48 protein-coding genes (2 of these 48 running past the window's edge) are annotated in these 57671 nt (G+C 48.4%); 14 read left to right on the top strand and 34 right to left on the bottom strand.

The window, feature by feature from the left end:
• From B4E62_RS17040 to B4E62_RS17005, 8 genes are all read right to left on the bottom strand, one after another.
• A protein-coding gene (locus tag B4E62_RS17040) for a tryptophan 7-halogenase (protein WP_310067750.1) crosses the window boundary here: on the bottom strand, positions 1-666 show its 5' end (the start). It extends 846 nt beyond the left edge of the window; only the first 666 of its 1512 coding nucleotides appear in the window; its start codon is at positions 664-666; its stop codon lies beyond the left edge, outside the window.
• 126 nt (positions 667-792) lie between these two features.
• On the bottom strand, positions 793-4080 hold the full coding sequence (locus tag B4E62_RS17035; protein WP_331352900.1) for a TonB-dependent receptor: 3288 nt from the start codon (positions 4078-4080) through the stop codon (positions 793-795).
• A gap of 382 nt (positions 4081-4462) precedes the next feature.
• Positions 4463-6058 carry a tryptophan 7-halogenase gene (locus B4E62_RS17030; RefSeq protein WP_331352899.1) on the bottom strand — a complete coding sequence of 532 codons (1596 nt, stop codon included), beginning with the start codon at positions 6056-6058 and terminating at the stop codon, positions 4463-4465.
• Positions 6058-7614: a tryptophan halogenase family protein gene (locus B4E62_RS17025; RefSeq protein WP_331352898.1), complete on the bottom strand. Its 1557-nt coding sequence runs from the start codon at positions 7612-7614 to the stop codon at positions 6058-6060. Before B4E62_RS17025 ends, B4E62_RS17030 begins: the two co-directional genes overlap by 1 nt.
• A complete protein-coding gene (locus B4E62_RS17020) occupies positions 7614-8906 on the bottom strand; it encodes a glycosyl hydrolase family 18 protein (RefSeq protein WP_331352897.1) in 1293 nt (430 codons plus the stop codon). The genes B4E62_RS17025 and B4E62_RS17020 overlap by 1 nt, the downstream gene beginning before the upstream one ends.
• A 137-nt stretch (positions 8907-9043) precedes the next feature.
• Positions 9044-10204 (bottom strand): AraC family transcriptional regulator, encoded by a 1161-nt coding sequence (locus tag B4E62_RS17015; RefSeq protein ID WP_331352896.1) that lies wholly within the window; start codon positions 10202-10204, stop codon positions 9044-9046.
• A 287-nt stretch (positions 10205-10491) separates the two neighbouring features.
• Positions 10492-12915 carry a beta-N-acetylhexosaminidase gene (locus B4E62_RS17010; protein ID WP_331352895.1) on the bottom strand — a complete coding sequence of 808 codons (2424 nt, stop codon included), beginning with the start codon at positions 12913-12915 and terminating at the stop codon, positions 10492-10494.
• Between the two features lie 8 nt (positions 12916-12923).
• A complete protein-coding gene (locus tag B4E62_RS17005; RefSeq protein WP_310067770.1) occupies positions 12924-13313 on the bottom strand; it encodes a RidA family protein in 390 nt (129 codons plus the stop codon).
• Between the two features lie 32 nt (positions 13314-13345).
• On the opposite strand from B4E62_RS17005, the gene B4E62_RS17000 reads away from it, so the two are divergent.
• Entirely contained in the window at positions 13346-13495 is a 150-nt protein-coding gene (locus B4E62_RS17000) for a hypothetical protein (protein WP_331352894.1), read from the top strand.
• On the opposite strand, the gene B4E62_RS16995 is transcribed toward B4E62_RS17000, so the two are convergent.
• The 4 genes from B4E62_RS16995 to B4E62_RS16980 all read right to left on the bottom strand — a co-directional run bounded on the left by B4E62_RS16995 (position 13489) and on the right by B4E62_RS16980 (position 18551).
• Positions 13489-14946 (bottom strand): D-aminoacylase, encoded by a 1458-nt coding sequence (locus B4E62_RS16995; protein ID WP_331352893.1) that lies wholly within the window; start codon positions 14944-14946, stop codon positions 13489-13491. The two genes, B4E62_RS17000 and B4E62_RS16995, sit on opposite strands and share 7 nt — an antisense overlap.
• Before the next feature lie 64 nt (positions 14947-15010).
• Positions 15011-15883, bottom strand: coding sequence for a MurR/RpiR family transcriptional regulator (locus B4E62_RS16990; RefSeq protein ID WP_310067774.1), 873 nt, complete (start codon positions 15881-15883; stop codon positions 15011-15013).
• Positions 15884-15902: 19 nt separating this feature from the next.
• A complete protein-coding gene (locus tag B4E62_RS16985; protein WP_310067775.1) occupies positions 15903-17258 on the bottom strand; it encodes a GntP family permease in 1356 nt (451 codons plus the stop codon).
• 9 nt (positions 17259-17267) lie between these two features.
• A complete protein-coding gene (locus B4E62_RS16980; protein ID WP_331352892.1) occupies positions 17268-18551 on the bottom strand; it encodes an amino acid deaminase in 1284 nt (427 codons plus the stop codon).
• 536 nt (positions 18552-19087) lie between these two features.
• Between B4E62_RS16980 and B4E62_RS16975 the strand changes: the two genes are divergently transcribed.
• From B4E62_RS16975 to B4E62_RS16965, 3 genes are all read left to right on the top strand, one after another.
• The gene (locus tag B4E62_RS16975) at positions 19088-20518 is read left to right on the top strand and encodes a glycoside hydrolase family 19 protein (protein WP_331352891.1); all 1431 of its coding nucleotides are present in this window, start codon (positions 19088-19090) and stop codon (positions 20516-20518) included.
• A 172-nt stretch (positions 20519-20690) separates the two neighbouring features.
• Entirely contained in the window at positions 20691-21491 is an 801-nt protein-coding gene (locus tag B4E62_RS16970) for a hypothetical protein (protein ID WP_331352890.1), read from the top strand.
• Between the two features lie 86 nt (positions 21492-21577).
• Positions 21578-22498 carry a hypothetical protein gene (locus tag B4E62_RS16965; RefSeq protein WP_331352889.1) on the top strand — a complete coding sequence of 307 codons (921 nt, stop codon included), beginning with the start codon at positions 21578-21580 and terminating at the stop codon, positions 22496-22498.
• A gap of 6 nt (positions 22499-22504) precedes the next feature.
• On the opposite strand, the gene B4E62_RS16960 is transcribed toward B4E62_RS16965, so the two are convergent.
• Positions 22505-23872 (bottom strand): S8 family serine peptidase, encoded by a 1368-nt coding sequence (locus tag B4E62_RS16960; protein WP_331352888.1) that lies wholly within the window; start codon positions 23870-23872, stop codon positions 22505-22507.
• A 205-nt stretch (positions 23873-24077) separates the two neighbouring features.
• On the opposite strand from B4E62_RS16960, the gene B4E62_RS16955 reads away from it, so the two are divergent.
• The 4 genes from B4E62_RS16955 (at position 24078) to B4E62_RS16940 (ending at position 26592) form a co-directional block, all read left to right on the top strand.
• On the top strand, positions 24078-24581 hold the full coding sequence (locus B4E62_RS16955; RefSeq protein ID WP_331352887.1) for an RNA polymerase sigma factor: 504 nt from the start codon (positions 24078-24080) through the stop codon (positions 24579-24581).
• 9 nt (positions 24582-24590) lie between these two features.
• Positions 24591-25361, top strand: a complete 771-nt coding sequence (locus B4E62_RS16950; protein ID WP_331352886.1) for a hypothetical protein — start codon at positions 24591-24593, stop codon at positions 25359-25361.
• Complete coding sequence (locus B4E62_RS16945) at positions 25354-25893, top strand: CC0125/CC1285 family lipoprotein (RefSeq protein WP_331352885.1); 540 nt, start codon at positions 25354-25356, stop codon at positions 25891-25893. The genes B4E62_RS16950 and B4E62_RS16945 overlap by 8 nt, the downstream gene beginning before the upstream one ends.
• 258 nt (positions 25894-26151) lie before the next feature.
• Positions 26152-26592 carry a PA2169 family four-helix-bundle protein gene (locus B4E62_RS16940; RefSeq protein WP_331352884.1) on the top strand — a complete coding sequence of 147 codons (441 nt, stop codon included), beginning with the start codon at positions 26152-26154 and terminating at the stop codon, positions 26590-26592.
• 103 nt (positions 26593-26695) lie between these two features.
• Here B4E62_RS16940 and B4E62_RS16935 read toward each other — a convergent pair whose 3' ends face one another.
• The 8 genes from B4E62_RS16935 to B4E62_RS16900 form a co-directional block, all read right to left on the bottom strand.
• A complete protein-coding gene (locus tag B4E62_RS16935) occupies positions 26696-27592 on the bottom strand; it encodes an SMP-30/gluconolactonase/LRE family protein (RefSeq protein WP_331352883.1) in 897 nt (298 codons plus the stop codon).
• Positions 27593-27695: 103 nt separating this feature from the next.
• A complete protein-coding gene (locus B4E62_RS16930) occupies positions 27696-28799 on the bottom strand; it encodes an alkaline phosphatase D family protein (RefSeq protein ID WP_331352882.1) in 1104 nt (367 codons plus the stop codon).
• Positions 28796-29965, bottom strand: coding sequence for an alkaline phosphatase family protein (locus B4E62_RS16925; protein WP_310067794.1), 1170 nt, complete (start codon positions 29963-29965; stop codon positions 28796-28798). The genes B4E62_RS16930 and B4E62_RS16925 overlap by 4 nt, the downstream gene beginning before the upstream one ends.
• Positions 29966-30062: 97 nt before the next feature.
• On the bottom strand, positions 30063-32300 hold the full coding sequence (locus tag B4E62_RS16920) for a TonB-dependent receptor (RefSeq protein WP_331352881.1): 2238 nt from the start codon (positions 32298-32300) through the stop codon (positions 30063-30065).
• Between the two features lie 157 nt (positions 32301-32457).
• A complete protein-coding gene (locus B4E62_RS16915; protein ID WP_331352880.1) occupies positions 32458-32802 on the bottom strand; it encodes a hypothetical protein in 345 nt (114 codons plus the stop codon).
• A 3-nt stretch (positions 32803-32805) separates the two neighbouring features.
• Positions 32806-33309, bottom strand: a complete 504-nt coding sequence (locus B4E62_RS16910; protein WP_331352879.1) for a hypothetical protein — start codon at positions 33307-33309, stop codon at positions 32806-32808.
• Positions 33310-33407: 98 nt separating this feature from the next.
• Positions 33408-35135: a bifunctional protein-serine/threonine kinase/phosphatase gene (locus B4E62_RS16905; protein ID WP_331352878.1), complete on the bottom strand. Its 1728-nt coding sequence runs from the start codon at positions 35133-35135 to the stop codon at positions 33408-33410.
• Positions 35135-36601, bottom strand: a complete 1467-nt coding sequence (locus B4E62_RS16900; protein WP_331352877.1) for an MFS transporter — start codon at positions 36599-36601, stop codon at positions 35135-35137. Before B4E62_RS16900 ends, B4E62_RS16905 begins: the two co-directional genes overlap by 1 nt.
• 566 nt (positions 36602-37167) lie before the next feature.
• On the opposite strand from B4E62_RS16900, the gene B4E62_RS16895 reads away from it, so the two are divergent.
• The 3 genes from B4E62_RS16895 to B4E62_RS16885 all read left to right on the top strand — a co-directional run bounded on the left by B4E62_RS16895 (position 37168) and on the right by B4E62_RS16885 (position 42003).
• Complete coding sequence (locus B4E62_RS16895; RefSeq protein WP_310067811.1) at positions 37168-38646, top strand: MFS transporter; 1479 nt, start codon at positions 37168-37170, stop codon at positions 38644-38646.
• Positions 38647-38742: 96 nt separating this feature from the next.
• Positions 38743-40461, top strand: coding sequence for a bifunctional protein-serine/threonine kinase/phosphatase (locus tag B4E62_RS16890; protein WP_331352876.1), 1719 nt, complete (start codon positions 38743-38745; stop codon positions 40459-40461).
• A gap of 117 nt (positions 40462-40578) precedes the next feature.
• A complete protein-coding gene (locus B4E62_RS16885; RefSeq protein WP_331352875.1) occupies positions 40579-42003 on the top strand; it encodes a response regulator in 1425 nt (474 codons plus the stop codon).
• Between the two features lie 159 nt (positions 42004-42162).
• On the opposite strand, the gene B4E62_RS16880 is transcribed toward B4E62_RS16885, so the two are convergent.
• The 7 genes from B4E62_RS16880 to B4E62_RS16850 all read right to left on the bottom strand — a co-directional run bounded on the left by B4E62_RS16880 (position 42163) and on the right by B4E62_RS16850 (position 47794).
• Positions 42163-42654, bottom strand: a complete 492-nt coding sequence (locus B4E62_RS16880; RefSeq protein ID WP_331352874.1) for a GNAT family N-acetyltransferase — start codon at positions 42652-42654, stop codon at positions 42163-42165.
• Between the two features lie 70 nt (positions 42655-42724).
• A complete protein-coding gene (locus B4E62_RS16875) occupies positions 42725-43216 on the bottom strand; it encodes a signal peptidase II (protein ID WP_331352873.1) in 492 nt (163 codons plus the stop codon).
• Positions 43217-43473: 257 nt separating this feature from the next.
• On the bottom strand, positions 43474-43734 hold the full coding sequence (locus B4E62_RS16870) for a hypothetical protein (RefSeq protein ID WP_331352872.1): 261 nt from the start codon (positions 43732-43734) through the stop codon (positions 43474-43476).
• 191 nt (positions 43735-43925) lie between these two features.
• Complete coding sequence (locus B4E62_RS16865) at positions 43926-44696, bottom strand: hypothetical protein (protein WP_331352871.1); 771 nt, start codon at positions 44694-44696, stop codon at positions 43926-43928.
• A gap of 34 nt (positions 44697-44730) precedes the next feature.
• Positions 44731-46191, bottom strand: a complete 1461-nt coding sequence (locus B4E62_RS16860) for an alkaline phosphatase D family protein (RefSeq protein ID WP_331352870.1) — start codon at positions 46189-46191, stop codon at positions 44731-44733.
• A gap of 181 nt (positions 46192-46372) precedes the next feature.
• On the bottom strand, positions 46373-47305 hold the full coding sequence (locus B4E62_RS16855; RefSeq protein ID WP_331352869.1) for an alpha/beta hydrolase: 933 nt from the start codon (positions 47303-47305) through the stop codon (positions 46373-46375).
• A gap of 57 nt (positions 47306-47362) precedes the next feature.
• Positions 47363-47794, bottom strand: coding sequence for an organic hydroperoxide resistance protein (locus tag B4E62_RS16850; protein ID WP_040391165.1), 432 nt, complete (start codon positions 47792-47794; stop codon positions 47363-47365).
• Between the two features lie 124 nt (positions 47795-47918).
• Here B4E62_RS16850 and B4E62_RS16845 point away from each other — a divergent pair, with 124 nt between their 5' ends.
• Positions 47919-48752 (top strand): AraC family transcriptional regulator, encoded by an 834-nt coding sequence (locus tag B4E62_RS16845; protein ID WP_331352868.1) that lies wholly within the window; start codon positions 47919-47921, stop codon positions 48750-48752.
• Between the two features lie 14 nt (positions 48753-48766).
• Here B4E62_RS16845 and B4E62_RS16840 read toward each other — a convergent pair whose 3' ends face one another.
• Both B4E62_RS16840 and B4E62_RS16835 read right to left on the bottom strand, forming a co-directional pair.
• Positions 48767-49261, bottom strand: a complete 495-nt coding sequence (locus B4E62_RS16840) for a hypothetical protein (RefSeq protein ID WP_331352867.1) — start codon at positions 49259-49261, stop codon at positions 48767-48769.
• Between the two features lie 79 nt (positions 49262-49340).
• Positions 49341-50180, bottom strand: coding sequence for a penicillin-binding transpeptidase domain-containing protein (locus B4E62_RS16835; RefSeq protein ID WP_331352866.1), 840 nt, complete (start codon positions 50178-50180; stop codon positions 49341-49343).
• Positions 50181-50594: 414 nt separating this feature from the next.
• Here B4E62_RS16835 and B4E62_RS16830 point away from each other — a divergent pair, with 414 nt between their 5' ends.
• Positions 50595-53078, top strand: coding sequence for a cellulose-binding domain-containing protein (locus B4E62_RS16830; RefSeq protein WP_331352865.1), 2484 nt, complete (start codon positions 50595-50597; stop codon positions 53076-53078).
• Between the two features lie 96 nt (positions 53079-53174).
• A complete protein-coding gene (locus B4E62_RS16825; RefSeq protein WP_331352864.1) occupies positions 53175-55529 on the top strand; it encodes a cellulose binding domain-containing protein in 2355 nt (784 codons plus the stop codon).
• 119 nt (positions 55530-55648) lie between these two features.
• On the opposite strand, the gene B4E62_RS16820 is transcribed toward B4E62_RS16825, so the two are convergent.
• From B4E62_RS16820 to mutY, 4 genes are all read right to left on the bottom strand, one after another.
• On the bottom strand, positions 55649-56740 hold the full coding sequence (locus B4E62_RS16820) for an alpha/beta hydrolase family esterase (protein ID WP_331352863.1): 1092 nt from the start codon (positions 56738-56740) through the stop codon (positions 55649-55651).
• A 134-nt stretch (positions 56741-56874) separates the two neighbouring features.
• Positions 56875-57345: a hypothetical protein gene (locus tag B4E62_RS16815; RefSeq protein WP_331352862.1), complete on the bottom strand. Its 471-nt coding sequence runs from the start codon at positions 57343-57345 to the stop codon at positions 56875-56877.
• 15 nt (positions 57346-57360) lie between these two features.
• Positions 57361-57636 (bottom strand): oxidative damage protection protein, encoded by a 276-nt coding sequence (locus B4E62_RS16810; protein ID WP_331352861.1) that lies wholly within the window; start codon positions 57634-57636, stop codon positions 57361-57363.
• 7 nt (positions 57637-57643) lie between these two features.
• A protein-coding gene (gene mutY / locus B4E62_RS16805; protein ID WP_331352860.1) for an A/G-specific adenine glycosylase crosses the window boundary here: on the bottom strand, positions 57644-57671 show its final stretch. It continues 1103 nt past the right edge of the window; 28 of the gene's 1131 nt are visible here — the last part of the coding sequence; the start codon falls outside the window, past its right edge; its stop codon occupies positions 57644-57646.

The raw sequence follows: 57671 nt of genomic DNA, 5'->3' as shown, positions 1-57671 counted from the left end.
CTTGAAGCCAGTACAATCAATAAAAAAATCACTCGTAACAGTTGTGCCACTGTTCAATTCAAGAGAGCGGATAAATTGTCGCTCATCAACCACAACTTTATCCACGGTAGCCTCTATTCTCTCTATCCCGCGCTTTTGGGAAAGCTCACGCAAATAGCGCGCAGCTAATATTGCATCCAGATGCAAAGCATGGCTGTAACTGTTCAAAACCCAGTTCTGTTGCGGGGGCGGGCGAAGCATGAAGCGCTGATTCTCGGCCATGATTGCGCAAGGAGAATGGTCAAGCCAACGAGTAGCTTTACCGTCAATGACATTTTTTAACCACAGCTGATAAAACTCAAAACCATTAACATCCTGTCCGACACGACCAAAAGGATGAAAAAATTGCGCTCCTGGCTCTAGCCAGTCATCAAAGCGTATGCCTAACTTGAATGTTGCCGAAGTTGCTTCAGCAAACTCTTTAAGGTTGATTTGGCATGTTCGCAAAAAATCCATAATAGAGGGCACTGTTGATTCGCCCACACCAATGGTAGCAATATCCGGCGATTCAATTACCGTGATTTTTATTTGGCTACCTTGCAGTGCAGAGGAAAGTAAACTTGCTGCCATCCAACCTGCAGTACCACCGCCAACAATACAGATCGAATTAAGGTTGTTTTTTTGCATCGCAAGTATCTTTTCAATGAGGTTTTAAATAACCATATTAGCAACCATAAAAAAAGCGCGCAGTAAAATTGCTGCGCGCTTTTCTATACAACATCTAAATAGCTCTTTCTAATAGACAGTAGCAGTTTAGAAGGTTGCGCGAACACTCAGTGCATAGCGACGGTCGGTAGTAAAGTTCAACGCGTCAGTTTTCATGCCTTCCTGATTCATTTGATAAACAGTTTTGGTTTCGGTATTGAGCAAGTTGCTGCCCTCGACACCCACTTTCCAGTTATCGTTAATGGTGTAATACAAGCTCGCATCCATCATGCCTGCCGCTTTTGCATAAACTGGAGCAAAGTCTTCAGATTCACGCAAGGTCAGCAAGTACTCAGAGCGCCAGGTGTAAGCCAGACGGAACGAGATATCGTTGTATTCATACATACCAACAACGTTCAGGTTTTCGTCGGAGTAACCTTGCAGTGGCAGACCGCTGAATACACGGAAAGTATTGCGCTCATCCACAATCGGCTGACCGGCTGAGTTGAAACGAGTACTTGGCCCTACTGCACCATTTGGATCTTCCAAACCATTCTGGTCAATATAGGTATAGTTCAATTGCAGACCTAAACCACTCCAAGCACCGGGCAACATATCGTAGAACTGTGAGTAGGAGAATTCTGCACCGCGGATGGTACCTGAGCCAGTGTTGGCAGGACCGTAGGCAGCGAGAGTATGCATTGTCCCTTCGTGCTCGATCTCCAGGTCAAACCCTCTGTTACGGATAATATTGTCCAGCTCTTTGTGGAATAGACCCACAGTCACTGAACCCGCTTTCGCAAAGTACCATTCTGTAGTCAAGTCAAAATTGACCGACTCTTCAGGCTTCAGGAAAGGGTTGCTGGCTTCGGCATTCAGGGAAACACTGTCGATACCAATAACCGGGTTGGTGGTCTCACTTTGTGGCTTGGACTCATCCTGAAGGGTTGGATCAACCTCCAGACCGACAATCATACGGTTGCGGGTATCAGTCAAGCTAGGATAGTAAAGCCCTTGCGATGCACCAAAACGAACTACCACATCCTCAGCAACGCCAAAGGTCAGGTTCAAGCTCGGCAACACTGTGTCGTAATCAGTACCTTCAACTGTAGTTTGGAGGGATTCACCGCTGGCAAGATCATAAATGGCCTTGTATTCAGCTTCCAGGAACGCAGCTGTTTGATTACCACCACGGCTGGTGGTTGCTGGCAACACTGTAAAGCCGGTAGATTCCAACTGATAATTGACATAACGCAGGCCGAGATTACCTTTGATCGGTGTTGACAGATCTGCGAATTCAAAGTCACCACGCACATAGAACTCTGTGCGTTTTTCGTTAGACTCACTCACATCGTGATCCGCGAAATGACTATTGCGGCCTTCCATATCTTCATAAGGAACTGCACAACCGCCACTGCCATCGGCTGCGTTACCCGCAGAATCACCTACGGTAGACCAACCATCTGCACAGCCATCGCGCAGTGATTGAGGATAATTCTTCACCAGGTTGAGGCTTGGGAACAGGAAGCTTTCCACTCCACCGTTCAGAACTTTGCCGTTGTAGTAATCGGAAAAGTCAACACGGTCATAAAGCTCAGGGCGATTCACAGCAGCAGATGCAACGCGCTGCTCATTGACCCAAGGGGTAGAAATTGGAGACCAACCGGCATATTCGGTGTCACGCACAGTGAGGGTTTTATCCGTGTAATAAACACCACTCTTAACAGCTGTCATGATGCCATCCAGCGCGTACTCCACATCAATTTTAACGGCATCTGCTTTAGCGTTGTTGAGCTCTTCTTGCTGCATACCTGAACCGATAAATACCTCGGGTTGGAATGCGGCTTGATCAATCCAGCCAGTAAAATCGGTATCACTCAAGAACTCAATACTGGGGACATCGCCACGCAAATCCAGGTAATACGGCAATAACTTACCAACAGCAGCAGAACCACCGCGAGTTTGACCAGACATGCTGTAGTTATGTACCAACTTTTCAGAATCGATATGTTGGTAATCAAGCTCAACGGTCAAGCGATCATTTGGTGTCAACGCCAAATTGAACGATGTATCTTCAACCGTATTTTCGTTGTAATTCCAACGCGTGATGTATAACAGTGGTACATCACCGCTAATACCTACACCAACACCCGATGTTAAATGCCCTCTTTCATCAAAGGTGCGCGGGCGACCTTCAGCAGATTGATCCAGCCAATCGTGAGATCCGGCCATAAAACCTTTAAAGCCCTGAGCCGCATGACCCACTCGACGCTCTTGCCATTCCAGAGACGCTTTAGAGTTGATGTGCTCCAAGGTTGCCGTAACGGTTTCATCGGCGTTCGCCCACTGCAGCGAGGTGGTAAAACCGGTGCGCTCGCGGTCGTTTTCAGCGGTGCTCATATGGATCTGTGACGGCGTGTAATAAGTCACACCATCTGGCTGACCAGTAATGGCGGTACCTTCATACTTCGGCACATAAGCTGCTGCATCGTCTTCAGTATATTTTTTCGCTCCATCAGCCAGCTGCGCGGGAGTACAAGCACGCCAGTCAGTCGCTTCAGGCATACATGGGTGAGAATAACCGCCACTTACAACACCGGGAGCAGGAGTTCCCCATACGTCATAGGAGAAAGTATCAACAGGGCCACGGCTCTGGAAATTACCCAAGCCTACGCCATCGCCACGCGATTGATACTCAGACTGAGATCCCGCCAGCAAGAAACCAAATTTACCCGCACTGGTTTCCCAGCTATCGGCAAACAGCGCAGAGAAAGAGGGAGTCACTTCTTCACGGAAATCGCCGTAGTTAGCTTTTGCATTGAAAGACAGCAAACGCTCATCCGAATCAAATGGTTTACGGGTAATCAGGTTAACGGTACCTGCGATACCACCAGAGATTAGGTCCGCAGTTTGGTTCTTAACAACTTCTACTGCACCCAATAATTCTGCCGGGAAATCTTCATAGCTCAGACCACCCCATGGGTTAGCACTGAATGCATCGCGGCCGTTAATTTCTGAACGTACACGATCCAGACCACGCACCAACACACCAGTACCTTCATCCGCATAGTGCTTGGGGTCATCAGAAGAAGCAAAACGCTCGATGGTTACACCAGGAACACGTTGCAATGCTTCAGTAACTGATTTATCCGGCAATGCGCCGATATCGGATGCAGTGATTACATCTTTTACAGTATCCGCATTACGTTTTAATTCTTGTGCAGTATCAAGACTGCTGCGCATACCCGTAACAACAACCTCTTCCAGATTTTCATCAGCAGGTTTGTTGTCTTGCGCAAACGTTGGCACACTCAGCGCAACGATTGATACAGCAAGCAACGATTTTTTGAATCGTTTGCCCGACATTTCTGTCATGTTGTTTTTACTTGTAAACATATCCAACCCCTTAGTTGTTTTCTCTCGTATTAAACCCACGGAAACGTATAGGTGGAGATTGCTATACGCATCTAATTGAACACTCCATTTATTTCTTGACTGCAAAACATACGTTTTTTACATTTTTTGCCAAAGCTAAAAAGCGAAAAAAGCGTTTACTACTTAAAACATAAAACGGAGTAGCGTCCGAATTTAACACCCACATTTTTGTGATTCTATACACAATGAAAAATCGAACTATTAATTACCAAAAGTCGAACTTTTCACTTAAAACCACTTAAAAATGTGGATGCATTCACAAAAGCTGACACTTGAATAATCCAATACATTCTCGCAACAACCCAGCCAATGTTCTTAACACCATGCGTTATAGTTAGCATGACTAATTACTATTTGCCGCAGATCTGATATCGATTTCTGCAGTAAATTTCTGTTTGTACAAATACGCAGATTGTGTAGGCATAGCCTCAGCTGCGCTGCGCATCATTTTTTCCATTTTTTCCAGTTGCAGTTCAACCCACTGTGCATCCGTAGAGTGGATCAGCGGGTCATAGCGCTGTGGCCAAAAACCATTGCCCAGCAATAAAGATGTCCATACACCGGAAGAAAATGTTTCACCTTCATAAAAAGCCACAAGACCGCGCTTCTTAAACAAATCCAGTTTATGCAACAACCTGTCGGACAAGGTTACACGTGCAAGCTGCTGCCAATATGCAGTGTCTTGCGTCGCAGCAAGTTGATAATGCAAGCTATGAAAATCTTCGATGTGATCGTATTCGAGGTTGGTGAGGCGGTTATATTCTGCCGCATTAAAATCGGCTGCCATTCGCGCGGGGAACAAACTAATAAAACGCAGTATCGCGCTTTGCACCAGATGTAATTTTCCTGCGCCTTGAACATCAAGATTGCCTGCAGACTCGCCAATCGCAACACAGTTTTTGTGCCAAAATTTTTCGCGTCTACCGATACTGATTGGTTTGGCCTGTGCGCTTTCAGCAGCACCTATGGCAATGCGCGCCTGTTCTGCACTGGTGAAGCTGGAGTGATAAAAATACTGTTGCTCAGTGTGAGTTTGGCTGGATAGATTTTGTATCCAACCCGCAGCTCCCGTAAGCAATTCGCGCCTGGATGGAATTGATTGCGCTTGGGATATTGGTTGCACGTGATTGATAACATGGGTTACCGGTAATTGGCCACTGAGTGATTGCCATTCCACATGTAAAGCTTTGCCAATGACGTTTCCCTGAGCTCCAGTGCAATCAATATAAAAATCGGCGGCGACCAGCCCGTCACTGCCAATCCATTGCGACGCTACTGGAGTATTCGCAAGAGCACCGTGAATGTGATTGAGCGTAATTGACTCAATATAGCCATCGCTATTGAGCTTCAATGTGCTCGCCTCTGCAATCACATGAGCAACACCAGATTGCACTGCACGCTCGCGCAAATAGTTGAAGTAAGCAAAAGTATTTAAGGTTAAGCCATAACTGAGCGTGGAAAAAAGTGATGTATCTTGTGCAGAGGGATGGCAAAAACGCCCGGCTTTTGCGGCCACAGCTGCCAATGAATAATCATCATAATTAACTGGCTTACCCTGCAGATAGCGGCCGATTACATACTGGGGAAACTCGATCCGGTTAAGCATAAAACCGTGATCGCCAAAGGGCATAAAATATTGCTGTTGCTGATCAGCCCATGCATTAAATTGCGTGGCTAATAAAAAACTGGCACCCGTGCGGGCGACCAACTCTTTCTCAGTCACACCAAGCCATTGATGAAATGCGACGCAGGCTGGCATTGTCGCTTCGCAGTGCAAATCTGTTTCGGTTTGCTGCGCGTTATCGATCAACACAATGTCAATGCCGATGCCACGCAGGCCATTGGCCAAGGCAGCAGCCACGGTCCAGCCGGTCATACCACCACCTAAAATAGCGATGCGTTTGATCGGTGTGTGTTGAAAATCAGTGGAGTTAATCATTATGAAAATACTCCATACAAACTCATGGCAGCAGGCGGCCAGGATTTTTCTGAAGTGTCGCCATGGCAATAGCGTTTGATACTCTCTGCATGACCGGGCATAGCGCGCACACCGGCAATAATGGTGTCGCGCATTGCATGCAATTGCTGTTGCAATTGTGCCGGCTCCTGAGCATTAACGAGAGGATGATATGTTTTAGGGAAAATTCCCTGTCCCATATAAACCGCCACCCAACTCGGCTCTAAAAACATGCCGCGTTTATAGCGCTCGACATGTCCCTGTTCACGAAACAAATCCATTTTGTAAGCGAGGCTCTGCGGAATCTCCATCGTGCGACAATAATTCCAGAATGCCGAATCATCGCGCGCGGTAGCATGATAATGGAGGATAAGAAAATCGCGGATGCGCTCATATTCGTTAGCCATATCGCGGTTGAACTCATCAGTATTAGCCGCCTCCATATCTGCATAAGGAAAAAATTCCACCAATTTCATAATCGCCACTTGGATTAAATAAATACTGGTGGATTCCAAAGGCTCTAAAAAGCCACTGGAGAGGCCTATAGCAACACAATTTTTATTCCAGCATTTAACGCGGCGGCCGGTTTTAAAACGCAAATAATTTAGGTTGGCTAATGGTTCACCATCCAAATTAGTTAACAAACTATTTGCAACTTCGTCGTCGCTAATATATTTGCTCGAATAAACCTGACCATTACCGGTGCGGCTTTGCAGCGGAATCCGCCACTGCCAACCCGCTGCACGCGCGATCGCTTTGGTATACGGCAGAGGTTCGCGCGTTTTAGCGGAAGGCACGGCGATGGCGCGATCGCAAGGGAGCCAGTGGCTCCAATCTTCAAATCCGGTTTTTAAGGTTTCATTTATCAACAGGCCGCGAAAACCGGAGCAATCGATAAACAAATCGCCTGCGAGTATTTCACCCGAGGCAAGCTGCACCGATTGAATAGATTCACTGTCAGGGCGTTGATTGACCTGGTCAATTTTTCCCTCAATACGTTTAACACCGCGCGCAATACTGTAGTCGCGCAAAAAGCCAGCATAGAGTGATGCATCGATATGAAAGGCGTAGCTGTATTTGGAGAACAGCGAACGCGGATCAGACGCTGGATAAGCAAATTTTTCTGCCGCTGCGGCGACAACACCAACGGAATAGTCGCTGATCGAACCCGCGTCACCCAGTTGTTGCAACTTTAACCAGTAATGATGAAAGCTGATGTCATTGCGCGATTGCCCATAGACACCAAAGGGATGGATATAGGCATCGCCCAACTTTCCCCAATTGGAAAACTCAATGCCCAACTTGTAAGTGGCATTGGTTTTTTTCATAAATTCATTTTCATCAATGCCTAGCACTTCGTTGAAATAACGAATGTGCGGCACAGTAGCCTCACCAACTCCCACTGTGCCTATCGCATCTGATTCTACTAACGTGATCTGGTATTGTTGCGGATGCAAAAATTTTGCGAGCGCAGCCGCCGTCATCCAACCGGAAGTGCCGCCGCCCACAATAACCAGATTACGCAAGCTGTTCATCATTAGGCCTTCTTACCAATGTGCGCAAATGAAGATATTTGCAGGGAAAGCACCAACAAAGACAGCAACACAATCTCCAACAAACCTGTGCTACCACCACCGGATGATTTGTTGTTACTCGCTGTCTGCGATGATGAAGCCACAACCGATGAAGCTATAGGTGCAACAGAAGACACGGCCACTGAACTTGCAACTGCGGTAACAGATGATGAACTGCTGGATGATGATTGATTGATTTCATCATCAATCACTTTTAATAAACTATTAGCGCCCGCTGCATCTTGCGACAATTCCCAAATCATAATGCCCGAGCCATGCTCCAGACCGAGTTGCGTTTTGGCTTTAATAGTTGCCGCGCCGTTGTAGGTGATGTAATTGCAACCGGCACAGGCATTGCCAATTAAATCTTTAGTCGCTGCGTCTGCGCCAAATTCAGCGAGAATACTGGCGTAGGTGTAATCGGATTTATAAGTACCAAATCCGTAACCATAAAAAGGCACGCCCAAGACTAATTGCTCTTTGGTGAGGCCGCGGTTTTTCCACAAATTCACATGATCAACCGCCATCGAATAAGGGGAGTGTTGTGCGCCCGCTGGTCCCCAACTTGGGCCGATCGCGTCGTACGACATGATGTTGACGAAATCAAAATAGGGAATGGATGAAACAGGGATCATGCCGCCAACATAGGATGCCGTCGCACAGGTCAGTAATTTATTCCGTGCAACCAATTGCGCAGAAAGTGCTTGGATAAATGGCGTGTAATTACCAGCGTTATCGATATTGGTGAGTAGCCAACCTTCGATATCCACATCGATACCATCCAAACCAAACTCTTCCATAAAGGCAATCAGGTTATCGACCAATGCCTGGCGATTAGCGGGTTGCAATAATGTCTCCCAATTGCCTGAGCATGCGGGAATCACACCACCGGCCACCGATGCCAACACTTTCACGCCCGCCGCTTGGGCTTTGTTGATGACATAGCGCACTTCTGCAGCACTGACATTGCCGCCTGCCCTACCAGGCATACAGGTCATAACACCGTTATCGACCAACTTGCCTTGCGCATTGGGGTTGGTGAACGACAAATTAATATGAGTCAGTTTGCTCAAATCGGTTTTGTCGATTGCCGCTTTCATATCGGTAAAGCTGGCGATATAGCCAATCACCTTGGTTTCTGCTGCAACACTGCTGGCCCACAAATTAATTGAGCACATACAGAACATAAAAATGCTGGACACAAACGCCATGCGTCGCGCTATCACAATAATTGAGTGTTTGATGATGTCTTTCACAGTTAGCTCCACCGCTTAACTCATTACACCTATTTGTAATGAAGCTGAAATTAGTAACAGCCCCATCAAAACCCGCGCTACAGGCAACCCCAAACTAAAACCTGAACTACCAAAAGTATTACCTTGTCACCGCTGCATTAATGCAAATGCTGCTGCCGGTAATGGCTCGGTGTTACACCTACGGTTTTCTTAAACGCCTGGTTAAAGACCGATTTACTATTGAAACCGCAACTTTTCATAATTTCGCTGATCGGCTTTTGGCGCAATTCAGAATCTGCCAAACGCTTTTTGGCTTCCGCGACGCGATAGGTACCAATCAACTCAAAAAAATTCATGTGCATTTGGTTGTTGATGGTGCAAGACAGCAACTTGGGCGAGACATTTAATTTAATCGCCAACCGCTCAACCGTAATGTGCGGCTCTAGATACGGTTTATTCTGCTCCATAAAATCCGTCAGTTTTTCCACCAACTGTTGCTGCGGTTCTTCCGGCAGCGGCTCAGGCGCGATGGTGTGCTCGATCTGGATATCAGAAAAACCATTGGAGTTTTTCAGCAAATACACCACCAGCACACTCATATAAATGAGATAGAAGTGACTTTCAAACTCTCCCAAAAACTCTGCGCTTAACAAATTGATGAAACGAGTATCAACCAGTGTCAGCAAGGTCCAGCAATTAATCGCGAAAAAGCCAATCACTAATAATTTCAACCATTGCAAATCCACCTTGTTCAGCACGCAGTGATGCGCACGCAAATGGTGAATGTATTGATGCAGTTGATACGCGCACAGCAAACTGTATAAAAACAAGGCCAAGCGCTGCGCCCAGATCAAACCTTCGAAGTAGGGATCGCCAGTTACATGGGACCAATCGTGCACATACTGCAATTTTTTTTCGGTTGGTAGCTGGTGAAAAATTTGATAAATATAGATCGGGTAGCAAACCGCTGGGATCAAATGCAAAGCATCGCGTTTGGTTAATGCAAAATCGCGAAAAATTGCCGCGCGCGTAAACCAGAACAACAAAGGTCCCTGCAGAAAAAACGCAAATCCGAACAGAAAGAAAAAATTAGCCGATACCAATGACAAGGTATCGCGCACATTAATATTCCAATAGACCAGCGTATCAAAAGTACGCAATGCGCCCAGGAAAAAAAACAGTGCCAATAACTGCCAATAAACTTGTTTGATGCGCCCCTGCTGTTGGGTAAAAAACAACAGGCACGCGAGAACTATTGCAAGAAACCCGCTGAATAACAGCGAAATATCGTTGATATTAAACAGTGCTACTTCAACCATATCAGTCTACCGATAGCGCAGGTCATCATAGATAACGTATTTATATTTAACGCAGTTGTAATCTATCCCCGTGCCGCTTGCTCCGATAACCCTCATCCTGGTCATCGCTTTCATGAGTCCCGCGTTAAGCACCACATCCTGGAGTTATTACGTCTGCGCACCTTAATTTATTGTTCGTCACCTGAGCCAAAAGTTCGAGCTTTTGGCTCCACCAACTTACATCCAGCAGGACAACGTTGTCAATCCCATTTACAATTTTCCCGACCAACGCAATGTATTGATCAGGATTATGTAAACGAATTCAGGATTTTTTCCAACGAAGTGGCTACTGCAACCACCAATTCCTGATCCAACATTTGTGCTTGCTGGATCAATTCCATCACCTTTTTGCGCTCACTTTGCATAAGCACGGTTGTTTTTACGCGTGCATCAAGCAAGTCCAGACAAGTGCGAGCCACCAAATCAACTTTGTTCGCCAGAGACGTCCATTCAGGATGCAATTGCAACAGCGGCTGCAGCTGCGCACGATTAGCAGCCCACTGCCCCAACTCTGCACGAAGCGCATAATAATCAGCATTTTCCTGCGGATTTTTCAACCACTTGTCCAAACGTTGGTTGAACTGGCGCAGATACTCATTCTCTGCAGGCAATGCGTCTACTAATCGATTCAGCGGATCAGCTTTGGAATAGGTTTCGTAAGCCGATTTTTCATGTTGACGATGGTAGTAATGCGCAGGCTCCAACATGTCAGCAAATAATTTCACTGGTGTTATTTCATTTTTACCAGCCAACTTTTTCAATGCAGTAAGTTGTTGCTGACGATGCAATAACCCAATCGATTTCTCTGCCCAGGATGCAACCGAATTCAGGCGCACATACATACTGTTTTCATCTTGCAAATCCCGCGCCGACCAGAGCCTTTCTGCAACAATAAATGCACGCGGCCATAAACGCAGGTCAATACTCTGTTCATCGGCAATCTCAGTCCAAAGTGCAGCCTCGCCACCCAGTATTAATGCCTCTTGTTCTGCACTTAAATGTGCCACTGACTCAGTTTTGGGTAACTGTTTTTGTGCATAAACAGCTGTTGTTTTTTTCTCATTCTGTAAAGAAAAGTTAGCGCTGATTTTTTCACCACTAATGGCGTAAGGCGTGTTTCCCACAATCGCATTACCGTGAATTTTATTTGCACTAAAATTCACACGGAACTCAACCGGACCCATCCAGGTATCCAAAGAAAATACCGCATTTTCTTTCGCATAATGTTTTAGCAAAACTTCACGACGGGATTTTCCAGTGAAATCAATAAAGGCTTGCCGGATATTTTTATCATCACCGATAAAGCTAAATGTACCTGTCACGGGTTTGCCACGCTTGCGTGGCATTTCAAAACGCCAACTATGAATTGTATCGTCACTCGAAATGTTTTCGATCACTACTGGTTTGGGCGGTACAGGATCATTGCGATAGTGATAAGCTCCTGTTTGCGCCTGATCAAAGTAATAACCGGTTGATAATATGGATTGAAAACCATGGCTTACCGCATCGCTTACACCGTCTGGCCCGCGCCATGAGTGAATAACAATGTCTTTAGGCAAATCTTTGTGCTGGATTTCGTCCCAACCAATCATTTTTCGCTGAAATTTTTGCAAAACTTTCTGCAAGCGCTGATTAAAATAGGCTTGCAGAGCGCGATGATCTTTTAGACCTTGCGCTTTCATAAACGACTGAATATCTGGATTGGTATTCCAATGCTCAGGGTCAACTTCGTCGCCACCGATATGCACATACTCAAACGGAAATAGTTCTGTTACCTCAGCAATGATTGCATCGGCAAATTCATACACCTTTTCATTGGCAGGATTTAAAGTAGGCTTGTGTACGCCCCAGCGATACTCCATCGCATAAGGGCCGGGAGCCGACATCAATTCCGGATAAGCCACAGCAATTGCACTGGCGTGACCAGGCATATCAATTTCCGGTAGCACCTGAATTCCGCGCGCCCGCGCATAGGCAACTACATCGCGAATTTGTTTGCGTGTGTAATATTCGCCATCGGATGCCAATTTATGCAGTTTTGGATATTTTTTCGATTCAAGACGCCAGCCTTGATCATCAGTCAAATGCCAATGAAAGATGTTGTATTTTGCGGCGGCCATAGCATCTATCTGGCGTTTAATAGTGGCAACAGAAAAGAAGTGCCTGGAGGTATCCAATAATAATCCCCGCCATTTAAAACGGGGATGGTCACTTATACTGACCACAGGTAAAGATATTTTTTGATCTGTACCGATTAATTGCAACAGGGTTTCCAGTCCGCGTTGTGCACCTACCAATTGTTTGGCGGTTAGTTCAATTTTCGCAGCGGTGATATTGAGCTGATAGGATTCATCCCAGTCAGCGATATAGTTAGAAATAGGTTGTGCATCTTCTACACGAATTAATAGTTGCGCGTTGCTGTAACTTGTATTTTTCAAGCGTAAAGATTGACCGGTTTGCTGTTGAATTCGCTTTCCCAATATTTTCACAAGCGCAGTTGTTGCAGCAGATTTTTTCCCTTCCACTGCAAAACCTACTGTTTCACCTAATACCAATTGCCCCTGCGTACGCTCTACTTTTTGCGGATAGGGCATCAATAGCAATTGCTCCATTTGGGCATTTACCCAAACAGAACAAAACAAACAGGTTACTAGCAATAGGTATTTAGTCATAAAATTTTTTAAGGTTTTTTATAAGCCACACAATCTACTTCTACCTTGCAATCCACCACCATGCTGGAGACAACACAAGCACGTGCTGGTGGGTTAGCGCCGAAATATTCCATAAAGACACGGTTGAACGACATAAAATCGCGCGGGTCATCGAGCCACACACCGCAGCGCACAACATCTTCTGGGCCGTATCCGGCTTCCGCTAAAATGGCGAGCAGGTTTTTAATGGTTTGATGCGATTGCGCAACAATTCCGCCATCGATAATTTCACCGCTAACCATGGGCACCTGGCCAGACACAAACAACCAACCATCCGCACCAGCTGCTCGCGCAAATGGCAAATGCTGTCCACCAGTACCCTTTCCACCTTCAACGCCGTAACGCTTTATTTCTGACATTTTTTTCTTAACCTATTTAGTATGTGCCATGGATGAACTCCGTCATTCATTCGGAGACGCGCCGTAAATACATCCATGTAGGCTCGGGCACAGCATCCATGCTGCGCACGGTCTCCGAACACATGCCGGAATTCATCCTGCTAGAAAATCGCACGATTCAATTGATAAAAAACTATCAATAAAACCCAATCCGCAAATCTCGTTGTCTTGCTAAAAATTTTCCCGCGCGTATCCCGGTTACTGTTTTTTGTGCGTAACTCAACACACCATTTACCCAAACGGCTTCAATGCCTTCCGCCAATTGTTGCGGCTGGGTAAATGTGGCGGCGTCTTTCACTTTTACCGGGTCAAACAAAACCAAATCAGCGGCAGCACCCACTGCGATGCGGCCGCGATCATCCAAACCAAAACGATCCGCTGACATACGTGTCATTTTGCGGATCGCTTCGGGCAAACTAAATAACTTCAAATCGCGACTGTAATGGCCAAGCACCCGTGGAAATGCGCCCCACAAACGTGGATGCGGTAGCGGATCTACAGGTAAACCATCGGAACCCACCATCGTCAGTGGATGCGCCAGAATTTTTTGTACATCCGCTTCGCTCATCCCGTGATATACAGCGCCTGCCGGTTGCAATTTTTTTGCCGTGTCAAGCAAGTTCAAATCCCATTCAGCTGCAATCTCCGCTAATTTTTTCCCACCCTGTTCCGGATGCGGCTCACTCCAGGTGATCACGATATCGAAATCGTTAGTGACTTGTTGCAAATCCAGAGTGGATGAACTGGCACTGTAGGGATAACAATCGCAACCCACTGGATGAGTCTTTGCAACAGTTTCCAATTTTTTTAATACTTCGCCACTGCGTCCCCAGTTGCCTGCGCCCGCACATTTTAAATGCGACACGATAATAGGAGCTTTGGCATGCTCACCAATTTCAAAAGCCTCATCGAGCGCAGCAATAATTTCATCAAATTCGGTACGCAAATGCGTGGTATAAACAGCACCGGTTTCATTGAGTACCTCCGCTAATAATTTCACCTCTTCAGTGCTACTCGCGATGGCTGAACCATAGGCCAATCCAGACGATAAACCCAACGCCCCCTCTTTTAGCGATTCGCGCAATTGGCCGCGCATCAATTCAATTTCACCCGGTGTTGCCACGCGATCCAAACGATCCATATGATTATTGCGCAGCGCCGTATGGCCAATTAATGCGGCAACATTCACCGCAGGCTGCGCACGATTAACCGCATTTTTGTAGCTGGCAAAATCGGCATAACTAAAATCATCCGGTGCACCAAGCAAATTCATTGGATCAGGAAGATCACCGGTCAATGTCACCGGGCTTGCGCTGATTCCGCAATTGCCCACAATTACCGTGGTAATACCCTGCGAAATTTTGGGCAACATCTGCGGTGCGTGAATTACCTGCAGATCGTCGTGGGTATGCACGTCGATAAAACCGGGAGCCAATACCAACCCTTGTGCATCACGCACCGCCATGGCATCGGCCGCCGACAAATCGCCTATTGCAGCAATTGCACCATTACAAATGGCAAGATCGGCGCTATACACAGGCTCACCTGTGCCATCAATAATCTGTGCATTGCGAATAATCAGATCGAACTTCACCCACTGCTCCCAATCACGTTTTTTTAAAAAACGTTTTTTAATAACACTGTTTCAAACGCAGCCATTAATCACCGAGCGGTAATCGGTTATCGCCACCGCGGTATTCATCCAGCGCAAATTTCACACGGCGCAATAATTCTTTGCTTTCATTTTTGCGCGCCAGCGCCAATTCAGTGGCGAGAATATCGATCGCCAATAACATGCCGTAACGCGATGCGGATGGTTTGTAAATAAAATCAGTTTCTTCGGTCATTACCGGAAGCAAAATATTGGCTTTGACTGCCAAGGGTGAATGCGGTGCAGTAAACACAATAATCTGCGCGCCATATTCGCGGGCGATATCAGCCACTTCCAATAATTCCGGCGTTACACCAGTAACCGACAAAAGCACCAACACATCTTGTTCGGTGAGCGTTGCTGCAAGCATGCGTAGCAACACAGGATCGTGGTACGCCGTTACTGCTTTACCCAAACGTGCAATACGGAACTGCACCTCATCGGCCAGCATGGTTGAACCGCCACCCATACCTCCGATATAAATCAGGCGCGCGGAATTTAATAATCCAGCAGCTGCGCGGAAATCTTCTTCAACAAAACGCGCGAGATTTGCACGCAGGGTTGATTCCACATCACTGCAAATCTGGGTATAAAACGCACTTTCCTCGACAGCGGGAACCTCAGATAAAAAGCGTGTTCCCACCGCGCTGGCTTGCGCCAGTTTTAATTTCAGATCACGAATATCTTCACAGCCAACAGCTTTAGCAAAGCGTGAGATAGTGGCGATACTCACAGCTGCTTTTACTGCCAACTGATCAATACTGGCTGAAGCGGCGAAAGCGATATCCTCTAAAATTGCATCAGCAATTTTTTGCTCAGTCGCGGAAAGGCGATCCCGACTGGCGCGCATGTGGTACACAATATCGAACAGACCCGTCATAGTGTTTTCCAAAATCAATTTAGATAAATGCTGCGATCAATGACACAAAACCGAGCGCAACAACGGAAATAATTGTTTCCAATACGGTCCAGGTTTTTAACGTCTGGGTCACGGTCATATTGAAATATTCTTTGATTAACCAGAAGCCGCCGTCATTGACGTGCGACAAAATCAGCGAGCCAGCACCGGTCGCGATCACCAATAACTCCGGGTGCGGATAACCTGCCGCCAGTGCGATCGGCGCAACAATTCCCGCAGCGGTACTCATCGCCACCGTTGCAGAACCCGTCGCAACACGCATTAATGCCGCCACTAACCAACCCATCATCAAGGGCGTCAAAGCCATATCGGAGGAGATAGACACAATTTCTTTGGCGATACCCGCTTCCACTAAAATACGATTTAATCCACCACCGGCGCCCACTAGCAAAGTGATACCCGCTGTCGGCGCAAGACAGTCGTGACTAAATTTCAAAATCGAATCGCGATTAAATCCACGCGCAATGCCAAGCGTGTAAAAACTCACGAGGGTTGCAATCAATAATGCAACAACGGAATTGCCGATAAATAACAAAAAATCATTCAGTGCTGTACCCGGTGTTGCAATCAAATTTGCCCAACCACCCAACAGCATTAAAAATACTGGCAATAAAATGGTCGCAAGCGTAATGCCAAAACCCGGCAATTGGCGCTCGCCATCGGCGTGGATAAATTGCTCTTCCAACGGATTCACCGCGGGCAATTGAATGCGCGGTGCAATCCATTTTGCAAAAATTGGCCCGGCAATAATCGCCGTAGGAATTCCCACCAAAAGCGCATAAGAAATTGTGCGTCCAACATTTGCTTGATATTCACCTACCGCAATCATCGCTGCAGGATGCGGTGGCACCAGGCCGTGCACAACGGACAAGCCCGCCACCATCGGTAAACCAACCAATAACATCGAAGTACCAGTCCGGCGTGCAACGTTAAACGCGATCGGAATTAATAAAACAAAACCGACTTCGAAAAAAATCGGAAAGCCAACGAGGAACGCGATAAACACCATTGCCCAATGCACATTTTTTTCGCCGAACCAACGGATCATGGTGCGCGCGATTTGTTCGGCACCGCCTGACTCCGCCATCATTTTTCCGAGCATGGTGCCGAGCGCAACCACCAGTGCGATATGGCCGAGGGTTTTACCCACACCGGCTTCGTAAACAAACACCACATCTTTGGCGGGAATGCCCGCCATCAAACCCAAACCAAGCGACACCAACGTCAGCGTGATAAACGGGTTGAGGCGGTAGCGGGCAATCAATAACACCAGCGCGATAATGCTGATGGCGGCGTACACAAGTAACCAATGGCCAGGGCTCAATGCAAATTCCATAACAGCCCCTTAGAAAAACGTTTCCACGGCATCAATCACCGTGTAGTTATCATCGACCACCAACAACTGCCGCCACTTATCAAACGTCAGGCAGGGGTGGGAAATATCCAACGCGAGCATATCGCCCACTTGCAGATCTGCATCCGCAGCAACCTTCATAAATGCGTGTTGATCCATCATCGCCGTGAGCTGCCAATCGGCAGGTGCGACGGCAGGAGCTTCGCTGCCGGGGCGGTAGTGTTTTGCGGGGATAGGCAAGCCAGCATCAAACGCGGCATCGCGCTTACCCAAACCGAGAATGGCAAGGCCGGGCTCGGGGATAGAGAGCACGTAAGCCCACAATTGCAGCGCTGGCAGCAGACTGATATGCATGGAGCGGGCAACGGGGTTACTGGCGTGGATACGCGCTTCAGCGGCTTTATAAATGCCCACATCGTGGGTGAGGTAGCAACCGGGGCGCAGGATGATGTCGAGCGGGCGCCCCATATCGAGCCCCGTCCACTCTTCGGCCACCAAATCGAACCAGGCTGAACCAGCGCCGGTGAGGATAATCCGCTCAGCCGTCAACAGGCTGTGAGCTTCCAGAGTCATCAATTCGCGCACGGCGCGACGAAGGAATTCACGGATAGAAGGCTCATCCTTAAGGACACCTTCGTAAACCTCAACACCGGCCAAGACGAGGGATTCCGGGTAGCGGGCGATCGCATCGAGAACTGCGTTACGGGTTTGTTCGTCCCGCACACCGGTGCGGCCGCCTTCCACCCCCAACTCCAGCAGCAGATTCAACCGCTGTCCGGCTCGGGCGAAAAACTGCCCTAATTGTTCAACGTTAACAGGAGAATCGACTATCACAAAAAAGTCGAACTCCGGGTTTTGCAGCAAGCGGGAGATGATCGCCATGTTGGCGCGCCCCACCAACTGATTGGCCATGATCACGCGGCGCACACCAAAATGGTAGGCAGCTTGGACTTGTGGCGCAGTCGCCAGGGTGATGCCCCAAGCGCCATGAGCAAGCTGCTGATGAAACAGCGCCGGACTCATGGTGGTTTTGCCATGAGGTGCGAGTTTCAGCCCATAAGTGCTGATAAAGGATTTCATCCAATCAAGGTTGTGCTGGATGCGGGATTGGCTAAGCGCAGCTACCGGAAGACTTACCTGCTCGCGCAATAGGTTCCACCCCAATTCGCTGGTAGAACCAATAGACGGCTGTAAACTTAAGTCACCAAGCCCCTTACCTACTGGACTAAGCGGACGATCCGTCAGCACTTTTTGTAAATTATTTTCTTTGTACATGCTTTTTTTCCCAGCAAAAGCAGAAAAAACGATCATTTTTGCTAGGCTAACATTAAAGAATGGCACTGAAAAGAAAATAATTTACATAAATGGCAGATTATTCCACCTAATTGTGACAGTTTTTCGCACCTTGGCAGCGGCGATAAAGCGTTACTCCAGACACAACCAATCCAAAAGCCGGACCTGCGGCCAGCATTTTGTAGAAAATCGTCAAAGTTCGATTTTTTTCCACACGACCTCGACAGGGCACATCAAAAAAAGTCACACCTGCAGCCACAAGTGGCAGTTAATGGTAAAGCCAAACTGGGACTTTCAATCGCTCATCGCTTGTTTAATGATCGCGCTGCTGGCAAGAACAGCTTTCCGCGCCCCCCACTAGGCGGATTTTTGTCCAGCTGGATACGCATCTCCTGCACACAATAACAGCCGCTAACATCCGGCCAACGTATCCGCATCCTTAAACCCAGGATTCATCGCCCATCTACCCCCAGCGAACGGAATACCTGGTTAATAACATCTATTCGATGAGGACAATAATGATGATCAACTTGTTTACCAGATTTGCCAAAGCAAGCCACTTGGCACTACCCGGCTGCTTGCTGCTCGCCGCGCTGGCCAACCCCAGCCAGGCAGTGGTTTACCAGGCCGAGAGTTACACCAATTTCTTTGACACTACCGCTGGCAATACTGGCGGAGCATTTCGCAATGACGCGGTGGATATAGAAGCCACTACCGATTCCGGTGGCGGTTTCAATGTGGGCTGGATTGAGCCAAATGAGTGGCTGGTTTACGGTGGACTCTCCATCCCCACCTCCGGCAGTTACACCATACGCATGCGCGTTGCCAGTCCATCGGGCGCCACTGCATCGGTCGATCTCAACGGCGGCAGCATCCAATTGGGCGACTTCGCCATCCCCGCCACCGGCGGCTGGCAGAACTGGACGACTGTGACACGCACAGTAAATATCAATGCCGGCACCTACAACCTTGGCGTATTTGCCAAGACCACCGGGTGGAATTTCAACTGGATTGAAGTGGTATCCAATGGCGGTGGCGGCAACACCACTGGCTTACTGACCGTCTACGAACACTGCAACTACGGTGGCTGGTTCAGGGGCTTTAATACCGGCTCATTTGACGGCAACGTGATGACCTCAATGGGTGCGCGCAACGATGCAATCTCCTCGGTCAAAGTTGCTGCTGGCTATGAAGCGGTATTGTTCGACAACTGGGATTACAGCGGTGCATCGGTAGTGGTATCAGGCGATAACACCTGCTTGAGCAATTTCAACGATCGCACTTCATCGATCATTGTGCGCCCGGCAACCAACACCGGTACCGGTTTTGCAGCAGTGGTCAGTGAATCCCAGTTCAACCAAATGTTCCCCGGCCGCAATAGTTTCTATACCTACGCAGGTCTGGTTGCCGCATCAAAAACCTACCCCGCATTTGCAGGTACCGGCGACCTGGCGGCGAAAAAGCGCGAAGCGGCAGCAGCACTGGCGAACTTCTCCCACGAAACCGGCGGATTGGTTTACGTCACTGAAATCGCCCAGGGCGAATACTGCGGCGATTGGGATAACAACCCAAGCACTTGTCCTTGTGCACCGGGCAAACGCTACTTCGGTCGCGGCCCGATCCAGTTGAGTTGGAACGGCAACTACTGCGCAGCGGGTGCAGCCTTGGGGCTAGATCTGCGTGCTAACCCTGATCTGGTATCACAAAATGCAACCGTTGCCTGGCAAACCGCCCTCTGGTTCTGGATGACGCAATCAGGCGCTGGCTACCGCCCTGCCCATGATTCTATGGTCGGCGGCTTCGGTTTCGGCGAAACCATCCGCACGATTAATGGCTCACTGGAATGCAATGGCGGCAACCCCGCGCAAGTGCAAAGCCGTATAAACGAGTACAACCGCTTCCTGAATATTTTGGGCACCAGTGCTGGCCCTGGTAATTTGGGCTGTTAATAACCGGGAATGAATAGATAACAAGCTTCTAGAGAACCGCCAACACCAAAGCCGCATCAAGCAATTTGATGCGGCTTTTTTATTTTTTTGAAAATATTTTTAAATCGTGGGAATAAAACCATCACCTCAAGCGTTAACAAGTTGTAAGTCAACTAACCAAGAGGCACTTCCCATGAAAAACCCAATGTTAAACAGCAAAATTTTATTTATCTCTGCTTGCACATTAGCGTCATCAATCTGCTTGGCGAACGAGGTCTCTTCGGGAGTCGATTATAGTGTCGATGCCAAGGCCGATTCGCAAAGCTCATTCAGCACGCAGGCCGACACTCAAAGCGGCTCAATTTCTCTCACCGGTTCGCTCCAACAGCAACAGTCAATAAATAACCAAGGCAGTATTAACGCCGAAGCAACCGACAATAGCGAGACGCCCGCTGCTGAAGATTCACCAACCGAATCACCCGTCGCTACAGATGACTCAGCAGCAGATACCAGCACCACAGCAAGCAACAGTTTGACCAACGCTGTATCACTCACCGGCAACACAAAAGTGGAAACACAAAAAACGCTGGATGTTGTTACCGGCAAAACAACTGAATTAACCAACAACGCCAACGAAGTAACCACTGCAGTGGACGGCCGAATTAAAAGTACACTGGGTGCATCAGCCGATGTGACCAACAATATCAGCACACAATTGCAAGGCAATTTGACCAACGTCAATTCCACTGTCAATGGTGCTGTTGGCAATCAAGTGGATTCATTGGTCGCTACCAACCTGCAACAAAGCGTGCAGCAAAATGTGCAAGGCACAGTGAATAGCACTATTGACGGGGCACTTAATAGCGCAATCACTGGCTCCATCGATAGCACCATTAACAACACCATCCAGGCAACGATTGAAGATACGGTTGAATCCACTGTAGAAAGCACAGTAACCGCTGCGCTCAATAATAGTTTGGGGTTGGGCAACTAACGTGAAAGGCGCTTCGGCGCCTTTTTTCTCTCCGGTTTTTATTTTCCCCTTCTCATTCAATATCATTTTCGGTGGAGTAACTTATCGTGAAAAAGTCCGTTTATTTTCCCTTGGCTGTTAGTGCAATTAGTGTGGCAAATTCACTCTATGCGGCAACACCTGAAGGCAGTATTCGATTGGAAGCAGGAACCGAATATGATTCCAATTTAGGTGTGGTCGAACTTGACCAGTATTCAACCCAAAGTGATTGGGCAGCGCTGTTGAATGCACGCTTAAATGGGCGCTGGAAAGCCAATGAAAAATTGGATGTAAAAGCGGGATATTATTATTTAACCAAGACTTATCAGGACAATGACAATTTTGATTTGGATCTTCAGCAGCTATTTGCAGATGCCAGCTACAATTTCGATGTAGTCACCCTTGGCGCCAGCTATCATAATGCTGATGCAGAACTCGCTGACCGGGATTTTCTACAGTTGCAGCAAACCAGCCTGTACGCATCGCGTTTATTCAACAATCGCATTTTTTTACGCGCAGCGGCGAATTATCAGGATAAAGATTTCCCGGGCAATGCCGGACGCAATGCACAGAATACCGGTGTTGCTGGCGATGTATTTATTTTCTTTCAACAGGGCAATACTTTTTTAGCAGCGGGATTTACCAGAGAAGAAGAGGAAGCGGTACAGAATCAATTTAATTACGATGCACTCAGCTTGCGCGCCAGCATCAACCATAAATTCCAAGCCTGGGGAAAGCCAAGCAAATTACAATTAGGTGTGCGTTATCACGACCGGGATTATTCCGCTGCTATGCGTTCAACGGACGACAACCAAACCGACCTCTTCCGCAGCGACAATCACCGCGTCACCAGTATTGAATGGGAAATTAATTTAACACCAAAGATTATAGCCACCAGCAAAATTGAACGGGGAAACTATGAATCTAATTTGGCCGCCGCTAACTATTCGGAAACACTCGCATCAGTTACCTTCGGTGTGACGTTTTAGTGGTTTTCATTCCGCAGTGCGAATGACATCCAGCAGGCCGAAACCAAAAACCGGATCTCGGCCAGGCTCACCAAGGTCAATGATTTTTGCAGCCAAAGCCTCGATCATGCTGGACGAATTTTTATGCTGCTGCGCCAATTCACACACTACAAACGCTGACACAATCGGTGCCGCAATTGATGTGCCTGACTCGCGCCCGAAACCGCCATTGCTGCGCGCGGTATTGACCGAAACCCCCAAAGCTGCAAAATCAATATAATCCCCGCGATTCGCCCAGCGATAAATTCGCTGCTCGCGATCTACTGCTGTGACCGCAATAACATCCTCATAGGCTGCTGGATACATCGGCGGTGCCGCCGGACCTTCGTTTCCTGCCGCTGCAATCACGGCAATTTCCTGTTGCACCACACGCCCAATCACACTGCGTAAAATTTTGTTGTCAGGGCCAGCAAGGCTCATATTAATTGCACTGACTTTTTCACTCGCCAACCAATTTAATGCGCGCACCAAATCCATCATGGTGGCTCCTTGCGCATACTGATTGCGCGGATAAAAAACCGAAGCCGCATACAGCTGCGCGCCGGGCAATAAAGGCTGCACAGTATCACCTCGCCCTACCAACAACCCGGCAACGGCAGTGCCGTGCGCGCGCGGTGCATCAAATTTTTCGCCTAAAAAATCGCGCACAACGATTTGATTATTTGCAAATGCCGGATGCTCCGTATTAATCGCAGTATCGATCATGCCGATTTTTACCGGCGCATTACAGACAGGGGCAATCGAGGGAACAACATCTGCTGGCGAAGAGACATTACCGGCTTGCGCACCATAGATATGGTTGCGATCCAGCTGATCTTTTAAATGCATCGGCAACCGCTGACTTAATGCGGCAAGCGAATCCCACTCCGCAGGTACCCGAAAACGCACCAGCACCAAATCCAATCCGGCAAAATCGGTTTGCTCAATAATTTCCGCGGATAAAGGTTGCAATACAGACAACTCTGTTTTATCCAGCATAATTAACCATTCACGCTCGACTGCGCGCCAACCGTTTTCCACCGCGACATCTACAAACGCGATCTCACCCGTTCGGGTTAAGATGGGCAACACATCGGTTAACGCATCCAGCGGCACCGCATCAAGCAACTCGGTAACCGGCTTCGCCAAAGGATCGGCCAGTGGATCGACCACAGCGTCGGTCACAGGATTAACCACAGGTTCCAGCTGCTCACTAACCTGCCCGGCAATATCATCAATGTCGCGGACGGTCTGATCCAGCACATCACTATTGAGTAATTGGGTATCCAACAACTGTGCATAAACGGACGGACAGAGGCAGACAAAAAGGGCACAGCTAAGATAAACAGGTTTCATGGGTTCCCCCTGATGCAATACGGTAGATTTATCATAAAAACCGACTGGACTTCAGTGAAAACGTTTCAGCCGTATAAAAATTCCGGTTAGGTGGGAATAAAATTCAAACTCAAACGTTTACCTGATAGAAACCGCGATTTCCGCTGAAATCGATAATTTGATCCAGCGCGCTGCGCGCTGAAACACCTGGGACCAAGCCCTTACCATGAAAGAAGAGTTAATCCATTTAGCGCCTATGCTGCGGCGCTTTGCCTACTCGCTCACTGGCTCTGCACACGACGCCGACGATCTGCTGCAAAACACGCTGGAGCGCCTCCTAAGCCGGGACATCCCGGCAGATGTGGAACTGGCTAAATGGGCATTCCGCGTATGCCGCAATATCTGGATCGATGAGTACCGCGCGCGCAAAATCCGCCAGCGCAATGCCTATTCATTGGAGGAGACCGAAGAACCTTCGGTTGACGGCGAACAGGCTATCTACGATCAAATCACCCTGGGCGAAGTGGATGCAGCGATGGATAAATTACCTGACGACCAGCGCTCCATTATGGCGTTGGTTGCACTCCAGGGTATGTCGTACAAAGAAGTGGCTGAAACCTTGGGGATTCCTGCCGGAACGGTGATGAGCCGACTGGCACGGGCGCGCATCGCACTCGCCAATTTTTTAAACCCCACATCGATGACATCCTCCGTAAAACCTGGCGCATGAGGAAATGACATGACAGTATCCGACGAAAAATTATCAGCGTTCCTCGATGCAGAGCTGCCGGAAAATGAAATGGAATTTATTCGCGAGCAAATCAGCGAAGATGAAACACTGGCCAATCGCCTGGCGGAATTAGCCATGGTAGACGCACAGATCGCTCAACATTATTCCGCCATAGATGCGCGCCCGCTGCCAGATGCTATCGCGAATCTATTGGCTAGTGCGCCCACCGATGTGGCGCCCGACGTAGCGACGCCCGACGTAGTGACGCCCATATCCTCCGCAACAATTATTCCGTTTCCACTGTGGAAAAAAGTCCAGCGCGGCTTGCAACAGCATGCAGCAGTTGCGGCCTGCACAGCATTGGTATTGGGCTTTGGACTCGCACAATTATTACCCGGCACCCAGGATTCATCGCGGGGGGATTGGAATGCAATTGCAGCTGCCCTCGATACAGCAGCGAGCGGAACCGAACACAAATTAGCGAATGACAAACGGATCAAACCTCGCTTAACGTTTATCAATCAACAGGGCGCTTATTGCCGCCAATTTCGCGTCAGTGATTTACATAGCAGCAGTGAAACGATTGCCTGTCGTATAGGCGACAATTGGGAACCGAGCGTTACCATATACACGCAAGGAATATCACCTGAAGGCGATTACCAGACAGCGACAAATGACGCATCTGTGTTAGATCAGGCGTTAGATACTATCATGCACGGCGATGCATTTGATGCGCAGGCAGAATCAGCCATTATCGAGCGTGGCTGGAAAAATGATTAACACTTTCACAATCCACACTATCAGCTACCAACAGGCAATCCATGCAATGAAAATAATGTTTGTGCTCCTCATGATGATCATTAGCGGTTGTACATCGCAATCCGCATACAAAGCTGCCAAAGGTGATAGTTCAGGATACAAAGAAATTGCGCTGGCGGAGAACCACTACCGCGTGCAATTTAAGATGAACGGACATGCACGTGCTAGCGCGCAGAAATATGCATTAATGCGCGCTAGCGAACTGACAATCGCGCAGGGTTATGACTGGTTTATTATCGAAAAGCGTACCCTTCGCACCTTAAATGAACCCGATCCATTCGATTCAACTGCGCGCCCGGTTATCACACGCAATTGTGGTTTGTTAGGTTGCCGCACCCGTACACAATTGCCCGCACAATCAATCGATATACCGGATACTGAAACACTTGTCGTACTGGAAATTCGTATGGGGCGCGGAGTTCGGCCAGAAAAAGAAAGTTATGATGCACGCGAAATGTGGGAAACCGCACACAGCGATAAGACTGCACAATAATGCACATTAAACATTATGTTTAACGCATAAATTTTTAACATAAAAGAAAATGCATTTCTGAAAAAATAATGATATTTAATAATTTTTTTGTAAAAAATACATAAAAAACTCTCACCAAATGGCGTGCTTACCCGCAATCCGCGTAATTTCCCACTGTTATTCGACGCTGGCATAGATGATGCAACACATCTCCCGAGCATTATCATTGTTGATGTGCAACATAAACCACCTAATTATGATTATATTCAGGAGTAATTTATGTCTAGCAACGAAATCTCAACTGTTAAAGATCTCGTCAAAGTATTGCATGATGGGGTAACGTTTTACACCGATGCAAAAATTGAACTGAAAGGTAGCGGTTATGAATCTGCGCTGCAGGAGATGATTGATGCGCGCCAGCAAGCCTTGGCACGCTTACAACCGCTCATTTTCCTGCGCGAAGGTGAGACCGAACCGGGGACAACAATCAGCGGCAGCCTACACAAAACTTACACCGATATACTCGCCGCCATTAAAAGCAATAAATCACAAGTGTATATTGCACAACTGGAAGAGCTTGAAGACCGGACGCTGGAGTATATTCAAAAGGCGCAATATGAAGCGGTTTCAATTGATATAAAAACAGCTTTAAATTACACCCACAAATCGCTACGTCAATGCCATGACCGTATGCGCAGCCTTAAACGCTCTGCAGCTTAATTGCAATCACAAATGTTTAATTAACAAAATTTAGCTATAAAAAAAGGCCGTTTATCAAGTGATAAACGGCCTTTTTTTATCAGCGCAATTTTTATTGCTGCAACTATTGGTGCAACAGCCACTCGCGCCCGGCACGCTCGCTGCGGAAAGTTTCAATCGCGCCGCGCTCTTGCAGAGTGACGTAGACGGTTTTGCCATCAACACCGCCAAAGGCGACATTGGTTGGCTTTTGGCCTTTTAATTTAATGCGTTCGATCACTGTGCCGTGCGGCGATACCACCGTGACTTCACCAGCGGCGTAGCGCGCGATATATAAATTGCCATCGACATCGCAACGCATACCATCCAACCCGTGGTCCGGAAACTGAATTAACAAGCGTTTATTTTTTACAGCGCCGGTGGTTTTATCGATATCGTATTTCCACACATTGCGCTGTACGCTTTCGTTGACGTACAAATGTTTTTCGTCGGTGCTGACTTCTACACCATTAGTCGTGCCCATATTCGCTTCCAGCAAGGTGACTGTGCCATCAGTCGCGACCTTCCAGAGATTGCCGGTGCTCTCTTTCCAGTTGGGATCACTCGCGTAAATTACACCGGATTTTGCGATGGCAATATCGTTGGGCTGATTCATTTTTTTGCTGTGGGCATGCACAGAAATCGCTTTGGTTTTAGGGTCAATTTTCAACACATTGTGGCCTGAATAATCCGCCACATACATAAATCCATAGCGATCAAAACGAATGCCGTTGCCAGTGCTGCCTTCAGGCAAGGTCACAAACAATTGCGCATTATCTTTTTTATCGATAATGCCGATGGTGCCGTCTTTACCAAAACTTACCGCGTACAAATTCCCCTGCGCATCCACTGCTGGCCCTTCAATGCCTTGGGTGAATACATTGTCGGCAACGTAATCTGTCGTCTGCGCAATGGTGCATGGCGCTGCCGCCAATAATGCAGCAGCGATCAAGTAGCGGGGATTCAATCTCATATTATTCATAGCGACCTCTTTGTGTTTTTTAAAAATCTGCTGAGCCGCCGTAGTGGTCCGGCATTGATAACACAAACAGGTCGCGGAATAAACGTTTGATAGTCGCTGAAGATTAGGGTTGCGGGTGACGCAGATCACGCAAGCGCAGGGTATTTTGCATATAGACCTGACCGGTCTGCCCTTTGATCGATACCGTCATACTGGGCTGGTCAGCAGTCCAGTCGATTTCAATCAACCCGTAATTATTGCGGTGCTCGGCCACCCCCAAGCGATGCTGGTTGGGGCTGATGGCTTTCCATTCTTCAGTCAAACCTGACGATGTTGCCTCCCATAGCGGATAGCCGACAGCGCCATCGACCCTGCTGAATTCCGACCAGTGGGTATCACCCGAAATAATGAATAGGCCATCCACTTTGAGCTTGTCGATCAAGCCAAACAGACGGGTACGCTCATGGGGAAAATTCGCCCAGCTTTCCCAGCCGGTGAACTCCGGCAGTAATTGCACACTGCTGGCGATGATGCGCAAATCCGCTGGTTGCCGCAGTTGCGCCTCCAACCACTGCCATTGCGCCTCGCCTAACAGTTGCGCGGAAGTGTCGGTTAGCGGCTCGTAGGGACCCATCTTTTTGGGTGCCTTTTTGAGCAGGTATTCGGCCTTGGATACCCCCCTGAGTGGGCTGCGATTCCAGCGCAAGTCGAGCAAAATCAGCTGCACCCGTTGCCCCGGTTCGCCATAGGTATGGGCGGTATAGATGCCATCGGTGCGGGTGCGACGGGCGGAATCCGCAGGTTCGCCCCAAAAATCGAGCATGATCTGGCGCGAGGCTTCTTTCTGCGGGAATTCGGCACCGACATCATCGGCGCCATAGTCGTGATCATCCCATGTGGCTATCACATGGCTTTGCTGGCGCAGGGTTTGGAAACCGGGGTTTGCGCCCAGCGTCTGGTATTTGCGAGCTAGCTCGGCCATATCCTGGGTGTCGCCGTAGATGTTATCGCCCAAAAACACAAACAAATCCGGGCGCTCGATATTGATCGCCTTCCAAATGGGCTGCTCGTGATCCTGATGCACACAGGAACCAAAGGCGATGCGCGTAATGCCCTTGTCCAGATCCGGTTTATTGGGAAGGGGCTTGCCGCTATCGGCGATGGCGAGAGCAGGCAAAAACACCGCCGCGAGCCAAAGCAAGATCGGGGAAATTAAGCGGGATTTCATGGCGATACCTTTGTCTTGGATAAATTAAGGATCTCAACCATCGGCTTACCGGCGGCAGCGCTATAGGCTGCCGGATCAAACCCCAGCAGCTGCAATGCGGTTGCTGCGATTTGGTTGGAGTACCACTCGCCCTGCAGTTCGCCCGCTGCTTTAACGCCCGGCCCCATGGCCGCAAACCACACCTGATCGGCGCCTGGAATCCCCTCCTGGAAAGGCGCCATCTCCGGTGCTGAGGCGTTACGCGCGACCGCCTTTTTACTGCCGTGATGCTTCCAGCCTTCCAGCGGCAACTCCCCGCGCCCGTGGTCGGTGGTGATCAACAGCAAAGTTTTATCGCGGTAGCGGCGATCACTCTGCACACGATTCCATAGCTCGCGCACAAAGCCATCAAAGCGGTGCGCGGCCTGAATGTACTGGTCAAATTCGCCGTCGTGGGCGAAGTCATCGGTCTCGCCGTAGGCGATGTAGATCAGGCGCGGCTTGTCTTCGGCCAATGCCGCCAGCGCATACTGGTGGGTAAACACATCCAAACGCACACTTTGCCAGGGGCTGGGGGTTTGGCGCTGCAGCTCGTTGATAAACGCTTCGCGCGCGCTTACCTTGCCCAGCGCCGGGGAAAACCCGGCATTGACCGGAAACCCGGCGCGTTTGCTATTGAGAATGGCGGGAAATACATCCCATGAGCCAAACGCCTGCACCTTACCGCGCCATTGCGGCTGCTGGTTGATCCACTCGGGAAAGGTCACATTCGGGTTGGGCACAGGATCATTGGTATCAATGGCGGGATCGGCGCGTCCGGTGAGGATCTCGCTGTAACCCGGATAGGAAAAATGCCAGTCGTTGGTTACTTGCATACGGCTGGATTGGTCGCGGTTGCCCAGCAACACACCCTTGGTCGCCATTTCACTCCAGATAAACGGCAGCAGTTTCGCGCGCGCCTGTTGCGGATCGGCGGCGCTGAATGCGGTGCGCAGGGAGTCGGGGTGTTCGGTGTAGCGGCTATCGTTGAGCAAGCGCTCATCCATACCGCGAAAGACTTCCTGCCAACGCAGGCCATCGACCGTCACCAAAATCAGGTGTTGTGCGGGGCGTTCAGCGAGCGCTACCGATGCCAGCAGGCTCAATATACAAATCCCGATGCAACGAACAGGAGTCAGTATCGTCATGTTGCGTTTCTCCACAGAGGTATCGACGAAAAAAAGGCGCTTCGCAAGAAGCGCCCAATCCCAAAAGACGGATTAAAGGTCACGAGAAATTGATCGATCAGAACATCGCTTTTAACGAGAAAAATGCTTGCTGCGGTGCGCCCGGCAACAAGGTCTGGGCAGTGCCATTTGGATCGGTATTGGAGAAGCCACCGCTGCCAACGGTAGAGATGTAATCTTCATCCGTGAGGTTGGTGATATCCAACTGCGCGGTCAGTTGTTTGAGTGCGCCCAAGTCTTCAAAGCGATAGCCAAGGCTCAGGTTCAGCAGATTGTAAGCATCTACCGAGCCGTCATTGGTGTAGGTGTAATAGCGTTCGCCGGTGTGTTTGAAATGCAACTTGGCGAAAGCGCCGCCCATTTCCAGACCCAGCTCGGAGTTGAACATCAGCTCCGGTGAATCCACAACGGTTTTACCGGAGAGTGCCACGCGGGTATTGCCTTCGGTGAAATAGTCGTCGGAGTAGGTGGAGTCATTCAGGCTGGCTGAGTTGTACCAGTACCAGTTGTCGTTGATCTGCCAGTTAAGGCCGGCTTCAAGACCAATCGCCTCAACCGCCCCCACGTTGGCCAACGCATTGAAGCTGCCGATAATCGCCGAACCCTGTTGGATGGCGAGCAGGCGATCATCAAATTCCACGTAATAGGCGGTCATCACGCCTTCAAAACTGTCGCCACGGAAACGCCAGCCCAATTCGAGCGAGGTAGCGGTTTCGGGTTGAATGCTGTCGCGGATTTCCTCAAAGCCTGCTTGGGTAGCCGAGAAAGGCGAGGTGCCGGTGGCAGAGCCGATCAGCGCGCGGGCGTTCTTCCCCAGGGTGCTGTAGATCTCCTGCTTGTCAGTCAGGTCATACACAAAGCCCAGTTGCGGCAGGAAGTTTTCGCTGGTCTCGATACTGCCGGTTTTGTTATCGCCCACCACTGTGCCCGCATCCACTTCCACCTCCATGGATTTCACACCCAGCTCGATACGCAAGGCATCGGTCGCTTGCCAGGAGTCCTGAATGTGCAGTTGCAGAGTGTCAGTCGTGAATTCGTATTCCCATTGGGTCAGCAGCGGATTGCGCTGGAACTCGGTGAATGAACGGGTCGGGGTGACCAGACTGGTTTCACCGTAGAAACGGCGCGCCTGATTAAAATCATTGGTTTCGATCCATAGGCCTGCATTAAGACTATGGTCACCCAAATCAAAGGTAAGCCCCGATACTACGCCGGTGCGGTCGATATCGTACTCGGTGGTGCGGATCGACAAAGGCGCGCCGTTAGGTGTCGGAACGTAAGGAGTACCCCACAGACCCTGGCCTTCGTTGGTGTGTTGGTAAATGGTAGTTTTCCAGTCGGTAGCGCTGCCGAGTGGCAGGTCCAGGGCGATGTAACCCAGGTTGTCTTCACGCAGACCGGCGGCATCCCAGTAGGCGTCATCCAAACTGTTCACCTTGCCGGTGAACTTACCCTGAGCAGCGGCGATAGCGCGGGCATAGTCAGAACCGTAGTTGTCCCAGTCGCGCCCGAGACGGTCGATCATCTCCAGCGACATATCCTGATAATCGTTCTCGACGCGATCTGAATAGCTGTAGAAGCCGGTCAGCTTCGCTTCACCGATTGGCTGCACGATTTTGAAATTGAGAGCTTCTTGTTGCTGCTCGCCATCGCCTTTCCATTTGTCGGTGGTCTGGTCAACGTAGCTCAGGAAAAGACGAGTGCCTGCACCGCCAAATTCACCCGAATCGATACGCACAAAGGCGCGTTGGGCAGAATCGCTACCCACACTACCATCAACATGGGCAGCAAATTCGCTGGCTGGATCGAGCGAGGTAAATTCCAGGGTGCCGCCCAGATTACTGGTTGATGCGGCGGCCAAAGAACCCGCCCCTTGCGACAGCGCTACAGCGCCGATGTTTTCAGAGATGATCGCGCGGCTAATGTGCAGGCCGTTGTGATTGCCGTAAGACATATCGCCCAGCGGCACATCGTCGAGCGTAAAGCCCAATTGGTTTTGGCCAAAACCGCGCACGACTATGCGGGTGGACCATTCGTAAGCACCGAAAGGGTCGGCGGATTGGAAGTTCACACCAGGCAACTTTTCAACGGCTTTGAGCGGGCTGGTTCCTGCGGGATATTCGGCTAATTCAGCCGCACCCAACACATGCACCTGGCGGGTTTCACCGCGCCCGAACACCATGGTTTCTTCAACTTGAGCGGCGGCGCCAGCCACCGATGTATTTATCGCAGTGGTTTGCGAGTTGACCGCGCCCGATGCCGCGGCGATTAACAGAGCCAGTAGAGTCTTGTTCATAAGCCTTCCCCAATCAGTGTGTGTGATTTATTGGAAGGCAACTCTAGATGCCAAATATGACTGGCAGACTGCGGTTTTCTTAAACTTTTGTGTGAAAAAAATGACGTTTTTATTAATGACAGCAATAAATATCGCGGGATTTTTTAATTGCTGGTCATCATGCAATTGCAGGTATATCTATGCCGGTAGCCGTACCTATGGCTCCCCAGAGCACACCCACCATCGCATTCCAAACTTTTTCAATCGTCACCTTGGCCAAGCCTTGCAAGGTGTTAGCAAAACTTTGCGCCATGGTTTTTAAACTGTCTAAAAAAAACTCCTGCGTCTCCGTGGTTATTTGCCCACTCGCAATACCCGCTGCGACCAACGCGGCCTGTTGAGCTATGGCTTTTATCTGGCGATCAGAAAAACCTTTCAAGACAGAGATGTCTTTTTTGGCCACATCCGAAGCCGCTGATTTCATTTGCTCCATCAAACTCGAAATATCAATCGGTGTAGCCATGATTTAAAGTCCCTCGCGTTCTAAAAAATTTTCATAGGTCAGAGCCTGGTCCAGATAAATCACCACTTGCCCTTTAAAGGCCGCCACCTCAAATGCGGTGACGCCCTGTTTTTTATCCACATCGCGCATTTTAGTGAGCGTAATGGAAATTTGTTCCAACGCCGCTGCGCTCGGTACTTCACCGGTATCCGTGATTGTGATGCCGCGCTTGGCGAGATATTCATTTACTTTATCGCCGACACTGCTTTTTGGTGTCGGGCGCGATTTGGCTTGCAAGGCGAGCGCATCGAGGGTGCCGATAATACTGCTGTAGGTGGCATCGCGCTGCGCAAAACTGCTGGCAGCGGTACCCGATGAAGTAGAAGCAAAGTGAGTCATGATTTGTTGGCTGGCGGTTACCAGACCATCGGCGATGGCTTTATCGTAGTTGGGAGCAAGGCGGGCAACGCAGGCTGACAACAGCAGCATTAGCGTGAGCGGTAAAATAATAGTGGCCAGGCGCTTCATAGCGCATCTCCTTGGAAAGGCTCAGGGGGAAGCAACCTTATAACTAAGAATAACCGCGAGCGCAAATAGAATTGCGGGGGGAAGTATTCGCAACCGGATTAAAAATACAGCGCCACACAAAACGCCACAAACAAACTACCCGACAAATATTGCCAGAAGCGCACCGGATTTTTTTCTAACAAAAGTGCACGGTACTGCTGTTTATATTTTGGATTGGGATGCTGGAGTTCATGCAAAAACTCCGAAATGTCGCCGTGGCGACGCTCCGGGTCATAGCGCAGCCCTTTGCGGATAGCGCCGTCAATCCAGAAAGGTACCAGGGGATTTAATTCATAACTGGAGGTGTAACGGGTGTTGAGATAGGCGCGCTCAGTGCGGCAGTTACCGAGTTTGCCGTCAAAGGGCGCAGCGCCAGTGAGCATTTCGAATACGATAATCGCAAGCGAAAACAAATCGGATTTTTCATGGCTCTTGCCATGCAAAATGGTTTCCGGCGCGGAGTATTCTGCCGTACCTAAAATGCGTTCGCGCGCAATAGGCGAACTGATTTCAGCAATACCTTTAACCAGGCAGGAGCCAAAATCGATAATTTTTATTTCGCCGTGGCGATCCACCATGATATTGGCGGGGCGCAAATCCTGATGCAGGGTTTCGCGGCGATGGAACGCACGCAAGCCTTTGCAAATTTGTTCCACCATATAAATAACATCCTGCACCGGTGGAACAGGATGTTGCTTGATCCATTGCGACAAGGTCTGGCCATCGATATATTCCATCAAATAATACAGGCAACTTTTCGCTTTATTGGGCGCAATGACTTTCACCACATGGGCGCTATGGATACGGCTGCCCACCCAGCTCTCTAGAATAAAACGCTCAATATAAGCCGGATCATCGGCAAAATTAATTGAGGGTGTTTTCATGCACAGGGTTTGGCCGCTGTTAGTGTCAGTCACTAAATACACCTGACTGCGGCTACTTGCATGCAATTCTTTTTCGATGCGGTAGCAGTCAATTACCATTCCGGCATTCAAATGTGGAGGAAAAGGTAAGGCGCTGAGTTTTTGGCAAGCATCATCCACACTTTGCGCAGGCAGTGCATCAACGCGCAAAATCTGGCAACTGATATTGTCATCACTCTTACTCGCCAGCGCGAGCTCCACCAATTGCTGGCTGAGCAATTCGTAATTGTCACCACCGGATTGCAAATGCGCGCAGAGTTGTTCATCGCTTATAAAATCATGCAAGCCATCAGTGCTGAGCAAAAAAATATCGTTTTCTTCAAGATCGATAGTTTTGTAATCCACATCGAGCGATACATCCAACCCCATCGCCCGTACCAGATAGGATTGCTCGGCACTGATAATCGTGCGATGGTCGCGCGTGAGCTGCTCCAGTTTTCCCGCACGCAGGCGATAAATACGTGAATCGCCCACATGAAAAATATGCGCGCTGTGGGATTTAAAAATAATACAACTCAGCGTACTGACAAAACCTTTTTGCGCCTCGCGCAAATGCTGCCCGCGCGAATACAACCAGCGGTTGAGCGCAATCAATACTTGCGTAGTGGATTTTTTTACCGTCCAGGTATCGGGCGTGGAAAAATAGTCAGCGAGGAAATTGCGCACGCAGGTTTCACTCGCTTCTTTACCTGCCTCGGCCGCACTCACACCATCGGAAATAATGGCGGCAGCGCCTTTGGTATCCAGCAACATACCTTCCGGAATACGGATGCCTAATGCATCTTCGTTTTGCGCTTTAATTCCCGCCGATGAAAATTGGCCGACGGTGAAAGCAAGGTTACTGTTGAGATGCCATGCGTTCATCAGTGCATTTCTACCATTTGCACACTGCCATCGGGCAGCACTTCAAACATACTGCTTTTAGGTTCTTCCAACCACATGGCTGCCATAGCCGCTAGCGCGATACAACCGGCGATGGTGAGGAAAAATACCGGCGTGCTGACAAACGAAAATACGGTGAGCAACACCACTGCACCTATATTGCCGTAAGCACCGACAATACCGGCGATTTGTCCGGTGAGACTGCGGCGGATTAAGGGCACTACGGCAAACACACAACCGGCAGCAGAACCTAAAAAGAACGAGCTACACATCATCGCCGCTACGGCGAGCGCAATAGGCCAATCGCTGGTAATGGTTGATAACACAAAAAATCCTATTGCCGCGCCGATCAATAAAATCACCAGGGATTTTTTGCGGCCAAATTTATCGCTGATCCAACCGCCGGATGGGCACGAGCCGATGTCCACCGCCGCAAAACAGGCACCGAACACACCGGCCAAGGCAACAGGGACTGCAAAGGTATTTTGGAAAAACATCGGCAACATGGAAACCACTGCCAATTCGGAACCAAAGGTGACCGCGTAGGCGATACTCAAGATCGCCACTTGTTTAAATTTATATTGCTGGAGCTTATCGACCGGCTTGGAAAATATTTGCACATTGAGGCTATAAATTTTGCGGCACTGCAATACAAAAATAGCCACCAGCACCGCATCAATAATGTAGAGCGTGGTAATAGAAATGAGCCCGAGCGAACTGACTTTCCAGGCCAGCAGCGCCAGTGCGCCATACATGGGAATATTGACCAATAGATACAACACAACGTCTTTTTTGCTGGTCACTTCCAGACCGCCGGATTTATTCGGTTTGAAATACGTTGAACCAGCAGGTGTATCAGTTACTGAAAAATAGTAAATAAAGGCATACACAAATGCGATTGCACCGGTCAGCCCGGTCGCGTAGCGCCAACCATCATCGCCACCCACTACTAAAGCCAGCGTAGGCAAACTTATTGCCGCAGCTGCTGAGCCGATATTGCCCAGTCCTTTATACACACCTTCAGCCAATCCCATTTGGCGCGCGGGAAACCATTCACTGATCATGCGGATACCAATCACAAAACCGGCGCCGACAAAGCCGAGCAGGAAGCGCGCAAGCGCGAGCATCTCAAAACTGGTGGCGAGCGAAAAAAACAAACAGAGGAAGCCGGTGATAACTAATAAGACGGAATAGACATTGCGCGGCCCAAATGAATCCACCAGCATGCCGACTACAATCCGCGCGGGAATCGTCAGGGCCACATTAAGGATCAACAGGGTTTTAATCTGCTGCTCACTCAAACCAAAACTGGCCTGGATCGCGAGCAACAAAGGCGCATGGTTGAACCACACAAGGAAAGTAATAAAAAAGGCCATCCAGGTCATGTGCAGGATCTTTGTCTTACCGGTAAACGACAACAAATCCAGTTGTGCACTATTTTTACTCATCACCAACACCTCAAGGATAATCTATGAGGCGCTTTCAGCAATAATTACGCCATTTTATAAATCATCGCGCTAAATCGGCAGGAAAAATCTGCACCAGACTAAAACAGCCCACTAAAACACACTAAAAAGCACAATTAGCGAGCACTGTGCACTCGCTATTTATCCCATTTTGGCGCAAAACACAGAAATTTTTATGCACACTTTTAGACCATTAAATCGACTGCCAGCCGCTAAACCCCTGTATTTATAGGGTAAAACGGGGTGCTATGGATTGGTGGCTGCGCCATCAGCTTGCACTTTTTCTCTATTCACTTTCTTACCGCCCACCAGCAACACCCAAAAAAGCGCACACACCTATTTTTATTACCAAATGCACCAATCAGATTCAATAAGAGAATTTTTGGCGTTTATTTGGAGCACATCAAATACCTAAATATGCACCCAAATGCATCCACACCACCCAATTTCGCTTTTTAAGCGCACCATTTATGGTTTGGCATAGCCATTGCAAAACCCTATTTGATATTCACCATATTGATTCAAATAATTTTTACCGGATAACCGCCATGAGCACTCATCGTTTAAACCTGTTGGACTTTTCCAATAAATCCGTTGCTACCCTGCACTTCACCTGGTTCGCATTTTTTCTCACCTTTGTCATGTGGTTTAGTTTGCCCTCGCTCAAACCGCTGATCACCGCCTCGATTGTGATGACGCCCCAGCAGTGGGCCGCACTCTTAACCCTCAACGTAGCACTGACCATTCCTGCCCGCATTGTGGTCGGCAGCCTGGTAGATAAATTTGGCCCGCGCGCCATTTACTCCAGCTTGTTAATTTTTTCCGGCGCCATACTGATTGCATTTGCCTGTGCACAAACGTTTGAGCAGCTTGCACTCTTCCGCTTCTTGCTCGGTTTTGTGGGCGCCGGTTTTGTGATCGGCATTCGTTTGGTCAGTGAATGGTTCCCTGCGCGTCAAGTCGGTTTGGCAGAAGGTATTTACGGTGGCTGGGGTAACTTTGGTGCAGCGGCAGCAGGTTTTACCCTGCCCTTCTTAGCGATCCATGTATTCGGCGGCGATGACGGCTGGCGCTATGCGATGGGCACCGCCGCAATTATCGCGATGGTTTATGGTGTGGCTTTCTATCTCACCGTGCGCAACACACCAAAGGGTTCTACCTATTTCAAACCGAAAAAATCCGGCGGTTTGGAAGTGAGCAACAGAAAAGATTTTATCTTCTACGTGATGATGAATGTGCCCATGTATTTGATCCTCGCAGTACTCGCCTGGAAAATGTCGCCATCCAATCTGGGGTTATTAAGTGCAACCACGACCTATGCTCTCTACGTTGTGTTGCTGGTTCTGTTCGCGTTTCAATTTTCACAAATTTATCGCGTGAATAAAGACATGCTGCAAAAAGGCAGTGTGGCCGAGCACGATAAATACGAATTTAAACAAGTGGCAATTTTAAGCTGGGCCTATCTCGCCACCTTTGGTTCTGAAATTGCGGTGGTGTCCGTATTGCCCGCCTTCTTTATGACGACCTTCACCGGATTAAGCGTGACCCAAGCCGCGATGCTAGGCGGTTCATTTGCGTTTATGAATTTGGTGGCGCGCCCTGGCGGTGGCTGGGTGAGTGATAAATTTGGTCGCCGTTTTAGCATGAGTATTATTCTCGCCGGTGTTGCCTGCGGTTATATGCTGTTATCGCAAATTAACGCCAGCTGGCCGCTATACCTTGCCTTCAGCGCGGTATTTATTTGTTCGCTGTTTGTGCAAGCCGGTTGCGGTGCAGTGTTTGCGGTAGTGCCGTTAATTAAACGCCGTATGACTGGCCAAATCGCCGGCCTTGCCGGTGCCTATGGCAATGTGGGCGCGCTGTTCTTCCTGACCATGAATACCTTTATCGATATTCAAATGTTCTTCTGGATGCTCGCTGCCGCTGCCGCAATCGGCCTGGTATTTGTGCAGTTCCTAAAAGAACCTAAAGGCCATGTAGTTGAAGTGAATGAAGACGGTTCATTGCATAAGATTGAAGTGAGTTAAAACGGAGCTGGATACCTGCGCGCGCAGGTATGACGACAAATCAATTGCCGACAGTTATGCTGTCGGCAATTTCTTTTTATAACAACAGAAAATCCTATGGAACACCTGCAATCAACACTGCACATTAGCTTCGCGCAAAAAAGTGAAGCGGGGCGCAAACCGGAAAATCAGGATACGGTTGGCGCACGCATTCCCGAAGGCAATTTGCTCACCACGAAAGGAATAGCGATTGCGATTGCCGATGGTGTCAGCAGCAGTAAAGCCGCTCGTGAAGCGAGCCAAACGGCAATTGCCGGTTTCCTCAGCGATTATTTCGCAACACCCGACACCTGGCGCACGCAGCAATCGGCCATGCGTGTGATCCAGAGTTTGAATTCCAGCTTGTGGGGGCGCAGCCAAAATTCTATTTACGGTGAAGGTTATCTCACCACTTTTTCTGCGCTGATTTTAAAAGGCGACACCGGATTTATTTTTCATGTGGGTGACACCCGCGTCTATCGCCTGCGCGATAATAATCTCGAATTGCTCACCCGCGACCACACCCAGCGCATTGATAAACACACCACCCATTTAAGCCGCGCTATGGGCGCAGATCCCTATCTGGAAGTGGATATGCACAGCCTGGAATTGCAGCGCGGCGATATTTTTATTTTATCCAGCGATGGGATTCACGAGCACATCCCAGCGCAGGAATTTAAAGCCTTTATTCTTCAGCACCGCGACAACCTCGAAGAAATTGTCAACCAAGCTTTACCAGTCGCGCTGCAATATCACAGTGAAGACAACCTCAGCATTCAAGCGTTACGTATTGAAAGCCTCGGCACTGCTGCGCAGGACGATGCGGTGCAAGTCTTATCGCGCCTGCCTTTTCCTCCCGTGTTATCACCCGGCCAAAGCCTGGATGGTTTGCGCATCAAAAAAATACTGCACGAATCAACCCGCAGCCAGGTGTATTTAGTCGAAGACGAAAAAAATAATTTGCTGGTGATGAAAACCCCGTCGGAACTTTATCAAGACGATAAAGCCTACATCGAACGCTTTGTAATGGAATCCTGGATAGGCGCGCGCATCCAAAGCGCCGGTGTTGTGCGCGTGATTCCCGCCGCTGAATCGCGCTCCTGTTTGTATTACCTCACCGAATATATTCCCGGCCCCACGCTCACCCAATTATTAAAAGAGCGCGGCATTTTGTCGATTCTAGATGCAGTGGAATTAACCGAAGGATTGATCCGTGGCATACGCGCGTTCCATCGCAAGGAAACCCTGCACCAGGATTTAAAACCGGACAATATTGTGATCAGCGCCAAAGGCCCGATGATTGTCGATTTCGGTTCCTGCTGGGTCGCAGGCGTGCAGGAAATTGGTGCACCCTTTGTACGCGACCGGGTGCTCGGAACACTCGATTATTCCGCCCCGGAATACCGTTACAACGGCAAAGTCAGCGCCGCCTCCGACCAGTTCTCGCTCGCGGTGCTGCTCTATGAAATGCTTACCGGCAAACTGCCGTTTGGCAGTAACTACAGCAAAGCCATGGATTTAAAAAGTTTCCAACGGCTGCAATACATCTCCGCCATGAAATACAATCCACTGGTGCCCTACTGGCTCGACAAAGCGCTGGAAAAAGCCCTGAGCATTTACCCCAACAGCCGCTATGAAGCGCTCTCGGAATGGCTACAGGATTTAAAACGCCCCAACCCGGAATGGCTCACGCCACGTGCACAACCGCTGCTGGAGCGCTACCCCGACAAAGTCTGGAAAGTCCTCGCTGCGACCGGATGGATTGCGGCAGCCATCGCATTTTTTTGGCGCCATTAACCTTGCGAACTCCGGGTTGTGATTTGCATAGCCCCTGGCGCATTAATTTTCTGTTAGTCTCTGTGCAAATAACACACACTCAATAACGATCATTGCTCGCACAGGGACTTTACTGTCATGACCATCAAACGCGCCCTGATTGTGGATGACTCCACTACCGCCCAATACCGGCTCAAAAAGATGCTGCGCCGTTACCCGCTCGATATCGATATCGTCGATTCCGGTGAAGCCGCACTGCGCTACCTCGCCCGCCATGCACCTGCAGTGATTTTTATGGATCACCTGATGCCGGGCATCGACGGCTTCCGCGCGCTGCAAATTATTAAATCCAATCCCGATACCGCGATGATCCCAGTGATTATGTACACCTCCAAAAGTGGCGATGTGTACACCGGGCAAGCGCGCGCATTGGGTGCGCTGGATGTGGTGAGCAAAGACCGTATCAATGCCACCGATTTATCCAAGGTGATGGAAGCCATCCATATTTATCCCAATGCGAAAATCGATGAGAGCGATATCGTTGAAAGCGCGGAATTAATCGCCGCCGCCAACCAAGTTACCGCCAGCGCTGACAGTGTGAGTGAGACCAATACGCCGCCACTGGATCGCCGCACGTCATCTCTGGAACAAGCGCGCAACCTAGATTTGCGTTTAAGCCATATGGAACACAGCTTGGAAGACAACCGCCGGTTTATCACCTCGCGCGTTGTGCGTGAACTGCAAGGGCTGAGGCAGAATTTGCGGCAAGAACTGGGCGATATATTGCAACAGCAGCAACCCGCCATCCCTGCACCCACTGCACAGGCGCCTGTTGCTGAAATAAAAACGGGAAATTCCGGTTGGTCGATGTTCGCGATTTTTTTATCGGTTATTTCACTCGCCGTCATCGCCTACTTTTTGCTGTTGATCAACAATCAACTCCATGACAATAAAACCCAGCAAGAAGCACTTAGCAAACAACTACAAGAAGTCACTGCACAAGCCAACAAAGAGCCAGAGCTGGTTAGCCCGGCGCTGGTCAACGCCGGGATCGCGCAACCAAAACCCCTGCTCGCCCCCGACAACAATTTGCTCGCCGATCTTGCGTGGACATTCAACCAAAGCGGCACACTGGCATTCCATCAAAACACCATCGACCCCAAACCACTCTTGCGCTTGCACGAATTATTACATCGCCTCGCCAGCAACGGTTTTAAAGGCACAGCCACGGTGAATATTTATGTCGGGGATTTTTGCGTAATGGTAGACAACATGGGCATGGCACAATTGGCACCGCCGAATAAAACCCTCGGCGATTGCATGCTCTCCAGCGAGATTTACACCATCGCACGCCTGATGGATGACTACACACGCGAAGTGTCGATGATTCTGGGCAACTTAACCCGCGATGTAAATTCAACCATCCAAATTGCCATTACCGCCGCACCCGGCAATGATCCTTATCCAGAGCGCATACCGATTATAAATGCAGGCGATTGGAATGCACTGGCGCAAAATAATAATCGGTTGGAATTGGTGTTAGTAGCAGATGAAGAACAGTAACAGACGATAGATAAAGATATCATTAAGCGAGCCTGATTTTTAGGTTCGCTTTTTTATTGCCGGTTAATCAGGACTGTCGGAGGTGATGTCGCCCATCCGCATTTTGATGGTAACTGTAAATGAACGGCGGTTAAATTCTTTCGCAGTTTTTTACTAGAATTATGGACAGATTTTACTGTAAAGCATCTCATTAAAAACCATACCATTTTTATAAATGGCTTTTTCCAACACCGCTTCTAATTTATAACCACACTTCTGCAAAACGTTAGCAGAGGCTAAATTCCCTTCAAAAACTGAAGCGTTTAACCGAATAAAATCGGTATTCTCAAAGAGAAAATCAGTGAATTTTTGCAAAGCCTCTGAAGCAATACCTTTGCCCCAATAGGGCTTGGCCACCCAATAGCCTATTTCGGCAGTTTTTTGCTTTTCAAATTCGCCCGGAATAGTGCTGATTGAACCGACAAATATTCCATTGTGAATTATGGCGTAGACAACGCCAATTTTACTGCCCGTATTTACCCACCATTGTGCGGCCTCATTGGTATATGGCTGAGGCAGTCTTACGGAGAGGAAATGTGTTTGAGTTTCGTCATTTAGATATGAGACCAAAAGCGCCTCATCTTTCTGTTCAAATTTTCTCAGTTCTAACATCTACGCTCTCACTGCCAAATAAATAATTGCGGTAGCCTTACACATAAGCCCGCAGTCAAGTTAGTCAAACTCATGAACTTCTTAGTCGTTGCCCCCACTTACTGGAAACAAATAAAAACCCAAATAAACCGGCCATAATTGCAATATCAGCGACATTGAATACACCCGTTTTAAGAGGCCCCATTTGCAACAACATGAAATCCACTACACGGCCATCATTGACAGCTCGGTCATATAAATTTCCAAAACCACCAGCAAGTATAAGCAAGCCTACCGTAAAACTATATTTATCCATTGGTTTTATCAGCATGTAGATCAAGCCGCCCACCAACATTAAACCGACCAGAAACGTGAATAGAATAACCCTCAACTCGTCAGATAGATCCGCCCCAAGACTCAGCATACCCCCGGTGTTTTCGTGATAAGTAAGGCTAAAAAAGCCATTTAGAAACGATAGCGGCTCCTGGCCTTTAAGCAGGCTTACAGCTTGATTCTTCGTATAACGATCACATCCAACGAGAGGGAAGAAAACCAATAGAATCAATAACAACTTAATTTTCATTTAGAACCCCATGACTATGACCAATAGCTAACGTATGCATTTGCATGTAGATTTCGAATACGGCTAAAAACGATAACAATTTTGAATGCCTTGGCGCACGATAATTGCGATTGGTAAACCAACTAAATTTTCGCTGCAGGTATTGATTTTTTACTACGATCGCCTTTAGGGGGTTCATTTCCATACAAGACTAATACGAATTAACTCAATGCTAAACTTAAAAGCTAAGCGTATTTTATGCTGCATTAGAGCCATATTTATTTCATGTCATTTTTTTTGGCTATTAATGCCAATTTAATTTTCTTAAAGTTAACAACCATTCCATAGGTATTAATGATAGCTATAATAAAAAAAATTCCCCACAAAATATTATGGTTGCTCGTGTTGCTAAATATGCCCGAACCACTCGCACCTCCAGTACCTAAATAACCAAGGCCAAATATAGCGACTGATAGTAAAGAGCGAGGCAAGCCCAACGCACCGCTAACCAAAATGTAGACAATTAGAGCATCCCCCACACCTTACTCCTAATAGTTTATTCAACAGCACAAGCCATATATCCATGAACAGCTTAATATCAGCCCATTAAAAAAATAACAACACGGCCCCAAACAACCAAAATAAAACTGAGGACATACGGCCTTACAGAAAGTTCTGGATTCGGCTTTGTTACACCCGTACGCCCCCAAACTCCTTCTTAGGTTTAGCATCAACTCTCATCAATGTCATACATATGATCAACCACATACCGCATCTTGGGTTGCAAGCCATTTTCCTGGGTTTTGCTGTAATAATCCTGCCAGTGTTTTACGCCGCTCCAAAAAGTTTCCGGTGCAGATAAGTTGGCATTCACACCGGGCGCCAAATCAAAACCATTTGCGCTAAAAATTTGGTTCAGCATCATCGCTGAGGGGAAGCCGATTTGTTGCATCAGTGGATTAGTGGCATTGCCTGCGCCCCACACAAACGCGAGCCAAGGTAAAATATTTTCAACAGCATCGTAACTCACACGCGATTTTTGATATTCCGCAAGCGATTGCAGGATTTGCTCTTGAGGTACGGGAATCGCGAGCAGTGCCAAGTTAGGATAATCTTTTTGTGTGGGCAATTTATTAAACGGCAGCTCGATCAAACCATTGCGTGTAGGAGCATAGGTCGCGGTAGCGGGTTGGAATAAGGGTAGATTAAAAAATGCAGCGCTGGAAAAGTCACCATCCTGAATTTTAAATAACGCACATTCCGACCAATATGACGGCAGCATATCGCCACGCAAATGGGATTGGGCTACGCGAATGCGGAATGACGCAACATCCTTACCTCCCGCCAACACGATAAAACTCCAACCGGTAATATTATCCAAAGCAAAACTCTCGTAGGCACGCTTTAACCAATCAAGATTGGCTTCGCGTTTGATACGCTCCATTTTGTAAATATCGCTTTGGATAAACGATTGGGCCGAAAGTGTTTGTTTGATCATCATCCTTTCCTCAACAGATAGTTGAAATTGTTAATGTTTAAAGACTTACTAATTTATAGGGGCCGTGACTCGATGAATGTTCACGTCGCTTTTTTTCATTGGGATCGGTACACACATAATCCACACTAAACTCCAACCCGCCAGGAATTGCATGAAAGCGCAACAATGCAACGTGATCGCCTTGCTGCCGATGCTTGATATCCAAGGTGAGATTAGCCAAGGCTATTTCCTTCAGGTCCTTGGGTGCCGCAGGATGTTTGGGAAATGCTTTTGGATCACCAAATAGATCGCGGAGTTTATCTTTAACGCTGTTGATTTGGTCACTGCCAATGGTGTCGATTAAACGCGATGGTGAGGCAATCACTTCGTAAAATAGAATATTGCCGCGCTGGTTTTTTCCTTCAACTATGCGTCCCCAGTGCACATCGCCCGTAATAAACAGCACCGGAATTTCTGCCGCAAATAATTCCGTGAGTGCAGTCTTAAGCAACGCAAAATCCTTGTAGTTAATCATTTCCATATCGGCGACACGCCTATCCCATTGCCCCGGCTTTTCAATCAACAGCGCCTGCCCGGAACTCAACAACCCCACAGCGGCTTGCTGATTTTTTTTGCGCGCCAATAAATCATTTTTCCAGTCAGCGATGGCTGTGCGCGTTTGCGCATTGAACATATGCGTGCCATCGTCGTCGCGGTAGGTACGGCCATCAAGGAACAGCATACTGAGCGGCTCAATATCCTGCCGAAAAAATCCGGCACTTTGCGCGGGCGACATCTGATAGCGTTCGTATAAACGCGTCGCTAACTCGCGCCAGTTGTTGCGGTCTTTTTCCCAGTGAGTATTCGTTAACTGCACTTGCTTATAAGGAAAGTTATTCCAATATTCATGGTCGTCCGGAACGCAGAGCACCGGGCCATGGCTCAACACATCGGCAAGCCCTGGTTGTTTGAGTGGATTGGAAAACCAATTGAGCTGATATTTTTTTCCGAGTGTTTGCGCAAGGCGGGTTTTATCTTCAGGTAAATTTTGCAGCGAAGGCAGATCGAGATACACCTGATCGCCGGCGAGCAGAGTGAAATCCGGTGCAGGCTTAATTGCCTTGATAATGTCAGTCAATGCCTGCGATTTATCATTCGGCTGGTAATAACAGGAGGACAACAGCAAATTAAAACTGTCAGCATTTTTTGCTGGCAATACTCCCGGAAGGCGCTTGCTGGTCAGCGTTACGCATTGGTCGCCTGCACTCACCCTAACGGTGAAACGCTCACTGGTAGCAGGCCAGGCAAAGGCAAAAATTGCACGGTGATTCAGTGGCCGATCATAACTATCGCGCACCTCGTCACCCAGCGGCTCAAACACAGCGGGTTGGGCACTGGGGGCAATAGCTTGGCCATGGATTTCAAACGCGACCGCTGGCGGTGTAGCAACTCCCAAAATCCCCACCCAAATCAACAACTCATCGGGCCGACCAATTTGATTGTACGCAAAAAGCTGCACCTGGATTCTCCCTTGAATAGTGGTGAGCGCCAACTATATACCTGAGCCGCACAGCTGAATAGTTAGACTTTAAATCTTAACGGATACAAACCAGGCTTTACGGACCGAGCCACGCTACAAATAGAAAAGAGAACTGAAGCAAAACTCCAGTTCTCTTTTTGTTTCTGCAATTCAGAGCGTATTACTTTTGCTGTAAAAAATTCAACAAATCCTGATTCAACCGCTCTTTGTGTGTATCAGCCAAGCCGTGTGGAGCGCCGGGATATACCAACAATTTTGCACCTTTAATCAACGTCGCAGACGCTTTACCAGAGGTTTCAATCGGTACGATTTGATCGTCGTCGCCGTGGATGACTAACGTCGGCACATCAAATTTAGCCAGGTCACCTCTGAAATCTGTTGCAGAAAATGCTGCGATTGAATCGTAGGTATTTTTTGCACCGGCCAGCATGCCTTGTCTCCAGAAAGATTGGATTGCACCTGCTGAAGGTTTTGCACCGGGGCGGTTGTAACCGAAGAACGGGCCAGAGGCGATATCCAAATATAATTGTGAGCGATTGTCGTTGGAGGCTTTGCGCAAGCCGTCAAATACTGACAGGGGTAATCCGTTCGGATTGCTTTCTGTCTTCAACATGATTGGCGGTACGGCGCTAACCAGCACAGCTTTTTTAACCTGTTTGGTGCCGTGGCGACCAATATAGCGAGCCACTTCACCACCGCCGGTTGAGAAACCTACCAGAGTTACATCATCCACTTTAAGCGCGCTAATCACATCGGCCAAATCATCGGCGTAATGATCCATGTCGTTACCATCCCATGGTTGGCTGGAACGGCCGTGACCACGGCGGTCATGCGCAATTACGCGATAACCTTTCTCTGCCAAAAATTGCATTTGTGATTCCCAGCTATCGGAACTCAGCGGCCAGCCGTGGCTGAACATCACCACTTGGCCATTTTTAGGCCCCCAATCTTTGTAATAAATTTCTACTCCGTCTCGCGTGGTTACTGTGCTGGCAGTGTGAGAAATTTTTTCCGCTGCCTGCGCGTGCAGACTTACAAAAGAAGTTGCGGTGGTGATAAAAAAGGCGCTGAGTATGTGCATAAATTTTTTCATGATTAATCTCCAAAATAATTAAAAATCTTCAATGTTTAAAAGAAGGTGTGAATAAATTTAGTTTTCGATAACCACTAACTCGACATCGATATTGCCGCGTGTTGCATTCGAGTAAGGGCAAACCTGATGCGCTTTTTCAACCAGCTCTTGTGCTTGCGCCAATGGCAAACCAGGCAGAGAAATTTCCAATTTAACGCGCAGTGCAAAACCGGTTGGGATTGGGCCTATGCCTACTTCTGCTGCGATTTGTGCGCTGGCCGGTATTTGTACCCGCGCCTGGCCAGCTACAAATTTGAGTGCACCTAAAAAGCAGGCTGAGTAACCGGCTGCGAACAACTGCTCGGGGTTTGTACCTGAGCCACCGGCACCGCCGAGCGCTTTGGGTGTAGAAAGTTGTACTGACAAAGCGCCGTCATTGGACTCTGAACGGCCTTCGCGGCCACCGGTTGAAACTACGTTTGCGGTATAGAGAATTTGTGAAGGTTTCATAATCTGCATTCCTGTTTGGGTGTTTGTTGAGGTTTGTTTGTTGCTGTTGACGAGGAGCATTGTGCTGGACTTATCGACACGAATTGATACAATTCATCTTCAATTCTTAACATATCGTATTTTTATGGTTGATTGTCTGGCAGCACTTCTAGGGCACTTCTCGATGAGCGCCCAAACCTTCCAAACCGGCCCGCTGTGCGGCATTAACACGCTGGATGGCAGCAAACCCTATGGGCAACTGCATCTATTAAGGAAGGGAAAGGCGGAGGTGTGGCATGGGAATACCAAAGCCCATGAGCTTGAGGAACCGAGCCTGCTGTTTTATCCGCGCCCGACACCCCACAGCTTTGTGACCGATAGCGAACATGGCGCCGACTTTGTTTGCGCAAATATTTTGTTTGAAGGCGGATCGGCCAACCCGCTGCTCAATGCGCTGCCCCCGTGCATCTGCATTCCGCTCGCACAAATGCCCCACAGTGTCGCCCTGCTCTCGCTCCTCTTCGCAGAAGCAGAGGCAAACTATTGCGGAAGACAAACAGTGCTCGACCGTTTATTTGAAGTGATATTGGTTCAGTTATTGCGCGGGCTGATGGAAAGCGATAACCCGCAGTTGGGATTGCTAGCTGGCCTCGCGCACACGCAATTGCGGCGCGCGATAGTGGCGATGCATGAAAAACCGCAAGAAGATTGGTCGGTTGAACGGCTGGCGAAAATCGCGGGTATGTCGCGCAGTGTTTTCTCCAATCAGTTCCGCGATGCCGTGGGCGATACTCCCGCGAATTATTTACAGCGCTGGCGCATTGGCCTGGTGCAGAAATGGTTGAAGAAAGGCCAACCACTGCGATTAATTGCAGAAGAAGCCGGATACAGCAGCGAAGCGGCACTTTCGCGCGCGTTTAAATCACAATGCGGGGTATCGCCTATGCAGTGGTTGAAGGAAAGTCAGGCGGGGAAATAAGGCCAGACCACCCTCTAATCCAACTGCCTACTTATAAACTCTGAACGTTTTTCTTTATCTATATATTCAACCAAGGGTTCTAGTCCAGCCTTAACAGTTTGAATAGTTTTATCTGTTAATGAATTTGGCCAATACTTGGTAGGCCAAAACCATGGTTTACCCCACATCCGATAATACTCTGAACTTTTCTTTACCAATGATGCAGACCTTAAAAATTCATTTCCCTGAATTTTTTTCCTCTTAATTAAGCAAATCTGGAATCTTGGGGACCTATATTTTTCAAAAGCAATGGATAAGGTATCTACAGAATCTTCGTTTATTCGTTCAAGATCAATTTCACTACCTGAAACAACCCATTCGGGATCATGATACGAGACAGATATCCACTGAAATCCAATACCAAGGAAGAATGGCACTATTTCTTGCTCAATTTTTTCGCATAGATACCTTGTTTCAGGTGGACAAAGATTTTTCCATTTGCTGTACTTTTTCTTATGTGTGTCCATCATCACGTTATATCCAAGTGGGCTAAGAATATTTAGGTAGTGGTTTTTTGTTAAATATTTTTACTGGCTATCTCTAAAACAGCTAATTCCCCCACAACCCCAAATCCCCCAACAACCTCAACGAAAACGCCTTACGGTAATCCTTCAACGCTGCAAAACGTTCCGCTTCCATATAAATCGCAAATGCTGCAACAGGCTTTGCGTTTGCATCTTTTATATAACCAACGTACCAGCCCTCAAACGCGCCATCATTATTATTGGGATCAATTGAACCCGCACCGGTTTTGGCGTAGAGCGAGAGACCGTTTTTGGTTTCTTGCAATGCGACAGATTCAAATGCCGCAAAGTGATTCGCTTTCACACCGCAGCGATTTTTTAACAAGCAAGCAATAAATTCCACTTGTTCGGCGGGCGAAATTTGTAATTCATTATTCAACCAAAACTCATTACTTCCGGGCGTAAAAGTCTGGTTGCCGTAATGAAAGGTTGCTAACCATTTTTTATAGTCTGTAGGTTTTATGCGCGGCACCAATGCTTTGTAGTACCAGACCGCTGAATGCTTAAAAGCCGATGCCAAGGTGTGCGATTGTTTCCAGGTTTCCGGCCAAAAATCTTTGGCGGGATATTTTTTTTGATCCCATTCGATACGCTCATCAATCGATTTGACTGCGCCAGTTTCAAGCGCAATTAGCGTATGGGGAATTTTAAAACTGGAGTGAGGGCTATGGCGCTGACTCAAGCCGGATTCATTCATCGCCCAGCAGTGATTATTGTTTAAATCGACCGCAAGAAATGTCACTTTGCGGGTACCCATTTCGGCAATGTAAGGATCTGTGTTGATTGGCTTGGTGGTTTTGCAGACGTCAGCAAAACTCATCACGGGCGTTAACAGTAACAAAGCAAATAACGTGTTTATTTTCACTAAATGTTTCTCCATCGATAATTTTTTAAATCCAAATACTTTTGCGCGCCAGCATACTTGCAGCGGCCGGCAAGTATGCATCCACCACACCTGAAGCGCCAAGTAGATCACTTAGTACCCGGCATTAAATCTTATTTTATAAATTATCGCGCCAAGTGGCGCCTCAGTCTCTTGTATACAGGTATATCGCCGCACTAGTATGCAACCTCTCCACATCAAATATAAAAACAGTTTTACCTAAGATAATAAAACAACAAATAAGAGACGGATGTACTCAATCCCCTGCATCCGCTCGCCGAACGGCAATTAGCATTAAAACCGGTCAATCCCTTCCTGCTGTAGCCGATTGAATAGTCGGCTAGCGAAGCTATTACTGCTCAAAACAATAAATTCTTATACCTAGAGGAACTCCTTATGCTTAACCACAAAGCAAAAGGCTATCGCCTGGCGACACTGCTCGGATTGGGGTTGATGACCGCAACTTGGGGCAATGCCGCTTCTGCAGGCTGTAGCTATACCGTCACTAACTCCTGGGGCAGCGGTTTTACTGCAGCCATCCGCGTCACCAATGACAGCACCGCAACCATTAATGGTTGGCAAGTGAATTGGGCGTACAGCAAAAACACCGTGAGCAGTGCGTGGAATGCGCGGCTTAGCGGCAACTACTCGGCGAGCAATATAGGGTGGAACGGCACCTTGCGCCCCGGTCAATTTGCCGAATTTGGTGTACAGGGTGCAACTAACGGCGGCGCAGTTGAAGTGCCGCAAGTCACCGGCGCGGCCTGCGGTACAGCTGCTGTTGCGAGTTCCAGTATTGCTTCCAGCAAAGCGGCGAGCGTGACCAGTTCATCAGTCGCGTCGATTGCAAACAGCGTGAATATCGCCGGTTTGGCGACAGCAACAACCTCGTATGTATCGCCTTGGGAAACCATTCGCGCGGTTAATGACAACAGCAACCCCGCCAACTCGAATGACAAAACTGCCGGCGCCTATGGCAACTGGAATAACCCCAATTCAATCCAATGGGTACAGTACGATTGGCCACAAAATTACGCGTTAAGTTCAACGCAAATTTATTGGTTTGATGATAACGGCGGAGTATTAACACCGACTCGCGCTTACCTCGAATATTGGAACGGTAGTGCCTGGGTCAATGCAGGCAATGTGCCGCTCGCAAAAAATGCATTTAATACTCTCGCGCTCAACAATGTTGTGACTAATCGCGTGCGTGTTTCCATGCTCAATACAACACAATCCACCGGCATATTGGAATGGCGCGTATCAGGCACTGCTGCTGGCAATGTTGCTAGCTCTGTCAGCACGTCCAAAAGCAGCACAGCGTTAAGTTCTTCATTAAGAAGCAGCATTGCCAGTTCAATTGCACTCAGCAGTTCATCGGCGCGCAGCAGTACGCCAGCGAGCAGCTCATCCGTGAGAAGCAGCACACCAGCAGTGAGCAGCAGCTCGAGCAGCAGTGCTCCAAGTGTTGCGCAGTGCAGCGCTTACGATTGGCCGAAATACGAACCCGATTTAAATTACGATTTCCGCACCGACTTTGGCCAAGTCGATACCAGCAAATTCAAGGTCTACAACGGTTGCCCGGCAAGCACTATCGCCGGTGTAAAAACCAAAGGGCGCTTTGCATTTATTTGGGGTAAAAACCGCAATCCATCCATTACCGATGCGGACATTGATCGCGTGCTTACCAATCTCAATGAAGATGCAGATTACATTCACAACGTGATGGGTTGGCCGGTCGATAAACTGCAAGCCGAAGGTTACTTCAGCAATATTTATCTCTATGGTTCAGGCCTGTGTACTGACAGTGCAGCTAACACGGAGAGAGGCGGATGGCAAAGCGGGATCAACGGTTATCCGATGGTGTTGCTGTCTTACTATCCGGTTGTCACTCCAAGCGAGCGCGGTGGTATTACGCACGAATTTATTCACACGATTATGGCCACACGCGGCAACAAAGCAGCCTGGTTTAACGAAGGTGGCAACACCTGGTTGCAGATGAATCTGGAAGCATCGCGTACTGGAAATTATGGTGTCGGATTTTTGGATGCAACGTCATTTCTCGCTCCGCATATGCCCATAGAAAATTACAGCGGCTGGTTGCAAGATGGCACTTTCGGTGGCCCGAATGCAGAAGGTGTTGATCGCCGTGTAAATGGCCAACAAATTTCTACCTGGCGTGAATACCTCGGCGGCAATCAATACAACGCGGCTTTCCCGCACTTCCTCGGCGTGCATGTTTCCAAAGGTGCTAACGCCTGGATTTGGGCGAAGGGACCGCACAATCATATTTTGCGCTCACTCGCCGGTGGTGTTGGTGAAGAGCAAACACAACGCATGATTATGGAATTCCGCGCGCGTCAGGCGATGGTGGATTTCGGCCCTTGGTCTAACGCATTTAAAGTGCCGATTAATAACAACTGGGGCAGAACAATTAATGCCGAGCGAATCGATGGTGGAATTTTGCAAGATCCGGGCGCGCATCGTTTGACTTTCTATTCGGCCACAACGCAAGAAGGTACGACACTGGTTCCAAGCACGACTACGCTACCGGGTTGGTCTGGCGCAAACCAGATTCCGCTAAAAGTCACCGGCAATAAAGTGCGCGTGAGCTTCCAACCTATCGGCCAAAACATGCGTGTGCAATTAGCGTATCGCGCAGCAGACGGCAGTGCGGTTTACAGCAAACCAGTCACCAGCGGTGAAGCTTGTTTGGACCTCACCAAAGCACCGAAAAATGGTGTAGTAGTTGCAGTGGTGAGCAACGTGGATCATCTCTACAACGGTGAAGAAACACGCACACGCAAACACGACTATCGATTGCAATTGCTTGAAGGTGTGACGGGCACAGCGCCGCTGTACGACAAGCACTACCAATAAACTCTCCAGCCTTTCCAACCCTTTGCGCTCTGCGCGAGGGGTTGGCTTTTTGCAAACCGAATTCCATACCCATTTATCCTGCATGAGGGATTTTTTATGCGTCGCTCTTTATTTGGAAAACATTTATTTAAAAAAAACCAACTCGCCTTGTTAATCGGGCTGGGGCTGGTAACCACCGCGTTTGGCAACGCCGCCAATGCAAGCTGCAATTACACCATCACCAATTCCTGGGGAACCGGATTTACGGCAGCAATCCGCATTACTAATGACACAGCGACAACTGTAAATAGTTGGCAAGTGAATTGGACTTACGCCAACAACAAAGTGAGCAATGCATGGAACGCACTTCTCAGCGGTAATTACAACGCAACGAATATTAGTTGGAATGGCAGAATTCAACCGGGGCAATCGGTCGAATTTGGCTTGCAAGGCACAACCAACGGCGGCGCGATTGAATCGCCAACACTGACCGGCGCTTTGTGCGGCACAGCAAATGCCAGTAGCTCAAGTAGAGTCGCAAGCAGCGCACAAACGCTTAGCAGTGCGCGAAGTTCTTCATCCAGCATCGTATCAACACCAGCAAATATTGCGGGCCTCGCCACCGCGACGACTTCCTATGTATCCGCATGGGAAACGATTCGCGCGCTGAACGACAACAGCAACCCAACAAATTCCAATGACAAATCTGCAGGTGTTTACGGTAATTGGAATAACCCGAATTCAATTCAATGGGTGCAATACGATTGGCCACAAAATTACAATTTAAGTTCAACGCAAATTTATTGGTTCGATGATAACGGCGGCGTACTGACGCCCACACGTGCTTACGTGGAATATTGGAACGGCAGTGCCTGGGTCAATGCAGGCAATGTGCCGCTGGTAAAAAATGCATTTAATACGCTTGCATTAAATGACGTTGTGACCAATCGTTTGCGTGTTTCAATGCTTAACGCAACTCAATCAACGGGTATTTTGGAATGGCGTGTTGCAGGAGCAGTACAAGGTGGAAACGCATCCTCTACTGCCGTTTCATCCACTCGCAGCAGCACACCGGTTTCCAGTGTGGGCAGCAGTGCAATTCGTTCATCGCAAGCGAGTTCATTAGCCATCAGTTCCGCAGCATCCAGTGTTGCCAGAAGCAGCAGTTCACTTGCAAGCTCATCGCGCGTTGCAGTTTCTTCCGTAGGTGCTAGCAGTTCCGCAACAAGTTCAGCCGCAGCTGTGTTCACGCCTATCACCAATCAATATGAGTATGAGGGCATCAATACCGGCAACGCGGTGTATAAAGATTCGAATCGTTTCCGTTTGTATTACGGTGCAGATAACAAACGCGGCCCCAAGGGTAATTTGGGCATACACTCCGATGCCGATGTAACGCGCATGCTGGAACATATGGAGAAAGTGTACGACTATTTTGTACGCGACCGAGGCTTTAAATCCCCCGCACAATCCATTCACGCCAACCGACCAGGCTCATTCAAAATCAACGTTTATTCGGTGACGGATATCGATGCCGGTGGGTTTATGGGCTACAACGGTACAGCGGGTTTAAGCTATCTGGTCATGCGCAGTAACTTGCTGAATGTCGATAGCATTTCCACGCACGAGTTTGGTCATGGAATTACACTCGCTGAAGCTATCTGGATCGATAAAGCGCGCACCGGTGCATGGTGGGAAACAACGGCTGAATGGTTTGCGGATACTTATATGAGCCCGCTCACAAACAACACTAACTTCGATGTCAATTCAATGCATGCCGCATCGAATTTAACCATAGTGCACAAAGATAATTTGTATCAAGCTTGGCCGTTCATGAATTATCTTTCCAACAACCCAGACAATTACGCAAACCTCGGCCGCGACGCGGTGCGCAATTTAATTCGCGCGCATCAAGGTCAGGAAACACCGCTGCACAGTCTGGCGCGCCTAGTGCAACCAACCTCGATCAAAACATTGGTTGGCCGCTACCGCGCGCGTATCGCTTACGGTGATATTGGCCATCCACTCGTGCAACAAAAAGTGCTCGCCGCACAACGCGATGCCAGTTTCCGCACGCGCGCTTATCGCAACCTGGAATCTATCGGCAGCAATATGTATCGCGTATTGGAAGCGCGTAAACCGCAATTCACTGGCAGCAATATTATTCCGCTGACCGCAACGGGTAGCGGTGACATTAATATTCAAGTCACCAACCTGGGCAACGGGTTGAGCGACAGCAATTTCACCGCGATTGTTGCGATCAAAGCGACCAACAACAGCGTTCGCTATGTTGATCTCGCCAACGGTGCAGGCAGCTTCCAGTTAGCATCGGGTGAAGAAGCCAGTTTGGTGGTGACAAATACGCCGGACTCGCTCTACTTGTACAACGCCTTTGAAAGCACCAGCACGAATCCTGAATCGATTGGATTGAATTACCAAGTGCAGATTTTGGGCGCGAGACCGAGGGATTAATTGCAGAAGAGAAATTGATTTGGAGTTGAAATTATTAAACGGCGCAAGTAAAGACTTTCGCCGTTTTTTTATTTTGTTGCTAGCAATTATTTAAAAAAAACCTGCGTGAAATAATGAACTTATTGATTTTTATTCGCAGAGGCGTTCGCCATTTGCGTGGAAGTAAAAAAATCCCACATCACATCATTCGCCGATATCACCTGCGATGGCGATTCACTGCCGCGCGGTTTTGTTCCGCCAGGCCATGAATGTCCACCCGTATCAGTCACACACAATTGTACGGCTACACCGCCTTTGCATTGCGCATATTTTTCGCAATAGGCGCCAGGTTTTTCCAATGTCTGTAGTGGCGTTGATTGGCAATGGTTACGTGTGACCCATTTTTTTACGCTGTCAGGAACTGAAACAAAATCGGCTACTTTAGATTCGTCCCTGAATTTTTTTCCTGCCCCACCATTAAAAAGTACACGGTCGTCGTTTTTAGCGTGGATATGCAAAATAGAGACGGGCTTGCGCGGCTGGCAATCAATTGTATTGTCAGTTCCGGCAACTGCCGCAATCGCGGTAATAGTGTCGGACATTTCGCAGGCCAGACGATAAGACATCATTCCACCGTTAGACATTCCCGTTGCAAAAATCATTTGCCGATTGATATTCAATTCACGCGTCAGGCTTGCAACCATTTTTCTAACGAACCCGACATCATCGATATTGTTATCGCGCGCACTGGCGCAGCAGGCACCGGCATTCCAGGTGGCAAACTTACCGGATTTAAATTTGCTGTAGCCATTCGGAAACACCACCACAAATCCTTCGGCGTCTGATTTTGAAATCAAACCGTAGTATTCATCCTTGGCCATATAATCCATATCGCCACCACCGCCGTGAAACGCCAACACCAGCGGCGCAGATTTGGACGCTTGATATTGTTTGGGAACATGGATGCGATAAGAGCGCGCGAGACCATCGTGTTGCAGCGAGCGAGTGTAGTCGCCTGGTTTTTGGATTTTTAATGCCCCGGCAGAATCAATCTCATTATCCTGCCGACCCTCGCGCCGCTCCGCCACTCGCTGTTTAATACGATCGCGCAAAGACCCGTCTGCCTGCTCATCCTGAGCAATCGCCAGCGGTGGCGATAACAGACAACACACTGCACAAAGTGCAGCAATGTTGATTGCAAGGAAATTTTTCAACACAGATAAGGTATTCATTGCGGCGCCCTTCGTTGATGCTTAAACGCTTCTTTTTACCACCACATGATTAACTGAAACTGAGCAAAGAGATAATTCTCTGCAATATCAATCTGCCAACCTCCCTGTGGATTTTTGACTTCACTCATCACAAGTTAGAACTTGTATCCAACCGATAACTCCAAATTAAGGTTATAGCCTTCCTCGAAATACTTCAGACTAGCGTTTGTATACTCTTTTTTATATTCACCAACCGAAAGACCTGTTGATGCATTCCAACCTGACTCCCACAGCCAAATGTATCCAACTCCCAGGCCGTAGCTTTCGCGTTCGTATTTATCAAAAAGTATTCCTTCTTCATAATCGTCGTAACTATTATCGGTTAATTTATTCCAATAAACTCCGTAGAACAAAGAATCTTCGTTTTCATACTGATAACGTTTTACAGAAACTGAAACCGGAAAACCAACACCAAGACTCCACTTACCTTTCTGTACTTCAAAGCCTAAAATACCGGTATAAGGTGAGGCACCTAACTTTCCGTTGAACATATACTCACTATTACTTTCTTCAGCCAACAATCCAGAGGAAAGCAGTGACAAACACATAACCATTATTTTTTTCATTTTAAGATCCCTTATTTAATTCTTCTCTGGAGGCACATAACCCTCCGCCTCATCCACTTTCTCACCCGACAAAAACTTTTCCATTTGCTCGGTGAGATAAACCTTGGTACCCATATCCATTACGTTCAAACGTTTTTCGTTGATCAGTAATGTCTGGTGGGCCATCCATTCTTGCCAGGCTTTTTTGGAGATGTTGTTGAATAAATCCAAACCCTTGGCACCAGGATAAGGGGGCATATCCAGGCCTTCCAGTTCTTGTTGGTATTTTCGACAAAAAACCATGCGACTCATATTGTTCTCACTTACGTTTAGATGATGTAGTGTTG

It is taken from the genome of Cellvibrio sp. UBA7671 (assembly GCA_002483145.1).
Taxonomy (GTDB): domain Bacteria; phylum Pseudomonadota; class Gammaproteobacteria; order Pseudomonadales; family Cellvibrionaceae; genus Cellvibrio; species Cellvibrio fibrivorans.
The sequence above is the reverse complement of the archived record's forward strand: the minus strand, read 5'-3'. Positions and strand labels throughout refer to the sequence as shown.

Bases quoted from the DNA above. Each gene is read 5' to 3' on its own strand.
- B4E62_RS16975 (WP_331352891.1), top strand. From the start codon at position 19,088: ATGATGATCAACTTGTTTACCAGATTTGCCAAAGCAAGCCACTTGGCA.
- B4E62_RS17000 (WP_331352894.1), top strand. From the start codon at position 13,346: ATGAACTCCGTCATTCATTCGGAGACGCGCCGTAAATACATCCATGTA.
- B4E62_RS16905 (WP_331352878.1), bottom strand. From the start codon at position 35,135: ATGAACGCATGGCATCTCAACAGTAACCTTGCTTTCACCGTCGGCCAA.
- B4E62_RS16850 (WP_040391165.1), bottom strand. From the start codon at position 47,794: ATGAAACCTTCACAAATTCTCTATACCGCAAACGTAGTTTCAACCGGT.
- B4E62_RS16820 (WP_331352863.1), bottom strand. From the start codon at position 56,740: ATGAATACCTTATCTGTGTTGAAAAATTTCCTTGCAATCAACATTGCT.
- B4E62_RS16890 (WP_331352876.1), top strand. From the start codon at position 38,743: ATGGAACACCTGCAATCAACACTGCACATTAGCTTCGCGCAAAAAAGT.
- B4E62_RS16915 (WP_331352880.1), bottom strand. From the start codon at position 32,802: ATGGCTACACCGATTGATATTTCGAGTTTGATGGAGCAAATGAAATCA.
- B4E62_RS16960 (WP_331352888.1), bottom strand. From the start codon at position 23,872: ATGAAACCTGTTTATCTTAGCTGTGCCCTTTTTGTCTGCCTCTGTCCG.
- B4E62_RS16865 (WP_331352871.1), bottom strand. From the start codon at position 44,696: ATGATGATCAAACAAACACTTTCGGCCCAATCGTTTATCCAAAGCGAT.
- B4E62_RS16840 (WP_331352867.1), bottom strand. From the start codon at position 49,261: ATGATGGACACACATAAGAAAAAGTACAGCAAATGGAAAAATCTTTGT.
- B4E62_RS16980 (WP_331352892.1), bottom strand. From the start codon at position 18,551: ATGTACAAAGAAAATAATTTACAAAAAGTGCTGACGGATCGTCCGCTT.
- B4E62_RS16875 (WP_331352873.1), bottom strand. From the start codon at position 43,216: ATGAAAATTAAGTTGTTATTGATTCTATTGGTTTTCTTCCCTCTCGTT.
- B4E62_RS16900 (WP_331352877.1), bottom strand. From the start codon at position 36,601: ATGAGTAAAAATAGTGCACAACTGGATTTGTTGTCGTTTACCGGTAAG.
- B4E62_RS16990 (WP_310067774.1), bottom strand. From the start codon at position 15,883: ATGACGGGTCTGTTCGATATTGTGTACCACATGCGCGCCAGTCGGGAT.
- B4E62_RS16910 (WP_331352879.1), bottom strand. From the start codon at position 33,309: ATGAAGCGCCTGGCCACTATTATTTTACCGCTCACGCTAATGCTGCTG.
- B4E62_RS16825 (WP_331352864.1), top strand. From the start codon at position 53,175: ATGCGTCGCTCTTTATTTGGAAAACATTTATTTAAAAAAAACCAACTC.
- B4E62_RS16895 (WP_310067811.1), top strand. From the start codon at position 37,168: ATGAGCACTCATCGTTTAAACCTGTTGGACTTTTCCAATAAATCCGTT.
- B4E62_RS16935 (WP_331352883.1), bottom strand. From the start codon at position 27,592: ATGAATAATATGAGATTGAATCCCCGCTACTTGATCGCTGCTGCATTA.
- B4E62_RS16930 (WP_331352882.1), bottom strand. From the start codon at position 28,799: ATGAAATCCCGCTTAATTTCCCCGATCTTGCTTTGGCTCGCGGCGGTG.
- B4E62_RS17010 (WP_331352895.1), bottom strand. From the start codon at position 12,915: ATGACTAAATACCTATTGCTAGTAACCTGTTTGTTTTGTTCTGTTTGG.
- B4E62_RS16880 (WP_331352874.1), bottom strand. From the start codon at position 42,654: ATGTTAGAACTGAGAAAATTTGAACAGAAAGATGAGGCGCTTTTGGTC.
- B4E62_RS16885 (WP_331352875.1), top strand. From the start codon at position 40,579: ATGACCATCAAACGCGCCCTGATTGTGGATGACTCCACTACCGCCCAA.
- B4E62_RS17030 (WP_331352899.1), bottom strand. From the start codon at position 6,058: ATGATTAACTCCACTGATTTTCAACACACACCGATCAAACGCATCGCT.
- B4E62_RS16945 (WP_331352885.1), top strand. From the start codon at position 25,354: ATGATTAACACTTTCACAATCCACACTATCAGCTACCAACAGGCAATC.
- B4E62_RS16940 (WP_331352884.1), top strand. From the start codon at position 26,152: ATGTCTAGCAACGAAATCTCAACTGTTAAAGATCTCGTCAAAGTATTG.
- B4E62_RS17035 (WP_331352900.1), bottom strand. From the start codon at position 4,080: ATGTTTACAAGTAAAAACAACATGACAGAAATGTCGGGCAAACGATTC.
- B4E62_RS16955 (WP_331352887.1), top strand. From the start codon at position 24,078: ATGAAAGAAGAGTTAATCCATTTAGCGCCTATGCTGCGGCGCTTTGCC.
- B4E62_RS16845 (WP_331352868.1), top strand. From the start codon at position 47,919: ATGGTTGATTGTCTGGCAGCACTTCTAGGGCACTTCTCGATGAGCGCC.
- B4E62_RS16855 (WP_331352869.1), bottom strand. From the start codon at position 47,305: ATGAAAAAATTTATGCACATACTCAGCGCCTTTTTTATCACCACCGCA.
- B4E62_RS16810 (WP_331352861.1), bottom strand. From the start codon at position 57,636: ATGAGTCGCATGGTTTTTTGTCGAAAATACCAACAAGAACTGGAAGGC.
- B4E62_RS16920 (WP_331352881.1), bottom strand. From the start codon at position 32,300: ATGAACAAGACTCTACTGGCTCTGTTAATCGCCGCGGCATCGGGCGCG.
- B4E62_RS16950 (WP_331352886.1), top strand. From the start codon at position 24,591: ATGACAGTATCCGACGAAAAATTATCAGCGTTCCTCGATGCAGAGCTG.
- B4E62_RS17015 (WP_331352896.1), bottom strand. From the start codon at position 10,204: ATGGTTGAAGTAGCACTGTTTAATATCAACGATATTTCGCTGTTATTC.
- B4E62_RS17025 (WP_331352898.1), bottom strand. From the start codon at position 7,614: ATGATGAACAGCTTGCGTAATCTGGTTATTGTGGGCGGCGGCACTTCC.
- B4E62_RS16985 (WP_310067775.1), bottom strand. From the start codon at position 17,258: ATGGAATTTGCATTGAGCCCTGGCCATTGGTTACTTGTGTACGCCGCC.
- B4E62_RS16830 (WP_331352865.1), top strand. From the start codon at position 50,595: ATGCTTAACCACAAAGCAAAAGGCTATCGCCTGGCGACACTGCTCGGA.
- B4E62_RS16970 (WP_331352890.1), top strand. From the start codon at position 20,691: ATGAAAAACCCAATGTTAAACAGCAAAATTTTATTTATCTCTGCTTGC.
- B4E62_RS16815 (WP_331352862.1), bottom strand. From the start codon at position 57,345: ATGAAAAAAATAATGGTTATGTGTTTGTCACTGCTTTCCTCTGGATTG.
- B4E62_RS17005 (WP_310067770.1), bottom strand. From the start codon at position 13,313: ATGTCAGAAATAAAGCGTTACGGCGTTGAAGGTGGAAAGGGTACTGGT.
- B4E62_RS16925 (WP_310067794.1), bottom strand. From the start codon at position 29,965: ATGACGATACTGACTCCTGTTCGTTGCATCGGGATTTGTATATTGAGC.